Here is a 57,671-nt window from a genome sequence, read left to right as displayed (position 1 = left end):
CTGGAATCCTTTTAATGGAGAACCACCTCCTTTGTTGGCTAATCGACGACGATGATTATGATGTAAAACCAAACAGATTTTTGAAACCTAGCAGGTATGATCGTATACACATTTAGTCTTCTACATACTCCAAAATATCACTAGGCTGACAGTCCAAAGCTTTACAAATGGCTTCCAAAGTTGAAAACCGAATAGCTTTTGCTTTTCCCGTTTTTAAAATAGAAAGGTTTGCGGTTGTGATACCAACGAGTTCTGAAAGTTCGTTACTCTTCATGCCGCGTTTGGCTAATATGAGGTCTAAGTTGACTATTATGGGCATGATTATATGGTTAGATCGTTTTCGTGTTGAATTTGGTTTCCTTTATAAAGTAGAGTACTTAAAACAATAAGCATAAAACCTATTAAAAATAACATGAAATCAAAATCTAAACGTGGATTCATGGAAATGGTAACGTACTTTAAATTGTAATCTAAAGGACTAATACTAACATAAGGCAAATCAATACCTAAGATAAAATTAATTATAGAATTTAATAATACATGGCATATTAACAATATACCTATCAAGTTAATATTCTTATATAATTTTTGAGAAAATAAAAAATTCGCTTTTAAAGCTTTAAATATTCTTTTAAGGAAAAGGAACACAAGTAATAGTATCAATAAACCTAAATATGATCTAAAAATTATAAGACATTTATTAACCATCGTTTTCGGATTAACCGCTATGAATCCATTGCTTACGAGTTGTGTTGAAGTAAATTCATAATGATCCACCATATCCTTATTATGAATACTTACTATCGATTTAAAATTTAAAGAATCTTCAGAAGTTATTGGTTTAACATAAGTACCTGTTCCACTAGAATAACTTTGCCCCAAAGTATTAATACCTCCTTTTTCTAATTTAAAAAGCTCATTATTATACATTAGTTTTTCAGGGCTAATACTAAACTTCACTGGCATCTGATAACCAATAGAATGATGACTTCCAGACCGAAAATCGCCAACCTTACCATTACCTGTAAAAACTTCAAAACCAATTGCAACTACAATCCATATAATTAAAAAGTAAAATGAAATATTACAAAACCAATATAAAACCCAAACAAGTGTATTTTCCTTTTTCATAATTATATGGTTAAGTCGTTTTCTTCTTCCACAATTTTCCCGCGTTCAAAAATTTCGGCCAAAATATAAAATGCCAATCCTGCAGGAATTAAAAACGTGAATTCCGCTTTAAGTTCATCAAAGAAATTGAAGGTTGATTCGCCAATTAAAGCCAAAAGAAATCTAAGAATAAGCACATTAATAGTGTACCAAATAAATATGTTTCCAATTTTTCTAAAATACTTTATATTCTTGTCACTAAAATAATTCCCCTTTTCAACCTCTTTTAGAATAGATAAGAAATAACTAAAGCCATAAATTAGATACCCTCTCCAGAAGAAAAGCCCAGCACTAATAACATAGTAACTCCATTGAATCGCATTTTTTGTAGTAAACCAAGGTTCGTTTTTATCTGCATTTTTTGCCCAATTTTGAAAACTCTCAAATTGATTAAAATCAAACTCACGCATATCGTTTAGAAGTACTGAGACAGCACCTAACAATACAGCATAAGTGATAATGGTTAATGTTTTTGCATTGTCTTTCATAATCAAACCGTTAATTCATTTTCTTCCTTAGCCTTTTTCGCCACCTTAAATACCTCGCTTAATACCATAAAAAATAAACCCAAGCATAGTATTATTATATATGGACTTAGACCTAAATTTAATTTGAGTTGATTTTTTACTATCATTCTAACTAAAAACAGAAACACAGAACCTAATATACCTATGATCACCAAAAAGCGACCAATTTTATAAAAATTCACTATCACTTCTTCATGAAATGGCTCAGCCTTTAGGAAAAAATCTAAAGTTTTTCTAAACAAGTAAAAACAATAAATACTTACAAAAGTGAGTACCATAAAGAGAAGTAATATAAAGTGAACGAATGGATTCGAATAATTTACATTCGACTCACCTGCCTCAAACAAAATATTATATGCATCTGAATCAAAGAAACCATATATATAACCTATTGGTAGAAAAATCAATATAGGAATACAAGTAAGTATCCAAATGTAATCGGCTAAACCTTTTAAGATAGTCAAGTTTTTCATGTAAATTATCGTTTTACGATAACAAATATATAAAAATTATCGATAAACAATAATTTATCAATTTATTTCTCAGACCTGTCAGGTTTTTAAAACCTGACAGGTCTCCACAAGAATATAGTACCTTTACCACATGCAAGACACCTTCGTTACCATAGCCAAATTTCAATATTCAACAGAAGCCGAAATCATAAAAGGCAGACTAGAGTCTGATGGCATCCAAGTATTCCTAAAAGACAATATCACTATTGATACAGATCCCTTAGTAAGTAATGCTATTGGCGGTATAAAATTAAAAGTATTAGCTGCGGACGAAGCCAAAGCAAAAGACATTTTAAATTCCATTAAAGCGTATTCTGTAAATGATGACGGCGAAGCTATCACCTGTCCCAACTGCGGAAAACATCGTATTGAACTTTATTCGACCATTACCAATTTTAAATCCTTAGTCTCTTTTCTTATTGGTTTAATAACTGGGACGCTACCATTCAGTGCACGCTACCAATACAAATGCGAAGATTGCAAGACTGAATTCCCCATTAAAGGTTAAGCACCTTATCATAAGCGGTTTTAAGTTTTTTAATCACGATTTCGAGTTCGCCTTCATTTAAATGGCCAAAACCAAAACGAATGGCACACGTATTTTTATCTTGATATAAAATGGTTTTAGGTAGGAATAAATCTAGTTTCTCAGTCTCTTCAGCCAATTTCACTAAAGATATGGTGCTCACAAATTGCAACCATAGCGCCAAACCACCTAAAGGTATGTCCCAAGTAATAATACCTTTAAAATAATGATTTAAATACTGACATAAACAATCACGTCGCTGCTTGTAAGTAATGATGTTTTTTTTCTTAAGGCGATAGATTTCACCTTCAGAAATAAGCTCAGATAACATTTGCTCTTGTATTAAATCGCCTTGCTGATCTAACAATTGCAGATAGTTTTTGGCTTCGGAAATAAAGTTTTCAGGTGCCACCACAAAACCAGTATGAAAGCTAGGAAATAACGATTGTCCTAATTTCCCCAGATAAATAACCATACCATCTGCATCAGCACTTGCCATAGGTAACATCGCAGAACCTTCAAACTGAAAATCATAATCATAATCATCTTCTATAATAGCAAACCCATATGTTTTTGCGAGTTGTAACAATTGCAAACGACGTTTAGCACTCAATGTTACAGTTGTCGGATAGTCCCTATGCGCACAGATATATACACATCGAATGCTTTTCTTTACAAAATGCGTTTTAATATAATCGACATCTAAACCCTCATCATCTACCGGAATAGTTCTCATAGTGGCACCAGCTTCCTGAAAAATCATGTTAGCTGCGTAATTACTTAACTGCCCAACCAGCACCAAATCATCTTGTTTTATAAGCAATTGTGATACCACATAAAGGCTCATTTCGGTACTACGCGTATTAATTAAATGTTTAGGGTTGATATGAAACCCTCGCGTAGCATTTAAATAATTACAGAGCTGTGTACTAAAAACCGAGGGTGTTATAGCGGTTGTTCTGTTCCATTTATTAATTAAGGGTTTACGTTTCATCGCAGCACTATACCATCTCGAAAATTGGTGCACAGGATGCAAACGCAAATCGGGCTTACCATCATTTATAGAATATTTAGCAGTCGTTTCTTGTGCTGTGGAAGCCAAGTGAAACGATTTCTGAAACGGAAAACCAGCAACTTTCGGATACGAATACGCTTGTTGCAAGTGCTGAGTTGTGGCTTTAATTTTTGCCGTTGATTCTTCAGGTACCAAAACAAAAGTGCCTCTATTCGCTATGATATCTACCCAACCTTGCGAGGCTAATTCATCATAAATAGCAACAGCTGTATTGCGATGAATGTTTAACAACTGACTAAAAACGCGAGTCCCTGGCAACTTACTCCCTTTTTCTAAATAGCCACGTTGTATCGCATTTACGATTTGCTGTGCAACTTGAACATACACAGGTTGCACAATCGTTTTATCAAAGGTGATAAGCTGTTTTAGTATTTGACTAACCGGACTATTCATTGTTTTAAACCTGGACTACTTTAATCGTCCGCAAAGTTACGACTTTTGCAGCGTTCAAATAAAACCATACAACAACAAAGTCTTACAAAACATAAATAAATGAAAACTTTAGCTGCACTTTTTACATGCATTTTAATGGCCACGTGCCAACTTAATGCGCAAGAAACACAACCCATCATAAAAACAGATTCTCTAAAAGAGGTGATTATTACCTCAACACGAATTGATCTACCCTTCAAAGACAATTCCAGAACCATAAACATTATCACCTCTGCAGATATTAAAAGTAGTGCCGCCGTCACCATTTCAGATGTATTACAGCAAGTCGCAGGAGTCGATGTTAGACGTCGTGGCACAGGAGGAAGTCAAGCCGATTTATTTATTAGAGGTGGTGGTTTTGATCAAACACTATTATTAATTGATGGTATCAAAATGGACGATGCACAAACAGGACATCACACCTTAAATGCCGCGCTTCCTCTAGAAGTAATTGAACGTATCGAAATCATAAAAGGACCTGCCGCCCGCGTTTTTGGCCAAAATGCCTTCACAGGTGCTATAAATATTGTTACAAAATCGAGTTTAGATAATTCTGTTTCTGCTAATCTTGAAACAGGCTCTTTCGGTCAACTTAATGGGTCAGTAACTGTAGGGTCTGAATTAGAAAACTCAACACACATACTTCATGTGGGAAAAATGACATCTGACGGGTACAGAAACAATTCGGATTACGACAATTCTAACTATTTCCTTAAAAGTGTGTTCAATAAAAATAACCAAGCAATAGAAATGATTACCACTTTTTCTGAGCGTAAGTTTGGTGCCGAAAATTTTTACACCACCAATCCTGCATATAATGAATACGAAGAAACCCAAAACAGCTTAATTGCATTCACCACAAAATTTCAATCTGAAAAATTCAAAATTCAACCGCGTATCTACTGGAAACGTAACCAAGATCTATTTCTCCTAAAACGTTTTGAACCTGAATTCTTCAGAAACTTTCACCTGTCTAATAAAATTGGTGCCGAAGCCAATGCATCCTACACGTCTAAATTAGGAGTTACAGGCTTTGGAATAGACCTCTCTAAAACCTACTTAAAGAGTAATAATTTAGGGAATCGTAACCGTTTTATGACCACCTTATTTTTAGAACATCGATTCCAGTTTATAGACAACCGTTTAGATATTACACCTGGTGTTGCCGTCACCTATTTTTCGGATTTTAAATTTAATGGATTCCCCGGATTAGATGTAGGGTTCGATATTACCAACAACCTAAAAGCTTATGGAAATATTGGATTCACATACAGAATACCAACCTACACCGATTTATATTACAGTGACCCAAGAACCAACGGTAATGAAAACTTAGAACCCGAAGAAGCCTTTGCGCAAGAGATTGGTATTAAATACAACTCTCAAAACATTAGAGCAAGTCTATCTGTTTTTAATCGTGATGCCAAAAACCTGATTGACTTTGTAAGACCAAATACTGTTGAAGAAATCTTTACAGCAACCAACATTGCAGAAGTCAATACTAAAGGACTAGAAGTGGACGTGGCCTATAATTTTAAAATAAAGACCTTTAATCAAACCCTAGCTTTTGGTTATGCTTATTTAGAAGATGATATCTTAGAGCAAAACGAAGAATTATCGCGCTATGCTTTAAACACCTTAAAGCATCATTACACCACCAGATTAAGCACACAATTGTTTAAAAACATTAGCCAAAGCATTGTTTACAAATATGCCGAACGTACCACAGGACAAACCTACAACGTTTGGGATGCGTCAATAATGCTGCAATTAAAACAAGTAGAATTATCGGTAACAGCAAACAACATTTTTGATGCCGACTATATAGAATCAGGCTTTACACCAATGCCACCAAGCAATGTATTATTTGGACTGCGCTACAAATTCCTTTAAAAAAAGGAATCTCATAAATCGGAACTAAATGCTCATCGCAACGATCCTGCAAGGTCTTTTTTTTAACCTTGTAGGTTTTGTTTTTTATGTATAGAAAACCAATCATAACCCTAAACATCAAAACAAATACCATTGTCAGTTCGAGTAATTTTTGAGGCACGAGAAAATCGTGTCGAGAACCGTCACCAAACCTAGCGACCAAAACAAAATACACAATCCTAGAATGACTCTCTTCAGTCAACGTTAAGCCTTTCCAATAAATATTTCCTAAATTCCCTGTAACAAAATGCCTCCTTTCACTACTTATATATTGAAAGCAGTCCAAATCTCAAAACTTTTTTGAGGCTCCAAATAGTATAAAAACGACCGTACTTCTATAACCATCAAAATACAATCAGTATTTCTAGCTTGAATTACCATAATTCAAACGCAGCTAAAAACTGAGACTTAAAACGTCTGTCTGCTGATTGCATTGGGTCCGACTTACTTTCAAAAAAAAATTGCATAGCATTACAATGGTCGTATATTTAGTAACTCAAATTTAAACAGTATCTTATGGCAGAATGGTTTTCAAATCTAGAATTTCTATCCCAACTTTATTGGCTAGTTGCTATAATTGGTTCTCTCATTTTTTCTATAGTCATGGTCATGGCTTTTGCAGGTGGAGAAGCGGATGATATTGACGGAGACATCGAAGCCGGATTTCAATTTATTTCATTTAAAAACCTAATAGGCTTCTTTACTATTTTTGGCTGGAGTGGTATTGCGTGTATTGATGCAGGGCTCTCTACAGTACTAACTATATTTATATCGGTAATTTGTGGTTTGCTAATGATGGTAATTATGGCAGCGCTCTATTTCTTTATTAGTAAACTTTCGGATAGTGGCACCCTAAATTACAAAAATGCGCTCGATGCTGTTGGTGAAGTCTATATACCTATCGGCGCAGACCGTTCAAAAATGGGAAAAGTAAATGTAAGTGTGCAAGGCACAATGCGAGAACTCGATGCACTTACCGATTCTCTAATACCATTAAAAACTGGCACAATCATCAAAGTCGTCGACGTGACCTCTAACGGTATTCTCATCGTAGATCAAACACGCAAGCCCATAGAACCGTCACATACTATTACAGAAGAATTACCAAAATCAAAAAATCGACTTATAGAAAATTAAGTCACACTAATATTAAGCTTTATAACCAACCAATCAAATCTAAATGACTATGAAATTACTAACCATTCAAAACAACTTTAATATGGAAAGCCTAGGCGGTCCTATGCTGCTCATTTTTGTAGCCTTATTTGTTGTACTTACCTTAATTATTTTAATAAAACGCTACAAACGTTGTCCTTCAGATAGGATTTTAGTCGTTTACGGAAAAGTAGGTGGCGGACAATCGGCTAAATGTATTCATGGTGGAGCGGCTTTTATAATTCCTGTAATTCAAGATTATGAATTCTTAGAATTAACACCTATTTCTATAGAAGTAAATTTGGTTAATGCCTTATCTAAGCAAAACATTCGTGTTAATGTACCATCGCGTTTCACTATTGGTGTCTCTACAGAACCAGGTATTATGCAAAATGCTGCAGAGCGTTTATTAGGATTAGGACAAAATGAGATTCAAGATTTAGCACAAGAAATTATTTTTGGACAATTACGTTTAGTAGTCGCTTCAATGGATATTGAGGAAATTAATAATGACAGAGATAAATTCTTAACAAACATTTCAGAATCTGTTGAAACTGAATTAAAGAAAGTAGGTTTAAAACTAATCAACGTAAACATTACGGATATCGTTGATGAGTCTGGTTATATTGAAGCACTTGGTAAAGAGGCTGCAGCACATGCTATTAACGCAGCACGTAAATCGGTTGCTGAGAAAACAAGAGATGGATCTATTGGTGAAGCTAACGCTGTACAAGATGAAAGAACCCAAGTCGCAGCAGCTAACGCACAAGCTGTAGAGGGTGAAAATGCAGCGAAAATATCGGTAGCAAATTCAGATTCGTTACGTCGTCAACGTGAAGCAGAAGCAGAACGTGTGGCAAATGCCTCTGAAAAAGTACAATCTGCAAACGCCTTGGCAGAATCGTATGCCGCAGAGCAAATCGCTGAAACTGCAAGAGCAGAACGTGAGCGTTCGTCTCAAATGGCCGATGTTATTATACCAGCTGAAATTGATAAACGTAAAGTTGAAATTGATGCCGAAGCAGAAGCAGAACGTATTAGAAGACGTGCAAAAGGGGAGGCAGATGCCATATTATTTAAAGCACAAGCCGAAGCACAAGGACAATTTGAAATCTTAACCAAGCAAGCTGCGGGTATGGAGCAAATTGTAAAAGCGGCTGGTAACAATAGTAGAGATGCCGTATTATTATTAATTGCAGATAAATTACCAGAATTAGTGAGAATTCAGTCGGAAGCGATTAAGAATATTAAGATAGATAAAGTCACCGTTTGGGATAATGGTAGCGGTGGAGAAGACGGAAAATCGTCAACCGCTAACTTCTTATCTGGCATGTACAAATCAGTACCACCATTGCAAGAAATGTTTAATATGGCCGGTATGGATTTACCAGAATATTTAAAAGGAAAAGACAAAAAGACAATTGACGCTGTTGATGCTGAAATTGATAAGTTATAAAAACAATAGCATCATTTCTTGACAATAATTAGCTACAAAAGACCAATACCAACATTAAAATTTATGTATGGTATTGGTCTTTTTTTTATCGGAATACTTAGTATCGACACCTATTTTGGTGTGCTTTTCTTAGGAGCAGGTGTCTTCTTTTTCTATACTGATGGTATTGAAATTGACCTCACAACAAAAAAATACCGCAATACCACTAACCTATTTGGTCTCACCTTTGGGAAATGGAAAGACTTCCCTAAAATAGAATACGTCTCTGTGTTTAAAACCACACAGACCACACGCGTTTGGGTCTCCACAGCAAGTACTAATGTGACGGCAACCGTAGTTAAAGTCAACTTGTTTTATAATACCAATCAAAAAATTGAAGCCTATGAAACCGACTTTACTGATTTAGCTTTTGATATCGCCAAACATATAGCATCAGCCTTAAACATCGATGTCTTAGACGCCACATCTCGTGATACTAAATGGCTGTAATTTAAAACCAATTATCATTCCTGCGAAGGCAGGAATCTACTAGAAATAAAACCCTCCACTCCACTTAAGTTTTAGTGAGTCCGAGCCTACTTAGCATAAAATCTCAATAATAGAAAAATATAAATGATCAAGTGAATTCCTGCCTACGCAGGAATGACAAACCCTAAGGGCGTTTTAAAAATCATACCAAGAACCAATTAAAAAACAACCTATAATAAAATCCTAAATATCTAATCTGTAGATTATCTCCTTATGAGGATTTTAGGGGTGTTATTTATATTTGAAGCTACCGAGCGCAGCTCATTAATCGTGTATAAATACAATCTATAAATTCGAGTAATTATTAACTCAAAAAACCTTCGTACAACAAAGGAGAGTCTGCGGAGCTACATTACAACGAAATATATTGGGCTAATTCAATTTAAAAACCGATTTCCTAGTAAAAAAAGCAACCATTGCAAAAATAAAGAACAAGATAATTTTACCAACCAAATAACCATAGCCATATTCAGTTAATCGATCTAGATCCGTCAATACTATGTTGATAACGTTTATCAATAAAAAAAAGGATATAACGAATGCTATATAAAATATAATTTTTTTCATGTGTACAAATAACAAGAAGAAGCTATCTGTACAGATAGCTTCTTCCAATAAACTAATTAGAAAAACTATTTAGTAACTGTTGTAACTGTTGGTGTATAAATTCCAAAAGTAATACCAGAAATTAATCCATTAACAAACGTCTGTCTTGTCGTTACAGTATAATTTTCTGCTCCACCAGCCATAGCTTTAGAATCAGAAACACCGACTGGTGCTAAACCATAAATAACATAATGGTTCCATTCTGTCACTTTAGAGTTTCCTTGCGCACCATTACCTACAACACTTGTGTAAGAATAACACGACGTTAATAATATTGAAGCTACAAAAAGTCCGCTCATTAATTTCATTGATCTTTTAATCATCTTTTTTAAATTTTGGGTTAAACGTTATTTATTAATATTATGAATTTCAAGTATATTGTTGATATAAAAACATCATAGATAAAAGTGTTATGACTGATTTTTTTCAAAAAAAACGGAGTCAAACGTACTGAATTTCTTTTAAATTAATAATTTTTTTTATAAATAATTATATTCACTTCCAATAAATCAACAATTGAAAACAAGATCTAATACCAATAGAAATCAAAGCAAAAAAAATTAAACCTATAATAAAATCTTAAATATCTAATCCGTAGATTATCTCCTTAAGGATTAGTAAGAAATAAAATATATTCTATTTTTAAGCTACTCAGCAAAGCCTTCAGCAAAGCTAACAAGCACAACTAATTAACCTCCAACCACAATCTTCAAAATGTAAACAGACTACAAAAGCAACATCAACTGTCATTCCTGCGCAGGCAGAAATCTACTAGAGATAAAACCCTCCACTCCACTTAAGTTTTAGTGAGTCCGAGCCTACTTAGCATAAAATCTCAATAATAGAAAAATATAAATGATCAAGTGGATTCCTGCCTACGCAGAAATGACAAACCAAAACGAAGTTTTAAAAACCGTATAGAGAACCCACCACCAACCCATTCCAACATTTATTTAAAGATTACTAACCTTTTCTTAACTTTGCATCCTAAACTTTGCTAACATTTGAAACTCAATCTTCAAGATATTCCACGTGTTAAAACCATCACTAAGGAAGATTTCATAAACCAATACTTCAAACCACAAAAACCTGTGGTAATAGAGCATTTTATCAAAGATTGGCCAGCCTATACCAAATGGAATTTAGACTATATCAAAAAAGTGGCTGGCGATAAAACCGTACCACTTTACGACGACAGACCAGTCCATTACAAAGATGGTTTTAACCAGGCGCACGCCAAAATGAAAATGAGCGATTATGTAGATTTACTGCAACGCAAACCCACGCGCTATCGCATTTTCTTATGGAACATATTTAAGGAAGTCCCGCAACTACAAAAGGATTTTAAATTCCCTGATTTCGGATTGCGTCTCATGAAAAAGCTACCCATGCTATTCTTTGGCGGACGCGACTCGTACACCTTTATGCATTACGATATAGATTTTGCTAATATCTTTCATTTTCATTTTGAAGGTAAAAAGCAATGCATCTTATTCGACCAAAAACAGAATAAGTACTTATACAAAGTACCGCACTCCTTAATCACTAGAGAAGATATTGATTTTAACAATCCGGATATCAAAAAATGGCCAGCCCTAAAAAATGCAAAAGGGTGGATCTGCGATTTAAACCACGGAGAAGTCCTCTATATGCCCGAAGGCTATTGGCATTACATGCGTTACATCACTCCAGGATTCTCCATGAGCTTAAGAGCCATTGCCCGAAATCCTAAAAACCTCAGCAAGGCGATTTATAATATTTTTGTAATGCGAAATTACGATAACTTCATGCGACGTCTAAAAGGCCAAAAATGGATTGACTATAAAAATAAAAAGGCCATATCCGATACCAATCGTTATATTTAATTTTCTGACATTAATAAAATACTATTTGTATATTTGACCCCTATTTTTAAAATTAAAAACATGAAAAACATTGTATTAGTAGTCGCTTTATTAGCTTTTAGTTTTGGTAATGCCCAAGCCTTTGAAGGTAAAGGAGATCAAAAATTTCAAGTTGGAGCTAATATTCAAGATTACGCTACAGGAATTAATGTAAGTTTCGATCACGGTTTAGGAGAAAATATTTCTATCGGTGTATCGTCTTCTTACTCCTTAGGAGGTGCGGACGGTATCGAAGATCTAGATTTTGGAGATCGTTTCGATTTAAAAGCACGTTTTAATGCTAACTTAGGTAACGTTATTAATATTGACGAAAATTTTGATTTCTATCCAGGGTTAAACCTAAGCCTTAAAAACTTTGGTGGCCATATTGGCGCACGTTATTTCTTTACAGAAGGTTTTGGTGTTTTTACAGAAGCCAACTTTCCTTTAGCTAAATATGATAATGACGACGTAATAGACATACACAATCAATTTGCATTAAATATTGGTGCTGTTTTTAACTTGTAGATAAAACAGACTACTACGCTGTTAGAATTAAGAACACAGTTTAAATTCTAACAACAAACAAAATACTAAGCCTTTTCATTCACGTGTTAAGGCTTTTTTTACGGAACTAAAGCAGACCAAAACAAAGACTTTCAAAATTTACAACACAAATATCAAGTCTTAATCCTCAATTCTCAAATCTAGATTCTTGGTTCTAGACTCTTGGCTCTTGGCTCTCTTCTCTCTTCTCTATACTCCCAACAAAAACCATCATTCCACCACCCCATTCAACCGCTCATAAACCAAATGAGATTCCCAACCCCGATACAACAAATAATCCGCCACCTTTTTCTTTTTCTTATACACATTAGGCTCTTTAACCTGAGCAATACGTTTTTGCACTAAGTCGTCTAAGGTGTTGTAATAATCATCCAAATCAATTTCCTTTAAAGCGGTATCAATACTATATTTAGAAATATCCCGAAACTTCAACTCGCGTACCAAGCGGATTTTACCCCATTTCTTAATTCTGAATTTCCCACGTACAAAGGCTTGTGCAAAACGTTCTTCATTCAAAAAATTATGAGCTATTAGATGCACTATAATCACATCCATAGCATCCGGAATCATACGCATATCGCGGAGCTTCTGCCGCACTTCTTTATGGCAACGTTCTTGGTAAGCACAATAGTGCTCTAATTTTTTGCGCGCCTCGTCTACTGTATATGTTTTAGTACCATCCATTCATTTCAAAAATACAATAGATTAGCAGAAAACAGGGCCATAAAACATATAATTAATGCCCTCATTAAACCCACAAACAATTAGCAAAATAAATCATGGCGTTTAGCCCTAATAACACTTTATCGTTGTTTTACGTATTTAATAGATAAACCGTAGGAAATCTTAACTATTTGTTAATAAATACCTACTTTTCAAGACACTGACTAGCAGTGTATTTAATATACCTTTGGTCGTAGTTAATTGAATCAATTTATCCCTATTATCCCTATGGTAAAAAACTACTCACTAATTTTTATAGCATTTTTATGTTTTAGCTTGTCTGGTTATGGGCAAACTTATACTAAGATTACAAGCTTAGCAGAACTCACAGATGGATATTATGTAATCGCGGAAGAAAATGACGCCTACGCAATGAGCAATAGTCATACTGGTAGCGTTTTAGATGAAACAAGTATAGCTCCAGTAGCTTCGGTTATTACAAATCCACCAGCTACAATTATTTGGAAAATAGAAACTAATGGTTCAGGTAGAACGATATACAGTGAAGACAGTTCTAAATATGTATCTTATACTGGTAGCAGTAACAACGTTCAAATTGTAAATGCCGTAAGTACTAATAACCAACGCTGGAATATCACATATAGCGGAGGGAATTTCATTTTTTCAAACCTTGCTGTAACAGCTAGAGATTTGCAATACAATCCTGGTGCACCACGCTTTGCTTGTTATACAGGAAGTCAAAGAGACATAGCCCTATATAAACTAGATGCTCCTGCTGGTCCAACCATAACAGCAGCACCAACAACCATTACAGGTTTAGATTATTTTTATAATATGCCTCCCTCTTCTGAAGATACTTTTACAGTAGAAGGAAGCCTTTTAACCAATGATATTGTAATCACAGCACCAACCGATTTTGAAATTTCATTAACTGCTGGCACTGGGTTTACAAATAGTATTACCTTAACTGAAAGCAGTGGTACAGTAGCTTCTACTACAATTTACGTAAGATTAATATCAGGAAAAGCTCTTGGGACGTACACTGATGATGTAGATATTACAAGCACAGGTGCATCAACAAAAACCGTTTCTGTTAGTGGAGATGTGGTAGATATATATTGTGAACCTATCTGGCCAAACGCTGGTGATTCTGAAATAGAAAGTGTGTCTTTAACAGGAGAATCTAGTTCTATAAATAATACAGCAAATACATGTACAAATGCGGTACAATATAATATAAGTGAATCCGCAGATTTATTTCAAGGATTAAGCTACACATTAACTGTAGATTTCGGTGATTGTAACGGAGGCGCTTATTATGATGGAGCTGGTGGAGTATGGATAGATTGGAATAATGACGGAGACTTCGATGATACTGATGAAGAAATTGGCGTGGTAGACATCACCACATCTGCCGCTGATGCTGTTCAAACAGAAACATTTACTATTAATGTTGATGCAGCACAAACTATCGGTGATTTTAGAATGCGAATTTTACAAGAAGAAGGTGAAGCTGTAGGAACAGTTGATGCATGTGACTCTGACGACGATATGGATTATGGAGGAGTAGAAGATTACACTATAACTATTATTGCTGCAACAGGAAACTTAATTACAGTAACACAAGCCACAGGCGGAACAATTACTCCAGGCACAACCAACGTAGCAGATAATGCCAACCAGAGTTTTACGGCAACACCAGATTCGTGTTACACCTTTACCAATTGGGTCGTAAATGGTACCAATGCAGGAAGCACAAATCCATATCCATTTAATAACGTTATTACAGACCATACAATTACAGCAGTTTACACGCAAGACACTTATAATATTACAGCATCCGCAGGTGACAATGGATCTATTAGTCCATCTGGAGTTACAAGTGTTGATTGCGGAGACGATCAAACCTATACCATTACAGCAGATCCTGGTTATGCCGTTGCTGATGTTTTAGTTGATGGTGTCTCAGAAGGGGCTATTTCGTCCTATACGTTTAATAATATAACTGCTGCGCATACCATAAGTGTTAGTTTTATAGTTTATGTTGGGCCTTGTTTTACAATGTATGGAAACAATTTCCCTAATAAATCATCTAATACTTATGGATCTGGTAATGAAATAAGGTTAGCCTCTGGTTCAAATCCAGGATCAATTTCCACCAACCCTCTATCTGGGGTATCTGGAGATGTTACTGTTCAATTTAACGCAGAAGGATGGGATAGCAATGAAAATCAAGTCACGGTAACTTTAAATGGTGTTTCTCAATTTTTTAGTACGATTGATGATAACTCATTCAATATATATTCGGCATTATTCACTGGAGTACCTGCAAATTCTGTTTTAGAATTTTCCACGATTTCTGGAAAACGAGTTACTATAGAATTAGTAGAATTATATTGCATGGTACCATGCACAGCACCCGCCGACCCAACAGGAAGCATTACAGGCACAACACCAGCATGTTCCTCAACAGACCTAACCTATACTGGTACTGCCGCAGCAGGTACAGTGAATTATTGGCAAACAAGCCCTACAGGAACCGACGAAACCTACAATACTACAGCAACCTACTCCGCAACGACCTCAGGCACGTACTATGTAAGAGCCTATGACACGGCTGGTACCTGTTGGTCAGATAACGCATTAAGTTATGTGGTAGTCATAGAAGATGGTGTACCAACATTAACGCAACCATCCGACCAAACCGAAGTGATACCAGATACAGCAACATTCTCAGTCAGTTCCTCGGATACAGACAACTACCAATGGCAAGTTAATACAGGCTCAGGATGGAACAATGTTACCGGAGGGTCTGGTGCCACTACAGATACGTACACCACAGCAGCAACATCTGCACCAATGGATGGCAATCAATACCGTTGTATCCTTACGAATATCTGTGGGAACACCACGTCTAATGCAGTAACCTTAAATTTAAGTAACGAAGCGCCAAATAATGCAAGAAATATTGAAGGCTGTTTTGAAGATACCAGCGTAACTTTAAATTGGGATGCACCAGCATCTGGTGTAACTCCAACAGGTTATATGGTATTTGCCAGAGATGGTGGTACAGACCCAACAGGCACAAAAGACGATGCTAACACGTATACGCCAAATACAGACTTTTCCGCGGCAACACCTGTTACACCAGTATCTTTAGGGCGAGTGGTATATAAAGGAACAGCCACTACAGCTACAATTACAGGTTTAACTGAAGGCAATAACTATTCCTTTACCGTATATGCCTATGTGGGAGAAACACTAACTGGCTGGGCCAATGGTGGTACAAACGGAAGTACAGTAACTAACGGTTTAGCACAAGGAGATATAACCAACCTATCAGCAGCACCATTAACTAATAAAGTAACTCTAAACTGGAACAATCCTTTACCAACGGCATGCTATGATCAATTAATTATCGTAGCTAATCAAGGTGGTGTTACGTTTACACCATCGGGTAATGGCTCTGCTTATTCCGGAAACGATAATGATGTTTACACAACATCAAATCAATTGGTGTACGAAACAACCTCTAGTGCGTCAACCAAATCAATTACAGGTTTAATCAATGGCACTAATTATTGCTTTAAAATATTTATTAGACGAGGAACCACATGGACCGAAGGTGTGGAAATGTGCGCGACCCCTTCACTAACTTATTGTGATTCTTACGGTGATGGTGGTGATAATTATTTAACACTCACCAATAATGTTCAATTTAACACCATTGACAATGGTTCCGATAATACCGATAATGCTTATTCAGATTACACAGCAATATCTACAACAGTAACCCTTGGCCAAACTTATAATTTAGAAGTTAGAGTGAATACGGATGGTGAATACTTTACAACCACGATGGTTTGGATAGATTGGAACAACGATGGTGATTTTTCAGATGCCAATGAAGATTACGACTTAGGAGTAGCATACAATGCTATAGATGGTTCTACTGACGCAAGCCCATTATCTATTGAAATACCATCTAATGCTGTTATAGCGGCTACCAGAATGCGTGTTTCTACAAAATACTACGATACGGATGACCCAATAGATCCTCTAACACCTTGTGAAATTGGTTTTGATGGTGAGGTTGAAGATTACACAATTAATATAGCACAGCCAATAAATGCTGAAATAAATATTAAAGGAAATAATATCTCTATAGAGAACGGATTTAATGCACCTTATGGTCTAAACAATACCCTATATGCATCTACAAACGTAGGAGCTACTGGTCCTGAAAAAAGCTATATTATTGAAAACATTGGTGCAACAACTTTAAGTTTAACAGGAACACCAAAAGTTGAGATAATTGGTGAACATTCTAGTGATTTTATAGTAACCTTACAACCTAGTACCTCTATTGGTTCTGGATCTAACTCAGAGTTCAGAATAGAGTTTAACCCAACTTCAGATGGAGTGCGTAAGGCTCAAGTAAGTATTGAAAATTCAGATAGTGACGAAGATCCTTATATATTCGACATAGAGGGCTCAGCAGTTTGTAGTACGGTGCTAATAAGCTCTATTTGGCCAACCGAAGGACCAGAAAACACAGAGATAACAATTACATCCGCAAATAACCTCACAGGGGCTGTTGCAACTATTAATGGATTAGCTATGAGCACTGTAACCTCATCAGCATCAGAATTAATTGTTTTATTACCAGCTGGTGCCACTAACGGAGATATTTCCGTGTTATTTTCTACAGGTTGTTCCTCTGCAAATGCATTTACTGTGTTAAGTGATGATATAACAAGTTGTGAAACTACTTCTGCATCCACACCTCCAACCGATTTATTTATGAGTCAAATTTCTGATGCGACTACCGGAAGTTCGTCAATAATTGAAATATTTAACGGAACTGCCTCAACAGTTAACCTAAATAATTATAGAATTAGAATTTTTAATAATGGAAACGCATCACCATCGTCTACCTTAAACTTAACAGGAACAGTAGCCTCTGGTGCCGTACATGTTATCAGTATTGGTACGTCCTCGTGCGATTTTTATGCCGCAGGCTTAGATGGAAGCTTACCTCACCAAGCTTTTAATAGCGCCAGTGGAATTAACTTTGATAATGATAGTTCTGATTTAATAGAACTTTACAATAGTTCTACGTCGACATCTATAGATGTTTTTGGAGTTTTTGGCAGCGACAGTTGGTCTAATGGTTTAGGTGTAGATAATAATGGTATTAATTTTAGCAGACTAAATACAGCAAGCATGTTACCAACAACAACTTTTGACCTTGCTGCAGATTGGGACATTACAGATTGGACCACATGTGGAGACTCAAATTATAGTAATTTTGGCACTTATGACTTTGCCTTGGCTACGCCGCCTGCGGTATCAGTTTTAGCTCCACCTGTTTTTAATTGCACCAACCCAATTCAGATATCAGTAACAGCAACTGAAGGAGTACCCTCTAGTCTAAGTTTAACTTACCAATGGTTTTATTTAGAACCAAGTACAGCTACATTTATAGCTGTACCTAATAATGCAGATTTTAATGATGCAACAACAGCCTCCTTAAATATTGTTAATCCATTATTATATCTAGATTATCAATTCTATTGTCAAGTTAGAGAAGACGTTGCAACGTGTTATAAAGCAAGTAACTCTGTAAAATTAGAAACGGCCACGGCAATTTGGGATGGTACAGTATGGTCAGCCGCCCCTGGTATAGATACATTTGTAATACTCGATGATGATTACGACACAGCCATCGGAGGCACACAAACAAGTTTTGAAGCCTGTAACTGCACAATTACAACTAACTCCGAGTTAACAATTAATACTAACGATTATGTGAAGGTAGAAAACGACCTTGTTGTAGATGGTAAATTAACAATTAAACCGTATGGATCATTTGTACAAATTAATAACGCAGGAACAACGTCAGGCAACGTTTTATCAGATAAAACTAAAATACAAGTCGTAAAAAAGACTCCAGTGTTAGCAACACGTCATGAGTACGTGTATTGGAGTGCACCTGTATCTGGTGAAACAATTAGTGATGGTTTGGCGGAAGCGAATGCAGGAAGAATTTATTCATACAGTGGTCAAAACTATTTAGATGCTACAAGAGAATTGGGCAATAATGATGCAGAAGCTGCCGGACAAGATGATATAGATGACAATGGTGACGATTGGATATTTGCAAATGGCACAACTATAATGCAGCCAGGAGTGGGCTATGCTGCGACACAAAACAGTTTTGCACCTTTCCCAACGCAAATCGACTACGTATTTGAAGGCCCTTTTAATAATGGTATTTACAATGTGCCTATTTACAGGAATGACTCAGAATTAAATGATAACAACTGGAACCTCATTGGAAATCCTTACCCTTCTGCTATAGATGCAGATCTGTTCTTAGATGCGAATGCTAGCATTGACCAAACAGTTGATGCACCCATCAGCGGGGCTATATACTTTTGGTCCCACGATACTGCTGCAGCAGATTCTACTAATGGTAATGAAAACTTAAATTACGCACAAAGTGATTATGCCATTATTAATGGATCAGGTGAAACCATGGGAGGAGACGGTATAACACCAAATAGATTTATTCCTTCTGGTCAAGCATTCTTTATTTCTATGGGAAATGGGGCAACTGCAACAACAGTAAGTGGCGATATTAAAACAACAAACGTTGAGTTTAATAATAGCATGAGAGTTACAGAACATAATGATCAGTTATTTAGGTCTCCTACAACTAATATGAGTAATAAGTTATGGCTAAACTTAAATACAGACAACGGAGCATTTAATCAAATTTTAGTGGCGTATGTAGATGGAGCAACTGATGAAGATGATGGGATGTATTATGACGCCCAAAGAAACTTATCTACAGAAGTCAATGCGGTTATTTATTCACGCCTTGAAGATTTGGACAGTAAACAATTCGCAATTCAAGGTAAACACCCAAATAGCCTAACACTTGAAGAAATGATTCCGCTTGGGTTTATTACAACGATTACAGAACCTACAATTTATAGTATTTCAATACACCAATTGGAAGGTGCTTTTATAACTGAAAACGCAGTGTATATTAACGACAAACTATTAAATACATTTCACAACCTTAAAACTTCAGACTACACCTTCACCTCAGAACCAGGCGAATTTAACGAGCGTTTCGAAATTGTATTTACACCATTTACACTTTCCGTTAACGACAACATAGTTGATACTAATGAAGTAACGATTACGGAATTTCAAAATGGAGATGTTCAAATTAAAGTTGGAAACAGACACACGATTAAACATGTTGCTATTATAGACGTTACAGGGCGCATCATTTACAATTTACAAGGCAATGATTCTATTGAGGTTTACGACCTTTCAAAATTGAGTCAGGCAGCTTATATTGCTAAGATCACCCTATCCAACGGACAGGTCATCAGTAAAAAAGCCATCAAACAGCGCTAAATAACACGCTATATATTTTGTAAAATAAGTCGCATCTAAAAAATGCGGCTTATTTTGTTTAACGCCAGCAGTGGTAGGGCCTTAAAAAGAATTACAACCAAAGCTTAATAAGGGTTCACCCATAGCATCCTCGGGTCATACTCGGGTGATAAGCGGATAAAGAACGGATAATAAGCAAGGTTCACCCATAGCTACTCCGTATCTCCTCCGTATGTACTCCGTATATGAGCCGTATATGATTCGTATGCGCCCTAGCTAATATTTCGGTCAGCTAAAAAGCAAATACCCATCATAAATAAAATGCTTATAATACAAACATTAAAGGACTAAAGGGTATATTTTAAAGCGAGAATAATGTTCCGACCGGCAGCAGTGATACCCGAAGAATACGGTCTATAGCGCTGGTCAGTTATATTTTCTACACTCGCCGTTACACTAAGTTGAGCATTATACTGATATTGCGTTCTAAAATTAAGAGTGCTCCAAGCCGGTGCATACGGATCTCCATTTCCATCTAAAGCATAGATATAATCTTTCGAGGCTTCAGAAGGGGATAATTGATTAAATGCCAATTCATTATTATAGACTACAAAAGCATCACAGAGCAATTTGTCTTTGGTCCAAACCAAATGTGTGCGTCCAAAATGAGGGGCCACATGCCTCACGGGTTCTTCTACCCCATTATTATCCTCTGTACCTCCAATAACATTATACTGAGACCGAAGTTTTAAGTATTTTGTAAAGTGAACTTCCAATCCTGCTTCAAAGCCATAAATCCAAGCTTTAGAAGCGTTTTGCATGGCCTGAATTGTACTTAATTCACCATCGTAAATCATTTCAGTATTTCCATTTAACTCATAATCCCGACGAATTAAAGCATTATCTAAAAACGTGTAATAGGTTGCTAAATCAATAATGACTTTGTTTTCAAAATTCAACTTTAAACCTAACTCTCCACCATAAGCGTACTCTGCTTTGAGATCTTTACTAGGCACCACAACAGCACCAGGCTCACTATCAAACACCTTACCAATATCATCAATATTTGGGGCCCTAAAAGCTGTAGAAGCATTAAGCTTCCATTGAATCATATCACTTGGAGACCAAGTAATACCAGCAGTACCTGTTAAGGCTCCGGTATTCACCTCAGCAGCATCAAAAGGTAAGTTTAAAAAGACGTTGTTCTCCGTAAAATCAGCTTTTGCAATCACCTGATTAAACCGAAGTCCGGACTGAAACACAAATTTAGAATTAGGTTTATACTTTAAACTGGCATAAGCCGCCATAGACTGCCACGTAGAACCATCTGGATAACGTGTAAGACTTGCCGAAGTATCACCAGTGACAATAGCCGTATCATGTCCGTTTGAATGCACCGTATTATGTAAATACTCTAAGCCATAAAAAAGACTCATTTTGGAGTTAAAGTTTTTCTCTAAATCCAAATTAAAAGACAAAGCATCAACAGATTCTTCCCTAACAGCACGTATATCAGATTGAAAATCGCGATCCTCCCGACTCTCCTTAAAGTTCTGATACGCTAAAGTAGTTTGAATTTTATCATATAAATTAGAACGACTACTCAGTTTGGTTAACTGAAAATTACCCATAAACCATTGTTGAGGTCCGTAATTCCATTCCGCAGAACGCAACTCATCACCTCGGTAACGAATAAGCCGATCATATCTAGAAAAATCTGAGGTTGTAGAATAATACAAGCCTAAATCAAAATCCAAAGCATCAGACGATTTATAGCGCACCTTTTGCATTAAATTTAGTTGATCATAACCTGTTGGTACCTGTACCTTCGGATTGGCATTGGCCACAATAACGTCTTCACCATTTTGCTGTATTACATATTCTGGTCTCAAATAATCATCCGGACCATGGCTTCCCATTTTTAAATCATCAAAATCGGTATAACTCACGCTAGTTAAAAATGCCCACCTTTTATAGCCTAGATTAAAATCTAAATGACCCGTTTTTTCTGTATTCGCTGAAGCAAATCGTGTTAAAGCTGTCGCACTAAAATCTAAAGCATCAGTTTCAGAGAATTGTGGTTTTTTAGTATAAAAACTCATCACTCCTCCAATCGCATCACTGCCATAAACTACAGAACCCGCACCAAGCGTCACTTCAGTATGTTGCACAGCGAACGGATCTATGGCAATAACATTCTGAAGATTGCCTCCTCTAAAAATAGCATTATTCATGCGTACTCCGTCTACAGCAATTAAAAGACGATTGGTAGAAAATCCTCTAATCATAGGACTTCCTCCTCCCAATTGACTTTTCTGAATGTAAATATTACCGGTATTCTCCAACAAATCGGCACTCGTTTGTGGGTTAGACAAGGCAATATCTTTGGCACTAATATTCACTATCGTTTGTGGAATATCGCGTTTATGCTGTTCAAACTTAGATGCTGAGATTAGAATTTGATCTAAACCTTCTACTTTAAGCCTGAGATAAACAATACCCTTGTTTTTTACGATTTGCGATTTAGTTAAGCGCAGCTCTTCATATAAGAAATCTTTAAAGAAAATGATGTCGTCATCATTAAAGACAGATAAAGATACGTGGCCATTGATATCCGTAAAGCCCGTTTTGCTTTTCATTTGATTAACCAGCGCCACACCCGGAATAGGCACTTGACTACCTTCTTCTAAAACCGTAATCGTTTGCGCAGTACTTAACTGCACAAAAAGACATAAAAAAATAATATGTACGCTAAAGCGCTTCACGTATGAACTCACAATTATTGTATTATTTTGGCAAAAGCAACTTAACGAAACACGTCGTTAAGCACCTGTAACGATTTTGGCTTTTTAAAACTTCCCAAATGTAATTCAAAATAGTACAGCAGTAGATTTAAAAACTCTTGCCTTTGTTTTGCATTAATCTTTATGGAATTTAAGGCATCAAAACTTGTGCCTAATAGGTTTTTTAAGAGTGTTAAATTTTCACCAGAAATAGAATAAATCCCATGCGTCGTAGCCTCAAAGACTCCAGATTCTAAATTAAAATAAGGATGCTCAGTATCTAAGTTCTCTGGCTGAAACCCCAAATAGCGTGTTAACTTTAATAGAAACAATAAATGAAAGTTCGAAAACTGATCTTCATTATCTAAATACTGAAGGGCCGCAGTTATAAAATGAAATAAATCCTCATTCTTTTCTTCTTCCTTTAATACGTTGGAAAGAATTTCGGATAGAAATAAAACAATAGCACTTTTATAAATATTGGTGTGAAGACTTTTATAAATGTAATTAAATTTCGTCTCTTTAATAAAATGAAGTGACTGATTGGGTTTGTAATTTTCTTCTATTTGAAGCTGAGATAACGCTTGAAAATAAACAGTCTTAGAACGTCCTTTTTTAGAATTCAGAACACCTCTTAACATATAGCTCACGACTCCGCGTTGCTCTGTATAACATTTAACGATAAGGTCGTTATCTCTATACTTTAGTTTAGAAAGAACGATACTATTATTTTTTGAAAGCATGTTTACTTCACTATTAGCACCTTAAGCACTTTGGTTTCAAAGGAATCTAAATCAGAAATCAATATTAAATATACACCTGTTCTTACGACATTATTACCGAGGTTTTTACCGTTCCAAATAGCAGTACCACCATCTATAGCAAAGTTGTAGTTGGCGCTAGAGGATCTTAAATTAACATTAGACTGCGCTTCTGCTACCAAATTACCTTCAATATCTGTAATTTTAATATTAACACGCTCAGTTAGCCCACTAACTTTTACACCTTTATTAATATCGTTAAGGTCGTTAAACCCTAAAATATTATATTCTGGTCGCACAGGGTTAGGATACACAAAAGCGTCTTCTAAAGTCGATTCCGTTTTTGAACCTCCAGCTTTAAATGATAATAAACCTTTAGTTGTGGCGATATAAACAGTGCCATCATCACCATCAATTGAAATGTCGTTAATTCGGTCTGAAGGCAATGGTGAATTATCCGTAGTAAAATGATAAATGGTAGTTTGGCCATCTGGAGACAGATAAAATACACCAGAATCTACCGTGCCAATCCATTTATTATTAGAACCATCTACCGTAATATCGGTAATGGTTTGACCTTCTAATAATTCTTTAGGAATACCATTCTCTAAAATAATAATAGAACTTAAAGTGGGATTTAAATCATCATAAAATCCTGCAGTATTATAAAGCACCCTTAGCCCTGTAAATGTACCGACCCATAGTTGATTTCTATTATCTACAGCAACGGCATTTACTCTTGGAAATGGCAACCCTTGTTCTTCTGTTTTAATATTCCGAAGTGGGCTATCACTTATAGATTCATTGTAAGCATATATGCCGTTGGTATAAGCACCAATCCATTTGGTACCCGTATCATCTATGGCAAGATCAAAATAACCAAACTCATCTCTAATAGCATCTTGTATAATACTCGAAAAATCATAACTCTGCCAATTTCCTGTGTTGGGGTCATACGATTTTAAGGGCTCAAACAAAAGCGATGACATTGACCATAACAATCCGGCTCTATCAAAAGCCGTAGCAGAAACTCTTATGCTTCTAAAATTTGGTGAGCTTGGTACAACTAATGATTCTAATCCACTATTACTATCATCATATAATATCGTCGGTTCAAGCGCATTAATTTCTAAGAGACCATCTTGAAAAGAACTCACAAATACCTGGCTTGAATTAAATGGATTAATCGCAATTTGCGAAAGATTTCTTGCCCCTAAGACACTATCAAACGGTATGGTCTCCCAAACCTCATTTCTATAATAACTTATTCCGCTACTTCGTATGGGATCAGGAACTAAATCTTCCGTATAACCCCCAAAACTAGACCAAACAATTCCAGATTCTGCATTAAGCCTGAACGTTTCATTTAATAAAGGACCATTAGGTTTTATTTCGGTGTACTCCCCAGTTGCAGCAATAGAATTTTTTAAGACACCAAAACCATCAGTACCGATGTAAACAGCATCATCTATAACAATTGCAGATGTAAAATCGGAATCATAATCAGCTGTTGGCTGAAAACTTTTAACCAATTGTAGATTTTCATCATATACATAAATCGTATTTGCCGTTGAATAAATAAGATTTGATGCTGACATATCAGAATCTCGCGGTAATAAAGGCAAAGTAAATAAAGTATTAATCGATGCTCCATTTATTTCATAAAGCACTCTATTATCGCGAACAGAATACAATTTATTACTGATGGCATTCATCGTATAATAGTTACCCATAATAACAGTTTGCCATTGCTGATAATCGATTAAATTAGGATTGCTTAAGTCTGCTTTTTTAATACCATTATTATCTAAACACGCCACATAAATTTCATTATTTAAAATAGAGACCTGCTTCACTGTAATCTGAGCCCCACCATTTCCTAAAAAATACGTATCCCCAAACTCTAGACGTTCTAAATCATATATAGAAACTCCGTAATCTGTAGAGATATAAACTTTACCTTCATTTTCAAAAAAATGGTTGATTCGCTTATTAACAGGAGTGATGTTTACCTTATCTAAAATATCGACTACAGATAGTACTGAATTCTCAGTTTCAGAGTAGACTTCAATTAATCCCGTTTCATATCCAATGAGCAAATATTGATAAAGTTCACTGTAATATATTGTAGTAATTTGCTCTCCCGAAAGCCCTTCTACAGAGGTAATTGTAGTAAGTTCATTGGTAAGCGTATCATAACTAAAAACAGCATTTTCCGCTGCTGCATAAATTTTATTTTCACCACTAACAACGTCCACTATACTATTATAAGAATAATGACCTTTCCATAAGGATGAGAAATCTTGACTATAGCACGATGCAGTAAGCCCAAATACTAAAATGAAGATTTTAAAAACAGTAGTATTCATTAATAAATAAGGTTTGCTCAAATATATTTAATACTAACGATAATTATGTGCTTATCATATATAATGTCATAAAAAAAGCTTCTGCAACAAACAGAAGCTTAGAAATATTTTCTAAAGTTTAATTACACGACTCCTTGTGCTAACATCGCATCTGCAATTTTCACAAATCCGGCAATGTTTGCTCCTTTAATGTAATCGATAGAGCCATCTTCATTTTTACCATATTTAACGCAAGCATCATGAATGGATTCCATAATAGCTTTTAGACGCGTATCTACCTCTTCTCTAGACCAGCTTATACGAAGCGAATTCTGACTCATCTCTAATCCTGAAGTAGCAACACCCCCTGCATTTGAAGCTTTACCTGGCGCAAATAATAACTTTGCATTTTGAAATTCAATTATCGCTTCGGGTGTAGAAGGCATATTAGCCCCCTCAACCACACAAATACAACCGTTTTTAACTAATTGTTGCGCCTCGTCACCATTCAACTCATTTTGTGTTGCACATGGTAATGCTATATCGCACGTTACAGACCACGGTCTTTCACCAGAAAAATATTCTGCATTAGGATATTCGTTTACATAATCGCTAATGCGACCACGCTTTACATTTTTAAGTTGCATTATAAAGTTTAACTTCTCAGTATCAATACCCTCTTGATCTAAAATGTAACCACCAGAATCGGACAATGTTAACACCTTCGCACCTAACTCTATTGCTTTTTCAGTAGCATATTGGGCCACATTTCCTGAGCCCGAAATCACAACATGTTTTCCTGCCAATGTATCGTTCTTTAATTTCAACATATTCTGAGCAAAATAAACAGTACCGTAACCTGTAGATTCTGGTCGCATTAGAGATCCGCCCCATGATGTGCCTTTACCTGTTAGAACACCAGTAAATTCATTTTTTAGCTTTTTATAAGTCCCAAACATATAACCTATTTCTCTTCCCCCAACACCTATATCTCCTGCTGGGATATCTGTAAACTGTCCTATATACTTGCATAATTCACTCATAAAAGCTTGACAGAAACGCATAATTTCAGCATCCGACTTTCCTTTTGGATCAAAATCAGAACCTCCTTTACCACCTCCCATTGGTAATGTCGTTAACGCATTTTTAAATACTTGTTCAAAAGCTAAAAATTTTAAAATACTCGCATTTACGGAAGGATGAAAACGCAAACCACCTTTGTAAGGACCTATTGCCGAATTCATTTGAATTCTATACCCTCTATTCACTTGGATCTCTCCGCTATCATTAACCCAGCTGACTCTAAATGAAATTAGTCTTTCTGGCTCTACCATTCTCAAAAGAATATTTTTACCACTATATAATTTATTTTCAGCGATATATGGTATTAACGATTCTGCGACTTCTCGGACGGCTTGTAGAAATTCTGGTTCGTGACTGTTTCTGGACTGTACTTCTGCTAAAAAAGCATCTATTTTCTCTTTCATTAGTATTATTTATTCTCGAAATTAAATAATTCATTCACCAATTCTAAATATTAATCTATTTTTGTCAAAAAAATAGGATATTTTATTTTAAACCGCTAATTGTAAGAATATTTTGATATATTGTGGCACCCTTATTACTTTAATAATAAGGTATATATCAATTTTATTATTATGATATTCTAAATATTTTTATTGAATATAAAAGGAATATATTTTATGAAAAAAATGAAAAACATGCATTTTGTCGGTTTTATTTGGTAGTTTATCGAGTTTTTATATATTTGCTAGGTAAAAGCATCAATTTTCAAAATTACATGACACTAAAAATAAAAAAATTATTCGTTGCATTTGTATTGCTTTTATCAATGCAATTGAGTTTCTCGCAAGCCTTCTCTCACGAAGTTGGAATAATTGCGGGTCCTATAGTTTATCAATCTGACTTTGGTGAACGTTATGATTTCAAAACAAATTCAGGTAACATTGGATTTGGTATAGGTCTCGTTTATTACATGAACTTTGATGATGTTGGCTACTATTCTTATTCGAGAAGTAATTTTTTTACAACCCACTTCAAAGTAAGAGCTGAAATTTCTTGGAACAAAGCAGGACTTGATCATTATGGGCAATGGGTAGATGAAGACAGAACAAGTAGTGCAGCAGATAAATTGAGAGCACATTCTGGACAAGCTCAAAATCTTGATTTAGGAGCGCAATTAGAATATTATCCTTTTTCTACTAGCGAATTAAGACGTGGAGGAGATAGATTTGGTCCGTTTGTGAGCTTAGGAGCGCATTACGTTTTTTATAGTCCTAGCGTAACTACTACTTATGGCGATCAAAATATAAACAACACTAATAACTTTTACCCTAGTTGGGAACCCGGTTCCATAGACGCTACAGCCGGATCTACTTGGTCTATAGTTAGTAGTGTAGGGGTAAGATATAACCTTAATGCCATTTCTCATTTAATGGTCGACCTAAGATTTCAACACTTTATGAATGACAAAACAGATGGTTTAGATCATCAGTTAGAATCTAACAAAACAAATGACTGGTTAGCTTGGTTAAATGTTGGTTACATATTTATGTTCGACTAGGTACTTAAACTATTAGTTATAAAAAAAGACCAAATCATATGATTTGGTCTTTTTTTATACACCCCATTTTAAGGTCTTTACCCTATCGCTTGTTTTAAATCCGCAATTAAATCCACCTCATCTTCTATACCAACACTAAGCCTAATTAACGAGTCCACAACACCTGTTTTTTCGCGTTCTTCTTTTGGAATACTCGCATGCGTCATACTAGCCGGGTGACCTGCTAAGGACTCCACACCACCAAGCGATTCCGCTAATGTAAAAACCTTTAGATTTTCGACCATTTTAATAGCTTCTTCATAGTTATTACCTTTGGTAGTAAAAGACACCATACCTCCATAGTCGCTCATCTGAGCTTTTGCAACAGCATGATTAGGATGATTTTTAAACCCTGGCCAATATACTTTTTCTATTTTTGGATGGCTCTCTAAATATTCTGCTACTGCTCTACCATTCTCGCAATGACGCTGCATTCTAACATGTAAAGTTTTGAGTCCTCTCAGAGCTAAAAACGCATCTTGTGGACCACATATAGCACCACTTGCATTTTGAATAAAATACAAACGGTCTGCTAAATCTTTATCTTTTACTATTAAGGCCCCCATAACCAAATCACTGTGTCCTCCAAGATATTTAGTTGCGGAATGCATTACAATATCAGCCCCCAACTCTAACGGTTGTTGCAGATACGGAGTCGCAAAGGTATTATCTACAGCAAACAACACCTTATGTTTCTTTGCGATTTTGGCTGTCTTTACAATATCGATAATATTTAACATGGGGTTGGTAGGTGTTTCTACCCAAATAAGTTTTGTATTATCATTTATATAATCTTCAACGTCATCTGCATTTTCCATGCCTATAAAATGGAATTTTATACCGAAGTCTTCATATATCTTTGTAAACAAGCGATAGGTTCCTCCATACAAGTTGTTTGTAGAAATAACTTCATCACCTTGCTTTAATAATTTTAGAATGGCATCTATAGCAGCTAGACCAGATCCAAATGCTAAGCCATGTGTACCATTCTCTAGACTAGCAAAAGCGTTCTCTAACGCATGACGCGTTGGGTTCGCCGAGCGCGCATACTCGTAACCTTTATGACCACCTGGTGTTGATTGCGCAAAAGTAGACGTTTGATAGATTGGAGGCATTACAGAACCATAAGCAGCATCTGGCTTTTGCCCCCCATGTATTGTTTTTGTATTAAATTTCATAATAAAAATATTGAACGAAACCCATGAAAAAAATTAACAGAATTATCGCTTTTGTAGCATAACAAATTTAACCGATAATTCGTTCTATTCAAATCTATATAATACCTTTATTGTTTATTAAACTTAACTCTAAATATTGTGAAACATATAATTCCATTTTTAATATTTGTAATACTTCTAAATTCATGTAGTTCTGAATTTAAACCGGCAACATTTGACACTATTACAGTTGAAGAACCCTTTGAGGCCGAAATTTCAGCAGTTTACAGTAGGGCAAGTGGAAATAGTGAACTCAGTAATAGCATTAACACCAACGTTGAAAATGCAATTATTTCTACACTAAACACAACTGAAAACAAAAACAATTTAACTGACGTTTTAAAAGCTTTTAATAAAGAGTATTTAACTTTTAAAGAGGAATATTCTGAATTGGACGAACCTGCTTGGGAACTTCATATAGAAACAGAGCTCGTTTACCAGTCTGAAGCTGTTATCACGATAGTTATTAGCACCTACGAGTTTAAAGGTGGTGCTCATGGCAATGACAAAATAAAGCTATTAAATCTTGATGCTAAAAGTGGAAAAACATTAGAAGTAACTGATTTTATTACAGATATACCTGGCTTTACCACATTAGCAAAAACCCATTTTATTCAATCGTTAGAAGAGAACGAAGACCAATTAACTATTGAAAATTTCTTCTTCGGCAAACCTTTTCATTTGCCTGAAAACATAGGTTTTAGTGACGAAGGATTAGTTTTACTTTATAACGTGTATGAGGTCGCATCTTACGATTTAGGATATACCGAATTTATGATACCCTTCGGTGAGATAGAGCCTTATTTAAAAATGAACTAAACTATTTTTTTGGTTAATCGCTTTATAATTGGACCAACAGTTAATCCTTGTCCGACAATAGAAATGACAACAACAACGTAGGTTATTACTAAAAACAGTTCTCTATGCATGGCTTCTGTTAAGCTAAGGGCTAATGCAATAGAGATTCCGCCTCGTAATCCCCCCCAAGTCATTATTAAATTTGTTTTTGGCACAAAATCCAATCGCTTTTCAAAGAATTTAATGGGTAACCAAAGCGAAATATAACGGCATATTAAGATTAAAGGAATCGCTAATAAACCGGCATAAATGTATTTTCCATCTAAGGTTAATACTAGCATTTCCATACCAATCATTACAAACAGAATAGTATTTAACAGCACATCTACTAGCTCCCAAAATTTATCGACATACAATTCTGTGGTTTCGGACATGGCAGAATTTCTTACAGTATCATTTCCTACAATAAGCCCTGCTGTCACCATCGCTAAAGGTGCAGATAAATGAAATTTATGCGCTAACATCGTACCACCCATAACGGTAGCTAAGGTTAATATTACTTCAATTTCATAACTATCAATAGATCGCATTAGACGGTAGGTAATCCATCCTAGGAAAAGTCCCAAGACAATACCACCAATAACTTCTTGTCCAAATAAGGTAGCGATATCAGAAAACTCAATAGCAGCATCTGGTTTCGCAGCAATCGCAAAAATGGTTAAGAAGACGACAACTCCTACTCCATCATTAAACAAGGACTCTCCTACAATTTTGGTTTCTAGTTTTTTCGGAGCACCTGCTTTTTTCAAAATTCCTAAAACGGCTATTGGATCTGTTGGAGAAATTAAAGCTCCGAATAACAAACAGTAAATAAAATCTACATCTAAACTCATTAATTTCAAGACGTAAAACATGGCAATACCAACTAAAAACGTGGATACCAAAACACCGACTGTTGCAAAAGCCATTATTGGCCAGCGCTGTACTTTAAGCTGATTAAAATTGGTATGTAAGGCACCTGCAAATAGCAGAAAACTTAGCATAATATCTAAGAGAACCGTTTCAAAATCTATCAATGCTATAAATTCTCGTTCTTGTACTAATAAGGTATCATCAAATTGAGCAATCCCAACTAAAACCACTGTAAATACAATGGTAATAACCATTAAACCAATAGTGATAGGTAATTTTAAAAACTTCTCGTTTATATAACCAAAGCCCGCAGAAAGAACGATTAAAATAGTAGCAATTGAATAGTAATCCATAGTTATAGTGATTTTCTGAGTGCTAAAATATACCCTAAATGAATACCTTCATGAAAATTATTGAAATCAATAGCTTCTTCAACATTACTCAGCGTGCTTTTTGTAGTCACGGTGTATTGATTATACGTTTGAAAAATGTTATTGTCGTAGTCTTCCTTTGTCTTTTCAATTGTAGAAAACAATAAGCCTTTTATAGTATCCACTTCAGACTGCGATAAATCGCGTTCGGTTTTTGTTCCTTTTTTAAAACCTTCTACCATTTCATCAGAAACAACCATTGGCAATCCTGATAACTTATACACTAATAATTGTTGCGTAACCACAGTATGTGCAATATTCCAAATGATATTATTATGAAACCCTTTTGGCACTTTATTCAACTCTTCTAAAGTGTGATTTTCAATAAAACTTTTTAATAATTTTCTATTTTTCTGTGCGACGTCTAAAACAAAATCCATACTATCATATTTTCCTTAAAAGTAATAAAATTCATCAGAAATACGGTTTCTTTGCATTTTGAAATTAACCCGTTTTGATTATGAACAAAATATACTATTTAAGTAGCTGTAATACTTGTACTCGTATCATTAATGAACTTAATCTTCCTGAAGGCTTTCAACTTCAAGATATAAAGACAGAAGTAATTACCGTTCAACAAATTGAACAGATGCGAGCTCTAACAGATAGCTACGAAACTCTGTTTAGTAAGCGAGCGCGACTTTATAAAGAATTAGGTTTAAAAGAGAAATCACTGACTGAAGACGACTACAAAAATTATATTTTAGAGCATTACACCTTCTTAAAACGTCCGGTAATATTATATAATGACTCAATTTTTATTGGTAACTCTAAAAAAACAGTAGAAGCGGCCAAACTCGCTATACATGAATAGTCGAAAATTTGCGATTTTCGCATTGATTATGGTGCAACTACTATATGGTCTCAATTTTACTATTGCTAAAACGGTAATGAATGAAAATTTCATTAAACCATTTGGATTTGTACTTATAAGAGTTGCTGGTGCCACAGTTTTATTTTGGATTATGAGTCTCTTTTTACCAAAGCAAAAGATTGATAAAAAAGATTATCTAAAATTCTTTGTAGCTGCCATTTTTGGCGTGATGATTAATATGCTTTTCTTTTTTAAAGGATTAGAATACACCTCTCCTATCCACGCTTCAGCTATCACCATAACAGTACCTATTATCATTTTAATTTTGTCTGCTATAATCTTAAAAGAAAATGTTTCTAAGCTAAAAATAATTGGTGTTACCTTAGGCTTAGTAGGTGCATTGGTTTTAACTATTTATGGCAAATCTGGAAGAGCTGGTGACAATGTACCTTTAGGTAATTTATTAGTATTTTTAAATGCTATATCATACAGTATCTATGTTATAATGATTAAAAAACTAACATTAAAATACCATCCATTTACTTTTATTAAGTGGTTGTTTTTGTTTGGTCTCATTATGTTAATTCCGTTTGGTTATAATGATTTAAAAGCTGTAGAGTGGCACACCTTTACCCCCAATGCAGCTTGGTCTGTTTTATTTGTTATTGTCGGCGCGACTTTCGGAACGTATTTATTTAACCCATTAGCATTAAACAAACTAAAAGCCTCAACTGTAGGCATATTTATTTATCTTCAACCTGTAATTGCTGGACTCTTTGCTATTTCAATCGGTGCAGATTTCATAGATCCCATAAAAATCGGAGCCATGTTACTCATATTTTTAGGAGTATTTCTTGTATCTAAAAAACCTAAAATCGCTACTTAATTTGCCTCTAAAGTCAAAAATTTTCAAAAGCGTTGATAGTATTCCACAAACCTATTGGGATAGTGTCAACTGTTGCACAAATATTTATTATTCACCCGAATTCTTAAAAGCTTTTGAACTCGCCAATACAGACATAGAATTTAATTATATTTTCATCCTTAAAGACCAGGAAGCTGTTGCATTTGCCAATACGCAGATTGTAACCATTGGTGTTGAGACCATAACAAAAAATATTAATATGTCTGATAAAATAAGGCATTGGGTTAACAATATGTTCTGCAACAATCATATTCGTGTATTGTTCTGTGGAAATATATTTCTAAGTGGGGAATATGGTACATTTTTAAAAGATGGTGAAGATAAAATCGACACGTTTAAAGCGATCGCCGAAGGTGTAAAACAGTTATCTAAATCCACAAAAAAACTAAGTGCTATTTTTATAAAAGATTTTAAAAACGAATCTCTTACTATCACCAATTATTTAGAATCTTACGATTACGCAGCCATGCAAGTTGAGCCTAATATGATAATTAGGCTACAACCAGAATGGCATTCTTTTGACGATTATACAACGGCTTTAAAATCTAAATACCGTGTAAAAGCGAATAGAGCCGATGCTAAAAGTGCCGCTTTAAATGCTAAATTTTTTTCTGAAGACGATATAGAAATACATAAGGATGCACTTCAAGAATTATATCAGAACACTATTGATAACGCTGATTTTAATGCTCAAATATTAAATCTCGATACTTACATTCATCTTAAAAGAACCTTCAAAGATCTATTTATAGTGAAAGGCTATTTTTTAGAAGAAAAATTAGTAGGGTTTTTATCTGCTATGCAAAACGAGACGCATCTCGATGCACATTTTATTGGTATCAATTATTCTCAAAATAAAGAATTTGCTATCTATCCCAGAATACTAAATGATTATGTAAGACTCGGCATTGAAACAGAATCAACACATATTAACTTAGGCAGAACCGCTTCTGAAATTAAAAGCACACTCGGTGCAAAACCCGAAGCATTAACTTGTTATTTCAAACACAAACGCTATATCCCAAATCAGATTTTAAAGCCGTTTATAAAAAACGTGGAGATAAAATCTTTTAAGCAACACTCGGTTTTTAAGTAACCTTATAACTTCATAGGTTTGGGACGCACTCCATGCTTACGCGTATCCTCTTTTGTCAACACCTTAAAACTTTCAGACTTCGGAAATTTATGAGCCAGTTCTAATAGGGGTTCTGGTAAGCCTGTTAATTTTCTTGCTTTCAGGTTTATCCAACCACCTTGCATTTCGCAATATGCTAAATTCTCACCTTTATGGTTGTAAAAGTTATGCTCAAACATAAATAACATACCATCCTCACTTAAGCCAGACACCTCAATCGTTACCGTAATTGGCGTTCCTAAAAACGATTCCTTAAAATAATACATGTGTTCATAAAACACCACAGGACCAACATTAAATTTCATGATTTCTGGCATTGAAAAACCCTGCTCCGAGAAGAACGCCATACGTGCGTGGCTCATAAAATTGGTATATGCAGAATTGGCTAAGTGACCATTGGCATCCACATCACTCCAGCGAATTTCAAATTGTTTTTTATACATAAGTTTACTTTCGATTTAGGTTTACAAAGTTATAAAAGTCTGATTAGAGAACATGACGCTTTCTAAACTATTTAAAACCATTCAATTTTGTACCTTTGCGCAACTTTAATCGCAATGTTTTAATGATACAATCCATGACAGGTTATGGGAAATCTGTACTACAGCTCCCAACTAAAAAAATATCTATAGAATTAAAATCACTTAATAGCAAAAGCTTAGACCTCAATGCTCGTATGCCTTCTATGTATAGAGCAAAAGAATTAGACATAAGAAAACTTATTGCTAAAAACTTAGTTAGAGGAAAAGTGGACTTCTCATTATATGTAGAAATTACAGGTGAAGATACCAGTACAAAGATTAATAAAACAGTCGTTAAAGAGTACATCAAGCAATTAAAAGAGGTTGTAGACGGTGATGCTATTGAGTTATTAAAAATGGCCATTCGCATGCCAGACGCCATAACTACAGAACGCGATGATATCGACGAAGAAGAATGGTCTTTAATAAGTGAGGAAATAGATAAAGCTATAGCCAATATTGTGGTCTATAGAGAAGATGAAGGAGCGACACTAAAACAAGATTTCGAAGATAGAATTAGTACTTTAAGACGTTTATTAACCGAAGTTATTACCATGGACCCTGAACGTATTGATGGCGTAAGAGCACGTTTAGAAAAAGGTATAGCTGATATTAAAGAAAAAGTCGATGAAAACCGCTTTGAACAAGAGTTGGTTTATTACATCGAAAAATTTGATATTACCGAAGAAAAAGTAAGACTAGAAAATCATTTAGATTATTTCACCAAGGCTTTAGATTCTGAAGATTCTAATGGAAAGAAATTAGGTTTTATTTCTCAGGAAATCGGGCGAGAGATCAATACAATCGGATCAAAATCTAATTATGCTCCAATGCAAAAACTAGTAGTTCAGATGAAGGATGAACTCGAGAAAATTAAGGAACAATTATTAAACGTACTTTAAATTAGTTGACAGTCACAGTCGCGGTATACAGTAAAAAGTAAAACAATTTATTTTGTCAGAAATTAAAAACGAAGTCCAAGGCAAGCTTATTGTCTTTTCGGCACCATCTGGTTCGGGAAAAACAACAATAGTTCGCCATTTATTAAAACATCAAGAACTCAATTTAGAATTTTCTATCTCTGCAACATCGCGCGATAAACGTGGTAATGAAGTTAACGGAAAAGATTACTACTACCTATCACTTCAAGAGTTTAAAAACCGAATTAAAAACGATGAGTTTTTAGAATGGGAAGAAGTCTATAGAGATAATTTTTATGGTACATTAAAGACCGAAATTGAACGTATTTGGGCAAAGGGTAAACATGTCATTTTTGATATCGATGTCTCAGGTGGCTTACGGATTAAACGAAAATTCCCTGAGCAAACTATTGCTATTTTTGTAAAACCACCAGACTTAAATGAATTGGTAAGACGACTAAAAGATCGCGGTGAAGAAAGTCCAGAAAAAATTAGTATGCGTGTAGCAAAAGCACCAGCAGAATTGGCTACCGCTCCACTTTTTGATGAAATTGTCGTTAATTCTGATTTAGACAAAGCTTTAAATGATGCTTACAAGTTAGTTTCAGATTTTATAGCTAAATAACATGAAAATTGGTTTATATTTTGGCACGTTCAACCCCATCCATGTTGGGCATTTAACTATTGCCAATCATTTAGCTGAACATAGTGATTTAGACCAGATTTGGTTTGTGGTAACTCCATTAAGTCCTTTTAAAAAGAAAAGCAGCTTATTAGACAATTACCACCGTTTAGAAATGGTTCATTTAGCGACGAAAGACTATGATAAACTGAGACCAAGTGATATTGAATTTGGGCTAAAACAACCAAATTACACTATCGATACGTTAACTTATCTCTTTGAAAAGTATCCAAATTATGAGTTTGCCCTAATCATGGGAGAAGACAATTTGAAAAGTCTCCATAAATGGAAAAACTATGAACTCATTCTAGAAAATCATAGTATTTATGTTTATCCTAGAATATCCGAAGGTAAAATAGACACCCAATTTAACGCTCATTCTAAAATTATAAAAGTTGACGCACCTATTATGGAGCTCTCTTCAACCTTTATTAGAAAGGAAATTAAAGACGGAAAAAATGTACGTCCAATCTTACCAGAACATGTGTGGCAATTTATTGATGAGATGAATTTTTATAGGTAACACATTCCTGCGAACGCAGGAATCTCATGAAGAAAAACCTATATCCTTAAAGTTTAGACATAATCTGTCTCAAACTTTTTGAAAGCAGTAGTCTAAACATTTAAAATTCTGTAATAATTTATGGGATTCCCGTTTTCACGGGAATTTAAAAATGATAGAAAGCATCCTCATAATGCGTCAGTTGCTCTGTTGTTTTATTCTTTAAAACAGCAATAATATCAAAACGAGTTTCTAAACCGATGTCATTTTCAATAATGAAGGCATCCATAGCTTTAACCAATAATTTAATTTTACTTGGAGTAACAAACTCTTGCGGATCACCGAAAAAATCAGAATTTCGTGTTTTGACCTCTACACAAATCATTTCATTATTATGTTTAGCTATGATATCTATTTCGGCTTTTTGAAACACGTAATTACGAACAATGATTTCATAGCCTTTTTTTATGAGTAATTCGGTTGCGAGTTGCTCCCCTAATTTGCCAAGTTCGTTATGCTGTGCCATTTTTAAGTCTTCAATTCGCAGTTTTATCTCAAAAAAGTTAGAAATTCTTTAGAGTTAACTTCAATATACAAAATTGCAGCGTCTTAAAAGCAAAATGAAACAAACTGAGTCAAAGCATCTTTGTTTAAAGCACATAAAATCTTACAATTAGCCATATCTTTGTAACGCTTTAAAATACGCGAAATGGCTAGTCATATTAAATGCCCAAATTGTGGTCTCTATAATACAAATCAAGACTATTGCACCAATTGCAATACGCTATTATCTTATAAAAAAAGACGAGAATTAACCTTTGCTCAAGATGAGAAAGAGCGTCGTGAACGTGAGCGTATTCAAAAAGAAGCATCTCCATCGTTTTATGAAAAGCATAAAGATCACCGGTTTTTAATAGTGCGTGTTTTTGTTAAAGTTACTCACTCTATTTGGATGGGATTTGTAGCCATCGGAATGTTTATTGCTTGGCTAATAACTGCTATTGCAGCATGAGCATTTTAAAGCACCCTATTTTCTATATCAGTATATTAGTCGCTTCTGCATTATACATTGCAAATCGTTTTGAAATACCACTTCTTAATTGGATGTATTTTTACGTCAACGACTTTTTATGTATGCCCATTGTTTTAAGTACATGCTTAGCCATTTTAAGAATCCTAAAGAAGACCGAAGCACTTTACGTACCTATTAGTGTCGTTTTAGCACTAACGCTCTGTTTTTCCATTTATTTTGAATGGCTAATGCCACAAATAAACACACGTTATACTTGTGATATAATTGACATTGGACTTTACTTTTTAGGAGCCATTTTGTTTTTCAAGTTTCAAAAACAATTATTCTGAGAATTTTAAAGTTGATTGTGCTTTACCAACTTTCAACTCTAGAGTTCGTCCTAAAACCAAAGCACGATTGTCCTTTTCATGACCTGCAGGCATATTAAAGGTAATAGGAAAATCATAGTCTTCTAATGCATCTAAAATCAATTGCTCTACCGAAGTACCCCAAAGTGTCGTATTCTTTCGCATTCTAGACATATCACCAACCACAAGTCCATTCAAGTTATCAAAATAACCAGCGCGTTTCATACTTTGCAACATACGGTCAATATGATATTTATATTCACCAATTTCTTCAATAAAAAGAATTTTCCCAAAGGTATCTATACTCTCTTTAGACCCCAACATGGTATGTAACATCGTTAGATTTCCTCCAACTAATTCCCCTGAAGCTTGCCCGACTCTATTATAGTCTGAGCCTTTTAATGTATAGTCCTCAGGATGTCCAAAAATCGCTGATTTGAACGTTTCAACAGATTCTTTTATATCATTCAAATCTTTGGTTAAACTCACACACATTATAGCATGTAAGGACTGAAATCCTTCATTATGAACCTGATTGTGTAAAGCTGTAATATCACTATATCCTATAATCCATTTCGGATTTTTCTTAAATTTAGTATAATTCAATTTATCCAAAATCCTAACCGTTCCGTAACCACCTCGCGCACACCAAATGGCACTAATTTTAGGATCGTCCATAGCATTTTGCAAATCTTCGCAACGTTCGGCATCCGTACCTGCAAAATGATTGAATTGGTTAAAAACATGCTTACCAACGATGGCATGCAATCCCCAACTTTCTAGAAGTTTTACAGCGTCTTGTACTTCTCCTACTCTACTTTTTAAAATTCCAGAAGGAGCAACAATAGCCACAGTATCTCCTACTTTTAAATATGGTGGTTGTATTATTTGTGAAGCCATTATAGTAGGTTTGTTAGTTTCTATCTGCGCTTGTACTTCGGATTGTGAAATAAAAATTAAAACGAAAACAAGATACATTAAGTGATGTCTAAAAGTCATAAATAGTGCTTTTGGTAAAAGTACATTTTTTTTCTAAGTCCCTTATATATTACGTACTTTTGTGGCTTTCAAAAAAATGAAAACTATGTCGAAAAGATATACCATAACAGCAGCATTACCATATACAAACGGGCCAATTCATATTGGACATTTAGCTGGTGTTTATGTGCCTGCAGATATTTATTCTAGATACTTAAGACTAACGGGCAATGATGTTGCTTTTATTTGCGGAAGTGATGAGCACGGTGTGCCGATTACCATCAAAGCGAAAAAAGAAGGAGTCACTCCACAAGATATTGTGGATAAATATCATGCTATTATTAAGCAGTCCTTTTTAGATTTTGGTATATCATTCGATAATTACTCGCGTACTACCGCTCAAATTCATCATGATACGGCTCAAGAGTTTTTTAAAACCCTTTATGACAAAAACGAATTTGTAGAAGAAGTTACAGAACAATTATACGATGCTGAGGCTAATCAGTTTTTAGCAGATCGTTTTGTAACAGGAACGTGTCCTAAATGTGGCAACGAAGAAGCTTATGGAGATCAGTGTGAAAGCTGTGGATCGAGTTTAAATGCTACAGATTTAATAAACCCTAAATCGGCAATAACAGGAAATGTACCTTCTTTAAAAGAAACTAAACATTGGTTTTTACCTTTAAATAAACACGAAGATTTTCTACGCGAGTGGATTTTAAAAGGGCATAAAAAAGACTGGAAACCTAACGTTTACGGTCAGGTAAAATCTTGGATCGATGATGGTTTACGTCCACGTGCCGTAACTAGAGATTTAGATTGGGGAATCCCTGTTCCAGTAGATGGTGGCGAAGGTAAAGTGCTTTACGTTTGGTTCGATGCTCCTATCGGTTACATCTCAGCAACCAAAGAATGGGCAGCTCGAGAAGGTAAAAACTGGGAAGATTATTGGAAAGACGAAGACACTAAATTGGTGCATTTTATAGGAAAAGATAATATTGTATTTCACTGTATCATTTTCCCTTCCATGTTAAAAGCAGAAGGCTCTTACATTTTACCAGAAAACGTTCCTGCTAATGAGTTTTTAAACTTAGAAGGTCAGAAATTATCGACCTCTAAAAACTGGGCGGTTTGGTTACCAGACTACCTAATAGATTTTCCAAACCAGCAAGATGTATTGCGCTATGCTTTAACAGCGAATGCACCAGAGACAAAGGACAACGATTTTACTTGGAAAGATTTTCAAGCTAGAAACAACAATGAGTTGGTGGCTATCTTCGGAAACTTCATTAATCGTGTCGTGGTTTTAACGAATAAATATTACGACGGCATTATTCCGGCACCATCAGACTATTCTACTATTGACGAAGAAACTTTAGCAGCTGTAAAAGCGTATCCTGCTGTGATTTCGAGTTCTATTGAGCGTTACCGTTTTAGAGAAGCGAGTCAGGAATTGATGAACTTAGCACGACTAGGAAATAAGTATTTAGCTGATGAAGAACCTTGGAAAACATTTAAAACAGACGAAGCACGTACCAAAACAGTAATGTTTATTGCCTTACAGATTGCTTCTGCATTAGCTGTTTTATCAGAACCTTTCTTACCATTTACTTCAACTAAATTAAAAGGTATTTTAAATTCGAATGACAACGGATGGGAAGACGTGTCAACTAAAGATATTTTAATTCAGGCAGCACATCAAATAGGAAAAGGAGAATTATTATTCTCTAAAATTGAAGATTCACAAATCGAAGAACAATTACAAAAATTAGAGGCAAGCAAAAAAGCTAATGAAGCTGAAAAGAAGGTAACAGAACCTCAAAAGGATGAAATTACCTTTGATGATTTCACCAAACTAGATTTACGCGTTGGTACAATTTTAGAAGCTGAAAAAATGCCAAAAACAAAAAAGCTTTTAGTCTTAAAAGTAGATACTGGTATTGATACAAGAACTATCGTTTCTGGTATTGCCGAAAGCTTTTCTCCTGAAGATGTTATAGGCAAACGTGTTACGGTTTTAGTAAATTTAGCACCCAGAGCCTTACGAGGAGTTGAGAGTCAGGGCATGATTTTAATGACGGAAGATAAAGATGGTAATTTGGTGTTTGTAAATCCAGATACTTCAACGGCGCTCAATACAGGTACTCATGGCGTAAATAACGGGCTTCAAATAAGCTAATATGACAAAAAGATATATACAAATTCTTGTCTTATTATTGACTTTCAATTTACCGAGCCAAGAACTGGTATTGTCTTTTAAAAACGAAGATTTATCTAGGAGGACTAGTAAAGATTCATACACCTTAACAAACAAAAAAAATAATGACTTAGCGCTTATTATAATGGAGCGCAAAATTATTGCTGCATACCTATTTAATTCTGAATTTAAAGAAGTTCAACAGTTTGAAACTTCAAATATTAAATCTAAATACAACGAAGTTCTTGGCTATAGGGTTGACAGCAATACCTACCACGTTCTTTATACAAATAACAACCATAGCAAATTCGCTATTCTACAATTAGACTTTAATTCTAAAACAAGTTATTCCACCGAAATAGATTTAAATCTTAATAAAGGCGAGGTATTTTTAGATGCTATAAATTACAACAACGAGTTGTATATTTTAAGCGGAGACAATACATCTACATTAACTATAAGACAATTAGACCCAAATGATTCGTTTAACGTTATTAAAACTTTTATTTTGGAAGAAATAATTGAGGACTCCTCACTTATTAGCAGTAAATATGCCATAGGTTCATTTATTTTATCCGGATATGAGTCTCGTAATATTACCAAAATTGACCCTAGAACACCAAGTTCTATAGAACGCGCTTCCAGCACCAACAAATTGTATCAAGATAAAGAAACCCTCTATCTCACTTTTGATACAAATGAAGACGCTACAATTTTTTACACCATAAATTTAGACGAATTAGATTTAAAAGTAAAAACATACCCGTATCCAAAATCAAGAGTTAATGAAAGCTTTAAAAAGTTTAACTCCTATGTTTTTCAAAAAAACATATATCAAATTGCAAGTTCAAAAGACGAAATGGTTTTTGAGATTAAAGATTTTGATGGCAACCTTATCAACGATTATTATGTTAATAGAGACATGACTATCAATTTTAAAAACTCACCAATAATTCAAGAAGGAGCCACCGCAATACCTTTTATAAATACAAGAAAATTTGAACAGACATCTAAATACTTAAGAAAAATATCTGCAGGCAACCTTGGTATTAATGTTCACTTTTTGAATGAATTATACTATATTACTTTAGGAGGCTATCAAGAAATAAATACTAGCGGAATTAGCCCTATAGTAAGCACTCCCGCAATGACTAGCGCTGGCTTTACTTCTTTCAACCCTACATTCCATAATTATAATTTTTATACCGTAACTAAGTCAACGTTTTTCAATACTATCTTAGATCTAAATTTTAAACATGTTAAAGGAGAAATCAAAGAAAATAGTTTTGATAAGATAACTAAACACAAAGAAGACAAGCCATATCTTACGGCAGAAGATATTTTCTACTACAATAACGAACTCTATTTTGGCGCTTTCAATCTCAAAGAGAGTGAATATAATCTTATAAAATTCTAATCGAGATTTTCGATTGCATCAATAATTTTTTCTTTACAAGCAAGCCACTACCTACTCTTTAAGTAATTTTGAATTGAAACATTACAAAAAGACAATGAAAAAAATAGCACTATTATGTTTAACAGTTTGCTTTTTAGCTTGCGGAACTTCAAAAACTGTTCGTCAATCTAAGAAAACGATTAAAGGAGACTGGACATTAAACTCTATAAAATCTTCAGCCATTGGAGATTTAAAAATCACACTTCTTAGTGATGCCGAAAAAACTTGCTTTGAGAACAGCACATGGCAATTTGTACCTAATAACAACACGGGAACCTATACACTTTCAGGGTCTAGCTGCGATACAGAACAACGGTATTTTACGTTTACAATAGACGAAGTTGATGAGAATACAGGTCTTTATGATTTTCTATTAAAACCTACAAACGAAAAAGGTAAATCTGAAACTAATGCAGGGTTTAGACTAGAACTCACATCACTTTCTGAAACTACCATGCAATGGGAACAACTAGTAACTTTAGATGGAAGGCCCATCACCATTACTATGAATTTTACAAAATTTTAAATTATAAAACGAGTATGTTCAAAATGTCATTACTTAAAGGGGATGATTAAAAACGAACAGCATGTGATCATTAAAAAACATTAAATAAAAACATATGAAATTATTAAATTATAAATCGAGTTTAGCCATTACCTTATCATTACTCTTAGTATTAATGACTAGCTGTAAGGCTGTAGACAATGCAAACAATAAACAAAAAGGAGCGGCCATTGGAGCTGCTGGTGGAGCCCTACTTGGTGCCATCATTGGAAACAACGTTGGTAAAGGTGGCAAAGGAGAATTAGGCGCGGTTATCGGAGGAGTTGTTGGCGGTGGTGCTGGTGTACTCATCGGAAACAAAATGGATAAACAAGCTCAAGAAATTGAAAGCGAAATTCCTGGCGCAACTGTGGAGCGCGTTGATGATGGTATAGTACTGACCTTCGACGAGCAAAGTGGTGTTTATTTTGATACAGAAAAATATAACATCAACGCAAAGTCTCAAGAAACCTTAAACAAATTAGCAAGTGTATTTACCGAATACCCAGATACAAATATTCTTGTTGTTGGTCATACAGATAGTTCTGGTAATGATGCTTACAATATGACACTATCTAAAAACAGAGCCGAAGCTGTAACTAATTATTTAACAGGTAAAGGCTTAGGCACCGCACGTTTCACAACCCATTGGTTTGGTGAAGAACAACCAATGTACGATAATACAACAGCAGACGGACGTTCTAAAAACAGACGTGTAAATATTGCGATTGTTCCTAATGAAACGATGGTAAATGATGCAAAAGTAGAAGCTGGCTCTAATTAATAACTTTTGCTAAAACTATTCGGCAATTACATCAGAGTTAAATATATTACAGACCTTATAATTTTAAATTTATAAGGTCTTTTTTATGATGATAAAATATATAGTTCAACACACACAATTAGCAGAAAAAAACATAAAAAGTACGATTCAATTATTAAATGAAGACTGTACTATTCCTTTCATTTCACGATACAGGAAAGAAGCTACAGGAAATTTAGATGAAGTACAAATTGGAGACATTGTTAAATACAAAGAATTATTTGAAGCTTTAGAAAAACGAAAAACAGCCATTATAAAAGCTTTGGAAGAACAAGACGTTTTAACCGAAGACCTAAAACAAAAGATTGAAAACACTGAAGACGTAATAACGCTTGAAGATCTCTATTTACCTTTCAAGAAAAAACGAAAAACAAAAGCCGAAACAGCTCGTAAAAATGGTTTGGAACCTTTGGCTAAAATCATAATGAGCCAAAAGGCAAATGATATCGAAGCTATTGCGTTTAAATATATTAAAGGAGGTGTTACCTCTGTTGAAGATGCTTTAGAAGGAGCCAGACATATCATTGCCGAATGGATTAATGAACGCACTGATATTAGGAATAGTTTACGAAACGAATTAGAACGACATGCTCAAATCATTACCAAAGTAATTAAGTCTAAATCTACAGACGAAAAAGCGCAAAAATTCCGAGACTACTTTGATTGGTCTGAATCCCTATCACGAATTCCTTCACATAGATTATTAGCCATTTTAAGAGCAGAAAGCGAAGGCTTTATCCGTGTAAAAATTGAAGTTGATGCTGTTAGAGTTTTAGAACGCATTGATAATAGAATCATACAAAGCCAAAATGCTTGCGCAGACCAAATAGAGCTAGCGATTTCAGATGCTTATAAACGTCTATTATTTCCGTCGTTAAGCAACGAAGCCCTGAGTAATGCCAAAGAAAAAGCAGACGAATCTGCCATAACTGTCTTTGCCAAAAACTTAAAACAATTGTTATTAGGCTCTCCTATTGGAGAAAAACGAGTTTTAGCGATCGATCCTGGTTTTAGAAGTGGCTGTAAAGTTGTTTGCTTAGATGCACAAGGTGCTTTAAAACACAATGAAAACATCTATCCACATGCCCCAAAAAACGATAGTATCGGTGCCATAAAAAAGATTTCCTCTTTAGTTGAAGCCTATCAAATTGAAGCCATTGCTATAGGTAATGGAACGGCATCACGAGAAACCGAAGCTTTGATTCGAAAAATTCAGTTTAAAAATGATATCCAAGTATTTGTTGTAAGTGAGGCTGGCGCAAGTATTTATTCAGCTTCACCGATTGCACGTGAAGAATTCCCAAATTATGATGTTACCGTTCGTGGTTCGGTTTCTATTGGACGACGTTTACAAGACCCGTTAGCAGAATTGGTGAAAATTGACGCTAAATCTATTGGAGTTGGGCAATACCAGCACGATGTAGATCAGGCAAAGCTTCAAAAACAACTCGATGTTGTGGTTGAAAATTGTGTAAATGCCGTTGGAGTTAATATTAACACCGCGAGTACACCACTACTCAGTTCGGTTTCAGGAATTGGACCAAAATTAGCAGAAAACATCTTTAATTACAGAAATGAAAACGGAGCATTTAAGTCGAGAAACGATATTAAAAAAGTACCCCGATTAGGTGGAAAAGCTTACGAACAAGCGGCTGGTTTCTTAAGGATTCGTGATGCAAAAAATCCATTAGACAACTCTTCCGTACATCCTGAAACTTATAAGATAGTTGAAAAAATGGCTAAAGATGAAGGAGTTTCACTTCAAGATTTAATTGGAAATAAAACTATTCTTCAAAATATAGATTTAAAAAAATATTACACAGAAACAGTGGGTTTGCCCACGCTTCAAGATATGATTAAAGAGCTTGAAAAACCAGGTCTAGATATTCGAGAAACAGCCAAAGTATTTACATTCAATCAAAACATAAAAACCATAACTGATTTACACGAAGGACAATTACTACCTGGTATCGTTAACAATATCACCAATTTTGGGTGTTTTGTAGATGTTGGGATTAAAGAAAGTGGCCTTATTCATGTGTCCAATTTATCGGATAGCTTTGTAAAAGATGTTAATGAACATGTGTATTTGCATCAGCAAATAATCGTGAAGGTTTTAGAGGTAGATGTAGCAAGAAAACGGATTCAATTAAAGCTTCATAAATAAATGCTCAAAATAGCTTTTCATCCCATATATAAACATCCACTTCCATTAGGGCATCGGTTTCCTATGGAAAAATATGAATTATTACCTCAACAACTTTTGCACGAAGGCACCTGTACACAAGCTAATTTCTTTCAACCAGAAAAACCTAATGACAAGTATATTGTTGCCGTTCATGACCCTGAATATTATTATGATTTAATTAATATCACTCTAAATCAGCGCGCCGCCCGAAAAATAGGGTTTCCGTTAAGTAGGGCCTTAGTGCACCGAGAAATATTAATTGCAGATGGCACAATTAAAGCAAGTGAATTTGCTTTACAACACGGCATTGCCATGAATATTGCAGGTGGCACACATCATGCATTTACCAATCGTGGCGAAGCATTTTGTTTACTAAATGACCAAGCCATTGCTGCGCGATATCTTCAAAGTAAAGGGTTCGCTAAAAAGATTTTAATTGTAGATTTAGATGTACATCAAGGCAATGGAACGGCAGAAATTTTTCAGAATGATGATTCCGTTTTCACTTTTTCAATGCATGGTAAAAGCAATTATCCTTTTAAAAAGGAAACTAGTGATTTAGACATCGCTTTAGAAAATGATACTGACGATTCTAACTATTTAAACCTTTTAAAAAACACATTACCAAAACTCATCACACAACAGCAGCCCGATTTTATCTATTATTTATCTGGAGTTGATGTTATTGAAACCGATAAATTAGGAAAATTAAGTTTAACCGTTGAAGGCTGTAAAGCTAGAGACCGTTTTGTTTTAGAACAATGTAAATTAAATGAAATTCCTGTAATGTGCAGTATGGGAGGTGGTTATTCTCCCGACATCAAAACAATAGTAAATGCACACGCTAACACGTTTAGACTAGCGCAAGAGGTTTACTTTTAGTTCAAAAGCGATTTCTCATAATTATTTTACCATCGGATTAACTATTCTTATATTTGTTTAAAACACCACAACTATGTTATCAAAAACTATTGAAGCCGCATTAAATAAGCAAATAAGAATCGAAGCAGAGTCATCTCAGGCCTATTTAGCCATGGCAATTTGGGCTGAAGTAAAAGGATTAGAAGGTATTTCTAATTTTATGTACGATCAGTCGGATGAAGAGCGCACACACATGCTAAAACTTGTGAAATTTGTAAACGAGCGCGGTGGACATGCACATATATCTGAACTAAACGCACCAAGTGTAACGTTTTCATCTTATAAAGAAATGTTTGAAAAACTTTTAGAACATGAAATCTTTGTATCCGAGAGCATAAACGATTTGGTTCACATCTCGCTCCAAGAAAAAGATTATGCTACACACAATTTCTTGCAATGGTATGTTTCAGAACAAATAGAAGAAGAAGCTACTGCCAGAACCATCCTTGATAAAGTAAAAATGATTGGAGATGACAAAGGTGGTTTATATTTATTTGATAGAGATATCCAACAACTCACAGTAAACTCAGCAGCTCAAGGTCCTGCTATCTAAATTTTAAAAAGGTGTTTTTGCAAATTAAAACGGTACCGATGCATTATCAAAAACACTTTTTTTTACTTAATATTTTCATAGATTAAAAATATAGCCGAACAAATAATGTCGATTCTCAAAATCGGATTATAAATTAAAACAACTGCTATAAAGACCTATTTACTTATACTATATTTAATACTACGGTATCATACTTTAAATATAAAATAGTGTTTTATGAAAAAATTATTTCTCTTAAATATCTTAATTATTGTTGTGCTTTGCAATAGCTGTGCTAATAATAATAACACCGAAAAAAACAAAATCACAAATCCCACAACAGAAGTTAAAAAAGATCTTAAAAAGGGAATAAAATTTACTAACGAGCAATTTTATGATGCTGAAGGCCAATTTTTAGAGGAAAAGGCAAAAGACGCTTTAATGGAAATGCTTGCATATCATAATTATCCCATTTTTGATGGTTTACGTGAAAAAATTTGGCTCACCGATTATAATCAAGGTAACTATGCCGAATTAGGATTAGCATCTATAATGTTCGTAAATAACGAAGAAGACAAATACATGTTAATGGACATCTTTCTTCTACCAGGCCAAATGTTAGGTGAGCATATGCACTTTGCCGCAGAGGGCAACCCTGTAAAAATGGAAGGTTGGCTAGTAAGACATGGAAAAAGCTACATCGTGGGTGTCGGAGAAAATAATCGTGATCAATTTCCACAAGTGGTAGTTCCGCAAAACCACTGGGAAGGCAAAGTAACGACCAATCATATTATTGAAGCTAACGAAGGAGATTTTGCTTCACTAGTTAAGGCTGAATCACCTCATTGGCAAATGGCAGGACCAGAAGGAGTTGTTATTACTGAGGTTGGAAATGTACATACAAATTCTGGCGTTTTGAGATCTGATCCTAAAATGAATTAAACAATAATGATGAGCTATCTAGCAGTCAATGTTGCATCTAATTGTTCAAGGCACAACACCTAAATGTTAAATTTTATTTAGATTAAATATAAATAGTTATTTTTGTACTATTGATTTTTTATGCAATGGGCAAAAAGAAGAAAAATAAAAAGCTAAAAAAGGAACGTATTAAAGTTCTTGAGACCTCTGGCTTCGAGACACTTGGAAAAGTAAAAACCAAGTGCTGCAAAAAATATAAAAAAGCCGAAAACAAACGTTGTAAAAAATGTCCTTGTTTTGATTTACTAAAGAAGGTGGCTTAACCTCTATTCATCTTAATTTTTATTTAGAGTTTTATAAATTATAATTTAATTATAAAATAAACAGGTTTGTATTTAAGGAATTATAAAATTTGTAGACTAAGTAAATTATATTTACAAATTCTAACATAATTCTTATCCGATGAGATCACTCTATTTTCGTAAATTCATCCTTATTTATCTTAGTATCTCATTGGTTTCTTCCTTATCCATTTACGGACAGAACCAAGAAACAGACAGGACCATTATTCCTGTAGACTGGGATGTTTGTAAATACTATCCAGTTATAAATGCTAAGACATCATCAATAAAGCCACCGACTAACATACTTCAAAAAATGGCTAGGGGTAGTGAAAACTGCGCAACGTTTATAGTTGATTATAATGGTTTTACTCCTGAAGCTCAAGCTGCATTTCAGTTTGCAGTAGATATTTGGTCAAATTCTATTGAATCGTCTGTACCCATTAGAGTTTCTGCAAATTTCGGAGAATTAGACGAAGGAGTTTTAGGAGGTGCTGGCCCAACAAGCTTTAGTACTATTTCGGTAGACGGCCTTCCTTCTAATATTGCTTTTCCTATTGCTTTAGCAGAAAAATTAGCTGGAGAAGAATTAACTAATTTTGGAGAAGAAACCTCAACAGACATCCAAGCAACCTTTAGTAGCACAGCAAATTTTTATTTTGGTTTAGATGGTAACACCCCCATCAACCACGTGGATTTTGTTTCTGTAGTTTTGCATGAGCTTGGCCATGGATTAGGAATATTAGGGTTTGGCAATGTAGATGATCCAGACGATCCAACACAAGGCTTGCTAAGAGTACAAGGATTTATTGGTATATGGGATAATTTTATTGAGAACGGTACTCCTACAGCTCTGACCACTTTTGAGGATCCGTCAGCCGAGTTGCTATCAGAGATTACAGGTAATAATCTTTTTAGCAATGGCCCCATAACTACAGCACAAAATGGAGGTGTTAAGCCATCAACATATGCTCCTACGGTTTACAGGCGCGGTTCAAGTTATAGTCATTGGGACGAAGGCACATATCCACCTGGACACCCTAATTCATTAATGACTCCTTCTATTGGTCTTGGAGAAGCTATTCATAATCCTGGATTGGTAACACTTGGGTTTATGGAAGATATGGGCTGGGGTATTTGCGGAGGAACACTTTCTGTTGATAATTTCAATTTAAGCACAATAAAAGTAAGCCCAAATCCTTTTAATTCATCTATAGATATTCTATTAGACGCACACAGCTCCGATACATTTAGTATAGATATTACAGATTTAAACGGTAGACAAATACTAAAAATAACTCAAAAAATCAGTAACGGTAAACTTACAATTTCTAATTTAGAGCAACTTGAGGACGCACTTTATTTCATTAAAATTAGCAATGAAAACACTGGTTCTAGCATTATTAAAAAAGTTATAAAATATTAACTGTATATGTAATCTAAAACAACGACTATTGCGTTGTTCTTTATTTGCTTTTTTTATATTTTATTTAGAACGCTTCATAAATAATTTTTGTCATTTGTAATTTTTTAGCTACTTATTAGACTTATTAGTATGACTCACACTTTTAAAGAATTTTCTACAAACGCCATTTTCAATATTGGAAATGAAACTGATTTACGTTCCTTTGAAACAGCTAAACAATGTGAGTTATACACGTTTATTTGGGCAAAATCTGAAGCTATCGATTTAACTATTGACAGCGTACCTTTTACGGTTCCTTCGTATAGTATATTAGCATTAACACCTATTCAGTACCTGCAATACAATGGAGGTAATGACATAATAATGTATCAATTTAATAGTGAGTTTTACTGCATTAAAGATCACGATCAAGAAGTGAGTTGTGTTGGTATTCTCTTTTTTGGAAATACTAATATTCCAATTATTCATTTAGATAAAGCTGAACAACAAAAATATGATACGCTTCACGAGGTTTTTATAGATGAATTAGAAACTGAAGACAACATACAAGCGGAAATGCTTAGAATGCTAATGTCAAGATTTATCATAAAGAGTACACGTTTATTAAAAGCTAAAGAAGGCATTACAGAATCTCCTAAAAGTTCTAAAGTAGATTTATTACGCGAATTTAATTTTTTAGTGGAACAACATTTTAAAACAGAACACGGTGTGGCGTTCTACGCAGAAAAACTATTTAAATCACCAAAAACCTTATCTAATAATTTCGCGAAACTAAACAGAAGTCCATTACAAATTATACACAACCGTATTGTATTAGAAACACAACGTCAATTAGTCTACACCGATAAAACAGCAAAAGAAATTGCTTACGATATCGGCTTTGAAGACGCTTCACATTTAAGTCGTTTGTTTAAAAAGAGCACCTCGATGTCGCCTTCAGATTACAAAAAACGCCTAAAAACTACTAGTTAGGAAAAATTGACATGCCGTAGGGCAAATTCTTCATTTTAAAGTACCCACTTCTCTCGCATCTTTGCATTGTAATATTAAAACAATAACAAGATGACACTAAAAATCAAATCCATATTTAATCTCATAGAGATATTTACAAACAGTCCAAAAAAAATAGTAAACAACATTAACACAGAATCGTATTGTGAGGAAAAACATATTCATGATTATTACTGTGATGCCGAAAAGCCATTTATAAGCTAAATTAACAACAAGGGAAAAAATGACATGCCAAAAGAAATAACAAGCATTCTTTAGCGCTGTGATATAACGCAACTTTGTACCAACAAAAAATTCAAAATAATTACTAATAATAATTCTGTATCAAATCAGAATAAAAAAATTAAAAACATGAGCACATTTAATATTTTAAAAAGAGAAGACGTTAGCGCTAATAATCAAGCGATATTCGATAACCTAAATAAGGCCCTAGGTTTTGTACCTAACTTATATGCAACCTACGCAAACAGTGACACTGCTTTAGAAAATTACTTAACATTTGCCAATGCTAAAACCTCCTTATCTGCTAAAGAAAAAGAAGTTGTAAATCTGGCTGTTAGTCAGGTAAACGACTGTATATATTGTCTTTCTGCACATACTGCTATTGGAAAAATGAACGGCTTTACAGATGCACAAATCTTAGAATTAAGAGCTGGTTTTTCTACTGTAAACGAAAAATTTGACGCTTTAGCAAAATTAGCTAAAAACATTACCGAAAATAGAGGTAAAACAGACCAAGATGTATTAGAAAACTACTTTAATGCAGGTTATACGAAAGGAAATTTAATAGACACCATTTCTTTAGTTGGTGATAAAACCATCTCTAACTACATACACAGCACAACGCAAGTACCAGTAGATTTCCCTGTAGCACCACCTTTAGAATTAGAAACTATTTAATTAATAATCATATCCCATAAAATTTAAAAAAGATGAAAAAAATTGTAGCAATTATCGCGATCGCATTAACCTTTACATTAACAGGAAATGCACAAGACAGCATGACAACTAAAGCGACAACAGTGACTTTAGAACAAACTAAAGGAGTATTTACTCAAAAAGCATTAACCTTAACAGAAGGTGATTATATTTTTGAAATTGCCAATAACAATGTTGGTAAACAAGTTGGTTTTGTATTGGTACCTAAAGGAAAAGACGCTTCTAAACCAGAAAATCATATTAAAACGGCTTATGTCACCAAGGCTGTTGAAAATAACACTAAGGAATTTAGTAATGTAACGACCTTGGCTAAGGGAGAGTATGTGTATTTCTGTCCTTTAAATCACACACCTCAATATACACTGACCGTTGAATAGATTTCATTAAAGTAATCTGTATTTTAACTTAAAAAGAGCAACCCGTTAGGTTGCTCTTTTTTCTTTTATCTAATAAGCACATCACATTATTTACCTAGCATTAAGAGTTCACTACAAACGACTTCTGTAATATAACGTTTCATACCATCTTTATCTTCCCAAGATCGAGAGGTTAGCTTCCCTTCTATAGCCACTTCTTTACCTTTTGTAATAAATTTTTCTACAATCTGAGCTGTTTTTCCCCAAGCTACAACATTATGCCATTGTGTATCCGTAACCTTTTCACCTTGCGCATTTTTATAACTTTCATTCGTTGCGATAGAGAATTTTGCTAAGATTTTTCCGGATTCAAAATTGGTGATTTCTGGGTCTTGTCCTAAGTTACCAATCAACTGTACTTTGTTTTTAAGTGTGTTCATAATTTCTAATTTTAATGGTTAAACAGTTAATACTATCGAGTTCTAATGTTTCGACACTGCAAAGATGTGGCAGCCTCCAAATACTATTCGGTAGTTACCCACTTACATACGTTTGTAATTAATTGTTTTCGTTTGTAAATGGTTAATTGTAGATGATACAGGGTTTTATTGTATTTTTATGTAAAACTAATTAGTGTACGCATATACGTGAGTTGTCAACAAGTTAAAAAAACGAACTAAATGAGAAATATTCTAACTTTGACAATGATTTTAACTATGTGTTTCACACAAATATCTTTAGGACAAGATGAGTTAAAAATAGAAAAATCTGACAACTCTCAGCTCATTAAAATCCTGAATAATTCTGAATTAATTGAAGCGAGTAAAGACAACTTTTTATTTGTAAAAATATTTATAAGTGACAACGGAACTGGAAGCGCAGCATTCCCGAATTCGGAAGTTTCATATAATTTGCTAATTGCTGTTTCTGAAATTGACGAAAAGCCGGTTCAAAATCTTTTCGAAATCGGACCTATGTATAATCCAAAGATTGTAGAATGGACTGTCGAAGATGAATATGAAAAAGAAATAAAAATAGAATACGGGATTTACAAAAATCGACAGACTGTAAAACTTAAAATAAATATTAACGAATTGGAAATAATAAAATAAAAGCCAGTTGCCAACACCGCAACAAACCATATAAAAACACGTTGGTAGCTATTCTGAAATTAATTCTATGAAAAAATATTTTTTACATTTCGTCCTACTAATAATGATATTGACAATTACGCTAAATTGTGTATCAACTTCGAAACTTTACCGTTTTGAAAATGAAGAAAGAAATTATGCAGGGCAGTTGAATGATTCTGACTTTTTTCAACTGAAACAGTTTTTAACAAATTCTATAGCCTCTAAATTGAAAGATACAATAATCATTAAATATGACTATAATAACGAAACTTGTTGGAATTTATTGGATAATAAAAATAAAGACTACATAATGGATTTTGTGAAAAATTACAATGAAAGAGTTCAAAATGAATTATTTACTAGACCGAATATTTCTATTTATAACTTCAGAGAACCAGGGAATAATTTCAACAAAATTAAAAAGTGGAACAATAATATATATATTGATAGTACAAAACAACTATTCAATTTATTATTTAAAGAACGTTGTGTTTGTGGAAGTTCAATTGCTATTATGCCTGATAAAAAATTTGTGTTTATACGCTCTGATTCACACTCTGAAATTTTAGATTTAACTCAAGAACAAATAAAAAAAATAATGAATAGAAAATAAAAAGTAGCTACCAACAACATATATAATTAATTGCTACCTGCCTTTTTAGAAAGTTTAAGCATAATTTTTGATTTCTAAACAAAATGTAGACACCAAAAATCGTAAATTAACGAAACAATATTAAAATAAGACATTTAGGAATGTGGGAAATAGACGCGCTTTTAAAAAGTAGCATTGCATTTATTAAAGATTCAAAACTTGATGTTGAAAGCAAAAAACAGATGATATGGAATTTTGAGAATATTCCAGAATTGTATGAATTTGATGCTGGAAATTTTGAAAAGAGCGAAGTCGATAGCAATATTGATTATAAAGAAATAAATCCTTATGAATTAGGACGTTTAATTATAGACGAGGCAAAAAGCAAAAATAGAATCGACCTAATTTATGAGTGGTCGGCATTTTTATTAAATTTCTGGAGTGAGTATTTTTCAAATATTGACACATTAGAAAATCTGAAGCTGAATTATTTGAAGCCTATAAAAGTCATCTTTACAGAATGTGACTTTGTTGATTATAAACCAATTCATGCCACGCTAACAATTTATAAAAATGGCAACAAATGGTTTAGCGAAGAGCAAAATAATTTGATTAAATGGTACTGCAATTAATTCCTAAATGAGACACCAAAACCATACAACTAACTGATAAACAATCGTATCTTAGAACATTTGACCAAAATAACATAAATGGAAGATATAATCATACGCTTAAGCAAAACAAAATTAGTAGTAATGCTAATTTTCAGTTTAGCTTTTATTGTTGGTGGCATTTATATGATAATCGATTCTAATAAATCTATTAATAATCAACATTCAGGGGAATTTCTTACTATTATTGGAGTATTAAGTGTTTTATTTTTTGGGCTAGGGTCATTTTTTATTGCTGAAAGATTATTTACCAAAAAAGCAGGTTTGAAAATAAATGATAAGGGAATTTTTGATTACTCAAACGCAACAAGTATCGGATTAATAGATTGGGATGATATTACGGGTATTGAAACTATTCAGGTCAAAATTCCTGTTTATGAATACTTTTTCACTGTTTCATCACCTAAAATGTTAATTATAAACACAAGCAATCCTGAAAAATATATTGAACGTTCAACAAATATAATTTCAAAAGAAGCTATGAAAACAAATAACAGAATGTATGGAACACCTTTAACAATAACATCACATACTCTGAAAATAAAATCATCTGAATTAGAAACAATTATTTCGGAAAAATTGAAAAAAAGGAAAAATAAAAACGTTGTCGACAATTTGACATCAAATGAACTTATTGATTAAAAGTACACAGTTTGGAATTCTAATTTTGGTTTTTTTCTTGTCAAAATGCAAATAGAAAAAAAACAACTCATAGCTTTTAAATTTAGTAATTATTATTAAATTAGTCACTTAACTGTGCAACTAAACACGTCAGCATTAATTAAATAAACTACATATGACTAAAGAGGTAAATAAAGTAAAATCACAAAAAAATGCAGCCATATTATTAATTATAGTTCCTTTAATTCTATTAATTTCTTATTTAGGAAAAACTGACTTTGATGCCTACGGTCTAAACAATTATATAATCAGTGGTGCATTAATAGTTTTGATTATTATTGGTTCCATAGGCCTAAAGAATAGCTTACGTAAACAAAAAAAGCAGAAAATTTAAGCCTGATTTCAATGCGCCTTCAGATTTAAACCTAACAAAAGTGAATTTGCGATTATTATGAAACATATACTTTACACACTAATAATCGTATTACTATTTGCTTGTAAAACAAAAAAGATAAGCACTGATAATTCCACAAGTCTTATAGCATATATTGAAAATTTATCTACACAAGGATTAGTCAATAAAGATCCTTTGATAATATTAGATGGCGAGCCTTTAAACACAGTTTCTAATTTAGATTTATCTTTGCCCGTATATCAAAAAATCAACTCCAATTCAATTAGTTACGCAGAAAAAGAATCTGAAAGTTTTAGTAAGTTATTCGGGGAAGTCGCATATAATGGAATTATAATAATAAGAAAATTCACTTATTTACATGCAGGCGACAATTCGCAAGCTATAT

Annotated in this window: 56 protein-coding genes (2 of these 56 only partly in view); 38 read left to right on the top strand and 18 right to left on the bottom strand. The window is 34.3% G+C overall.

Annotation, left to right across the window (positions count from 1 at the left end; translation table 11 throughout):
• A protein-coding gene (gene dinB, locus HM986_RS06200; RefSeq protein ID WP_179334170.1) for a DNA polymerase IV crosses the window boundary here: on the top strand, positions 1–55 show its 3' end. It extends 1,163 nt beyond the left edge of the window; only the last 55 of its 1,218 coding nucleotides appear in the window; its start codon lies beyond the left edge, outside the window; its stop codon occupies positions 53–55.
• A 57-nt stretch (positions 56–112) separates the two neighbouring features.
• On the opposite strand, the gene HM986_RS06195 is transcribed toward dinB, so the two are convergent.
• From HM986_RS06195 to HM986_RS06180, 4 genes are read right to left on the bottom strand one after another with little or no spacing between them, the layout of a single operon-like run.
• On the bottom strand, positions 113–319 hold the full coding sequence (locus tag HM986_RS06195; protein ID WP_179334169.1) for a helix-turn-helix domain-containing protein: 207 nt from the start codon (positions 317–319) through the stop codon (positions 113–115).
• Between the two features lie 2 nt (positions 320–321).
• The gene (locus HM986_RS06190) at positions 322–1,131 is read right to left on the bottom strand and encodes a DUF2975 domain-containing protein (RefSeq protein ID WP_179334168.1); all 810 of its coding nucleotides are present in this window, start codon (positions 1,129–1,131) and stop codon (positions 322–324) included.
• Positions 1,132–1,133: 2 nt separating this feature from the next.
• Positions 1,134–1,658 (bottom strand): DUF2975 domain-containing protein, encoded by a 525-nt coding sequence (locus HM986_RS06185; protein WP_179334167.1) that lies wholly within the window; start codon positions 1,656–1,658, stop codon positions 1,134–1,136.
• Between the two features lie 2 nt (positions 1,659–1,660).
• Positions 1,661–2,170 carry a DUF2975 domain-containing protein gene (locus HM986_RS06180; protein WP_179334166.1) on the bottom strand — a complete coding sequence of 170 codons (510 nt, stop codon included), beginning with the start codon at positions 2,168–2,170 and terminating at the stop codon, positions 1,661–1,663.
• 130 nt (positions 2,171–2,300) lie between these two features.
• Here HM986_RS06180 and HM986_RS06175 point away from each other — a divergent pair, with 130 nt between their 5' ends.
• Positions 2,301–2,717, top strand: coding sequence for a putative signal transducing protein (locus HM986_RS06175; RefSeq protein ID WP_179334165.1), 417 nt, complete (start codon positions 2,301–2,303; stop codon positions 2,715–2,717).
• On the opposite strand, the gene HM986_RS06170 is transcribed toward HM986_RS06175, so the two are convergent.
• Positions 2,707–4,203, bottom strand: coding sequence for an aminotransferase-like domain-containing protein (locus HM986_RS06170; RefSeq protein ID WP_179334164.1), 1,497 nt, complete (start codon positions 4,201–4,203; stop codon positions 2,707–2,709). The two genes, HM986_RS06175 and HM986_RS06170, sit on opposite strands and share 11 nt — an antisense overlap.
• A gap of 99 nt (positions 4,204–4,302) precedes the next feature.
• On the opposite strand from HM986_RS06170, the gene HM986_RS06165 reads away from it, so the two are divergent.
• From HM986_RS06165 to HM986_RS06150, 4 genes are all read left to right on the top strand, one after another.
• Positions 4,303–6,135: a TonB-dependent receptor plug domain-containing protein gene (locus HM986_RS06165; RefSeq protein ID WP_179334163.1), complete on the top strand. Its 1,833-nt coding sequence runs from the start codon at positions 4,303–4,305 to the stop codon at positions 6,133–6,135.
• A gap of 555 nt (positions 6,136–6,690) precedes the next feature.
• Complete coding sequence (locus tag HM986_RS06160; RefSeq protein WP_179334162.1) at positions 6,691–7,311, top strand: hypothetical protein; 621 nt, start codon at positions 6,691–6,693, stop codon at positions 7,309–7,311.
• Positions 7,312–7,360: 49 nt separating this feature from the next.
• Entirely contained in the window at positions 7,361–8,785 is a 1,425-nt protein-coding gene (locus HM986_RS06155; RefSeq protein ID WP_394354218.1) for a flotillin family protein, read from the top strand.
• Positions 8,786–8,803: 18 nt separating this feature from the next.
• Positions 8,804–9,274: a hypothetical protein gene (locus tag HM986_RS06150; RefSeq protein ID WP_179334160.1), complete on the top strand. Its 471-nt coding sequence runs from the start codon at positions 8,804–8,806 to the stop codon at positions 9,272–9,274.
• Positions 9,275–9,945: 671 nt separating this feature from the next.
• On the opposite strand, the gene HM986_RS06145 is transcribed toward HM986_RS06150, so the two are convergent.
• The gene (locus tag HM986_RS06145) at positions 9,946–10,242 is read right to left on the bottom strand and encodes a Bor family protein (protein ID WP_317167326.1); all 297 of its coding nucleotides are present in this window, start codon (positions 10,240–10,242) and stop codon (positions 9,946–9,948) included.
• A 681-nt stretch (positions 10,243–10,923) separates the two neighbouring features.
• Between HM986_RS06145 and HM986_RS06140 the strand changes: the two genes are divergently transcribed.
• Together HM986_RS06140 and HM986_RS06135 are read left to right on the top strand one after the other, a co-directional pair.
• A complete protein-coding gene (locus HM986_RS06140) occupies positions 10,924–11,784 on the top strand; it encodes a cupin-like domain-containing protein (protein ID WP_179334159.1) in 861 nt (286 codons plus the stop codon).
• Between the two features lie 60 nt (positions 11,785–11,844).
• On the top strand, positions 11,845–12,330 hold the full coding sequence (locus HM986_RS06135) for a DUF6646 family protein (protein WP_179334158.1): 486 nt from the start codon (positions 11,845–11,847) through the stop codon (positions 12,328–12,330).
• Between the two features lie 249 nt (positions 12,331–12,579).
• Here the strand turns inward: HM986_RS06135 and HM986_RS17895 are convergent, their stop codons facing one another.
• Positions 12,580–13,053, bottom strand: a complete 474-nt coding sequence (locus tag HM986_RS17895) for a regulatory protein RecX (protein WP_179334157.1) — start codon at positions 13,051–13,053, stop codon at positions 12,580–12,582.
• A gap of 240 nt (positions 13,054–13,293) precedes the next feature.
• On the opposite strand from HM986_RS17895, the gene HM986_RS06125 reads away from it, so the two are divergent.
• Entirely contained in the window at positions 13,294–20,490 is a 7,197-nt protein-coding gene (locus tag HM986_RS06125) for a GEVED domain-containing protein (RefSeq protein ID WP_179334156.1), read from the top strand.
• 326 nt (positions 20,491–20,816) lie between these two features.
• On the opposite strand, the gene HM986_RS06120 is transcribed toward HM986_RS06125, so the two are convergent.
• From HM986_RS06120 to gdhA, 4 genes are all read right to left on the bottom strand, one after another.
• Positions 20,817–23,252, bottom strand: coding sequence for a TonB-dependent receptor plug domain-containing protein (locus HM986_RS06120; RefSeq protein ID WP_179334411.1), 2,436 nt, complete (start codon positions 23,250–23,252; stop codon positions 20,817–20,819).
• 23 nt (positions 23,253–23,275) lie between these two features.
• Positions 23,276–23,995, bottom strand: a complete 720-nt coding sequence (recO, locus tag HM986_RS06115) for a DNA repair protein RecO (RefSeq protein WP_179334155.1) — start codon at positions 23,993–23,995, stop codon at positions 23,276–23,278.
• A gap of 2 nt (positions 23,996–23,997) precedes the next feature.
• Complete coding sequence (gene porZ, locus HM986_RS06110; RefSeq protein ID WP_179334154.1) at positions 23,998–26,382, bottom strand: type IX secretion system anionic LPS delivery protein PorZ; 2,385 nt, start codon at positions 26,380–26,382, stop codon at positions 23,998–24,000.
• A gap of 122 nt (positions 26,383–26,504) precedes the next feature.
• A complete protein-coding gene (gdhA, locus tag HM986_RS06105) occupies positions 26,505–27,848 on the bottom strand; it encodes an NADP-specific glutamate dehydrogenase (protein ID WP_179334153.1) in 1,344 nt (447 codons plus the stop codon).
• 314 nt (positions 27,849–28,162) lie between these two features.
• Here gdhA and HM986_RS06100 point away from each other — a divergent pair, with 314 nt between their 5' ends.
• Entirely contained in the window at positions 28,163–28,945 is a 783-nt protein-coding gene (locus HM986_RS06100) for a THC0290_0291 family protein (RefSeq protein ID WP_179334152.1), read from the top strand.
• A gap of 77 nt (positions 28,946–29,022) precedes the next feature.
• Here HM986_RS06100 and HM986_RS06095 read toward each other — a convergent pair whose 3' ends face one another.
• A complete protein-coding gene (locus tag HM986_RS06095; protein ID WP_179334151.1) occupies positions 29,023–30,162 on the bottom strand; it encodes a cystathionine gamma-synthase in 1,140 nt (379 codons plus the stop codon).
• Between the two features lie 138 nt (positions 30,163–30,300).
• On the opposite strand from HM986_RS06095, the gene HM986_RS17815 reads away from it, so the two are divergent.
• Positions 30,301–31,020, top strand: coding sequence for a DUF3298 and DUF4163 domain-containing protein (locus HM986_RS17815; RefSeq protein WP_179334150.1), 720 nt, complete (start codon positions 30,301–30,303; stop codon positions 31,018–31,020).
• On the opposite strand, the gene HM986_RS06085 is transcribed toward HM986_RS17815, so the two are convergent.
• On the bottom strand, positions 31,017–32,264 hold the full coding sequence (locus HM986_RS06085) for a cation:proton antiporter (protein WP_179334149.1): 1,248 nt from the start codon (positions 32,262–32,264) through the stop codon (positions 31,017–31,019). The genes HM986_RS17815 and HM986_RS06085 overlap by 4 nt on opposite strands.
• Positions 32,265–32,266: 2 nt before the next feature.
• Positions 32,267–32,722, bottom strand: a complete 456-nt coding sequence (locus HM986_RS06080; RefSeq protein ID WP_179334148.1) for a DinB family protein — start codon at positions 32,720–32,722, stop codon at positions 32,267–32,269.
• A gap of 80 nt (positions 32,723–32,802) precedes the next feature.
• On the opposite strand from HM986_RS06080, the gene HM986_RS06075 reads away from it, so the two are divergent.
• From HM986_RS06075 to HM986_RS06065, 3 genes are read left to right on the top strand one after another with little or no spacing between them, the layout of a single operon-like run.
• Positions 32,803–33,156 carry an arsenate reductase family protein gene (locus tag HM986_RS06075; protein WP_179334147.1) on the top strand — a complete coding sequence of 118 codons (354 nt, stop codon included), beginning with the start codon at positions 32,803–32,805 and terminating at the stop codon, positions 33,154–33,156.
• Positions 33,149–34,042 (top strand): DMT family transporter, encoded by an 894-nt coding sequence (locus tag HM986_RS06070; RefSeq protein WP_179334146.1) that lies wholly within the window; start codon positions 33,149–33,151, stop codon positions 34,040–34,042. The genes HM986_RS06075 and HM986_RS06070 overlap by 8 nt, the downstream gene beginning before the upstream one ends.
• Before the next feature lies 1 nt (position 34,043).
• Positions 34,044–35,177, top strand: coding sequence for a peptidogalycan biosysnthesis protein (locus HM986_RS06065; RefSeq protein ID WP_179334145.1), 1,134 nt, complete (start codon positions 34,044–34,046; stop codon positions 35,175–35,177).
• Between the two features lie 2 nt (positions 35,178–35,179).
• On the opposite strand, the gene HM986_RS06060 is transcribed toward HM986_RS06065, so the two are convergent.
• Positions 35,180–35,659 (bottom strand): acyl-CoA thioesterase, encoded by a 480-nt coding sequence (locus tag HM986_RS06060; protein ID WP_179334144.1) that lies wholly within the window; start codon positions 35,657–35,659, stop codon positions 35,180–35,182.
• Between the two features lie 122 nt (positions 35,660–35,781).
• On the opposite strand from HM986_RS06060, the gene HM986_RS06055 reads away from it, so the two are divergent.
• The 3 genes from HM986_RS06055 to nadD are packed head-to-tail and all read left to right on the top strand — an operon-like array spanning position 35,782 to position 37,862.
• Positions 35,782–36,639, top strand: coding sequence for a YicC/YloC family endoribonuclease (locus HM986_RS06055; protein ID WP_179334143.1), 858 nt, complete (start codon positions 35,782–35,784; stop codon positions 36,637–36,639).
• A 52-nt stretch (positions 36,640–36,691) separates the two neighbouring features.
• On the top strand, positions 36,692–37,282 hold the full coding sequence (gene gmk / locus HM986_RS06050; RefSeq protein WP_179334142.1) for a guanylate kinase: 591 nt from the start codon (positions 36,692–36,694) through the stop codon (positions 37,280–37,282).
• Position 37,283: 1 nt separating this feature from the next.
• Positions 37,284–37,862, top strand: coding sequence for a nicotinate (nicotinamide) nucleotide adenylyltransferase (gene nadD / locus HM986_RS06045; protein WP_179334141.1), 579 nt, complete (start codon positions 37,284–37,286; stop codon positions 37,860–37,862).
• A gap of 145 nt (positions 37,863–38,007) precedes the next feature.
• Here nadD and HM986_RS06040 read toward each other — a convergent pair whose 3' ends face one another.
• Positions 38,008–38,367: a YraN family protein gene (locus HM986_RS06040; protein WP_179334140.1), complete on the bottom strand. Its 360-nt coding sequence runs from the start codon at positions 38,365–38,367 to the stop codon at positions 38,008–38,010.
• A gap of 183 nt (positions 38,368–38,550) precedes the next feature.
• Between HM986_RS06040 and HM986_RS06035 the strand changes: the two genes are divergently transcribed.
• Together HM986_RS06035 and HM986_RS06030 are read left to right on the top strand one after the other, a co-directional pair.
• Positions 38,551–38,853, top strand: a complete 303-nt coding sequence (locus HM986_RS06035; RefSeq protein ID WP_179334139.1) for a hypothetical protein — start codon at positions 38,551–38,553, stop codon at positions 38,851–38,853.
• Positions 38,850–39,203, top strand: a complete 354-nt coding sequence (locus HM986_RS06030) for a hypothetical protein (RefSeq protein WP_179334138.1) — start codon at positions 38,850–38,852, stop codon at positions 39,201–39,203. The genes HM986_RS06035 and HM986_RS06030 overlap by 4 nt, the downstream gene beginning before the upstream one ends.
• Here the strand turns inward: HM986_RS06030 and HM986_RS06025 are convergent.
• Complete coding sequence (locus tag HM986_RS06025; protein ID WP_246288456.1) at positions 39,195–40,121, bottom strand: S66 peptidase family protein; 927 nt, start codon at positions 40,119–40,121, stop codon at positions 39,195–39,197. The two genes, HM986_RS06030 and HM986_RS06025, sit on opposite strands and share 9 nt — an antisense overlap.
• Positions 40,122–40,296: 175 nt before the next feature.
• On the opposite strand from HM986_RS06025, the gene metG reads away from it, so the two are divergent.
• The 13 genes from metG to HM986_RS05960 all read left to right on the top strand — a co-directional run bounded on the left by metG (position 40,297) and on the right by HM986_RS05960 (position 53,875).
• A complete protein-coding gene (gene metG / locus HM986_RS06020; RefSeq protein WP_179334137.1) occupies positions 40,297–42,378 on the top strand; it encodes a methionine--tRNA ligase in 2,082 nt (693 codons plus the stop codon).
• A gap of 1 nt (position 42,379) precedes the next feature.
• Positions 42,380–43,813 (top strand): hypothetical protein, encoded by a 1,434-nt coding sequence (locus HM986_RS06015; RefSeq protein ID WP_179334136.1) that lies wholly within the window; start codon positions 42,380–42,382, stop codon positions 43,811–43,813.
• Between the two features lie 94 nt (positions 43,814–43,907).
• Positions 43,908–44,378, top strand: a complete 471-nt coding sequence (locus tag HM986_RS06010; RefSeq protein WP_179334135.1) for a lipocalin family protein — start codon at positions 43,908–43,910, stop codon at positions 44,376–44,378.
• 94 nt (positions 44,379–44,472) lie between these two features.
• Positions 44,473–45,180 carry an OmpA family protein gene (locus HM986_RS06005; protein WP_179334134.1) on the top strand — a complete coding sequence of 236 codons (708 nt, stop codon included), beginning with the start codon at positions 44,473–44,475 and terminating at the stop codon, positions 45,178–45,180.
• Positions 45,181–45,268: 88 nt separating this feature from the next.
• Positions 45,269–47,386: a Tex family protein gene (locus HM986_RS06000; protein ID WP_179334409.1), complete on the top strand. Its 2,118-nt coding sequence runs from the start codon at positions 45,269–45,271 to the stop codon at positions 47,384–47,386.
• Positions 47,387–48,289 carry a histone deacetylase family protein gene (locus tag HM986_RS05995; RefSeq protein ID WP_179334133.1) on the top strand — a complete coding sequence of 301 codons (903 nt, stop codon included), beginning with the start codon at positions 47,387–47,389 and terminating at the stop codon, positions 48,287–48,289.
• Positions 48,290–48,362: 73 nt separating this feature from the next.
• Entirely contained in the window at positions 48,363–48,881 is a 519-nt protein-coding gene (locus HM986_RS05990; protein WP_020895048.1) for a ferritin, read from the top strand.
• A 216-nt stretch (positions 48,882–49,097) separates the two neighbouring features.
• Positions 49,098–49,802, top strand: a complete 705-nt coding sequence (locus HM986_RS05985; protein ID WP_179334132.1) for a cupin domain-containing protein — start codon at positions 49,098–49,100, stop codon at positions 49,800–49,802.
• Positions 49,803–50,243: 441 nt separating this feature from the next.
• Positions 50,244–51,548, top strand: coding sequence for a T9SS type A sorting domain-containing protein (locus HM986_RS05980; protein ID WP_179334131.1), 1,305 nt, complete (start codon positions 50,244–50,246; stop codon positions 51,546–51,548).
• Positions 51,549–51,677: 129 nt separating this feature from the next.
• Positions 51,678–52,520: a helix-turn-helix domain-containing protein gene (locus HM986_RS05975; protein WP_179334130.1), complete on the top strand. Its 843-nt coding sequence runs from the start codon at positions 51,678–51,680 to the stop codon at positions 52,518–52,520.
• A 90-nt stretch (positions 52,521–52,610) separates the two neighbouring features.
• Positions 52,611–52,763: a hypothetical protein gene (locus tag HM986_RS05970; RefSeq protein WP_179334129.1), complete on the top strand. Its 153-nt coding sequence runs from the start codon at positions 52,611–52,613 to the stop codon at positions 52,761–52,763.
• Positions 52,764–52,910: 147 nt separating this feature from the next.
• The gene (locus HM986_RS05965; RefSeq protein WP_179334128.1) at positions 52,911–53,459 is read left to right on the top strand and encodes a carboxymuconolactone decarboxylase family protein; all 549 of its coding nucleotides are present in this window, start codon (positions 52,911–52,913) and stop codon (positions 53,457–53,459) included.
• A gap of 32 nt (positions 53,460–53,491) precedes the next feature.
• Positions 53,492–53,875: a hypothetical protein gene (locus HM986_RS05960; RefSeq protein WP_179334127.1), complete on the top strand. Its 384-nt coding sequence runs from the start codon at positions 53,492–53,494 to the stop codon at positions 53,873–53,875.
• Positions 53,876–53,961: 86 nt separating this feature from the next.
• Here the strand turns inward: HM986_RS05960 and HM986_RS05955 are convergent, their stop codons facing one another.
• Positions 53,962–54,294, bottom strand: coding sequence for a single-stranded DNA-binding protein (locus HM986_RS05955; protein WP_020895056.1), 333 nt, complete (start codon positions 54,292–54,294; stop codon positions 53,962–53,964).
• Between the two features lie 240 nt (positions 54,295–54,534).
• Here HM986_RS05955 and HM986_RS05950 point away from each other — a divergent pair, with 240 nt between their 5' ends.
• From HM986_RS05950 to HM986_RS05925, 6 genes are all read left to right on the top strand, one after another.
• The gene (locus HM986_RS05950) at positions 54,535–54,966 is read left to right on the top strand and encodes a hypothetical protein (RefSeq protein WP_179334126.1); all 432 of its coding nucleotides are present in this window, start codon (positions 54,535–54,537) and stop codon (positions 54,964–54,966) included.
• Positions 54,967–55,033: 67 nt separating this feature from the next.
• A complete protein-coding gene (locus tag HM986_RS05945; protein WP_179334125.1) occupies positions 55,034–55,600 on the top strand; it encodes a hypothetical protein in 567 nt (188 codons plus the stop codon).
• A gap of 140 nt (positions 55,601–55,740) precedes the next feature.
• Positions 55,741–56,211, top strand: a complete 471-nt coding sequence (locus HM986_RS05940; protein WP_179334124.1) for a hypothetical protein — start codon at positions 55,741–55,743, stop codon at positions 56,209–56,211.
• Positions 56,212–56,289: 78 nt separating this feature from the next.
• Positions 56,290–56,892 (top strand): STM3941 family protein, encoded by a 603-nt coding sequence (locus tag HM986_RS05935; RefSeq protein WP_179334123.1) that lies wholly within the window; start codon positions 56,290–56,292, stop codon positions 56,890–56,892.
• 154 nt (positions 56,893–57,046) lie between these two features.
• Positions 57,047–57,265, top strand: coding sequence for a hypothetical protein (locus HM986_RS05930; protein WP_179334122.1), 219 nt, complete (start codon positions 57,047–57,049; stop codon positions 57,263–57,265).
• Between the two features lie 57 nt (positions 57,266–57,322).
• A protein-coding gene (locus HM986_RS05925) for a hypothetical protein (RefSeq protein ID WP_179334121.1) crosses the window boundary here: on the top strand, positions 57,323–57,671 show its 5' portion. It continues 143 nt past the right edge of the window; only the first 349 of its 492 coding nucleotides appear in the window; it begins with the start codon at positions 57,323–57,325; its stop codon lies beyond the right edge, outside the window.

The organism is Winogradskyella costae (assembly GCF_013403865.1).
Lineage (GTDB): Bacteria > Bacteroidota > Bacteroidia > Flavobacteriales > Flavobacteriaceae > Winogradskyella > Winogradskyella costae.
The sequence above is the reverse complement of the archived record's forward strand: the minus strand, read 5'-3'. Positions and strand labels throughout refer to the sequence as shown.

Excerpts from the sequence above, each read along its gene's own strand:
- HM986_RS05950 (WP_179334126.1), top strand. The coding sequence starts at position 54,535 with ATGAGAAATATTCTAACTTTGACAATGATTTTAACTATGTGTTTCACA.
- HM986_RS06025 (WP_246288456.1), bottom strand. The coding sequence starts at position 40,121 with ATGGCTTCACAAATAATACAACCACCATATTTAAAAGTAGGAGATACT.
- HM986_RS06040 (WP_179334140.1), bottom strand. The coding sequence starts at position 38,367 with ATGGCACAGCATAACGAACTTGGCAAATTAGGGGAGCAACTCGCAACC.
- HM986_RS06175 (WP_179334165.1), top strand. The coding sequence starts at position 2,301 with ATGCAAGACACCTTCGTTACCATAGCCAAATTTCAATATTCAACAGAA.
- nadD (WP_179334141.1), top strand. The coding sequence starts at position 37,284 with ATGAAAATTGGTTTATATTTTGGCACGTTCAACCCCATCCATGTTGGG.
- porZ (WP_179334154.1), bottom strand. The coding sequence starts at position 26,382 with ATGAATACTACTGTTTTTAAAATCTTCATTTTAGTATTTGGGCTTACT.
- HM986_RS06070 (WP_179334146.1), top strand. The coding sequence starts at position 33,149 with ATGAATAGTCGAAAATTTGCGATTTTCGCATTGATTATGGTGCAACTA.
- HM986_RS06195 (WP_179334169.1), bottom strand. The coding sequence starts at position 319 with ATGCCCATAATAGTCAACTTAGACCTCATATTAGCCAAACGCGGCATG.
- HM986_RS06060 (WP_179334144.1), bottom strand. The coding sequence starts at position 35,659 with ATGTATAAAAAACAATTTGAAATTCGCTGGAGTGATGTGGATGCCAAT.
- HM986_RS05935 (WP_179334123.1), top strand. The coding sequence starts at position 56,290 with ATGGAAGATATAATCATACGCTTAAGCAAAACAAAATTAGTAGTAATG.
- HM986_RS06135 (WP_179334158.1), top strand. The coding sequence starts at position 11,845 with ATGAAAAACATTGTATTAGTAGTCGCTTTATTAGCTTTTAGTTTTGGT.
- HM986_RS06030 (WP_179334138.1), top strand. The coding sequence starts at position 38,850 with ATGAGCATTTTAAAGCACCCTATTTTCTATATCAGTATATTAGTCGCT.
- HM986_RS05980 (WP_179334131.1), top strand. The coding sequence starts at position 50,244 with ATGAGATCACTCTATTTTCGTAAATTCATCCTTATTTATCTTAGTATC.
- HM986_RS05985 (WP_179334132.1), top strand. The coding sequence starts at position 49,098 with ATGAAAAAATTATTTCTCTTAAATATCTTAATTATTGTTGTGCTTTGC.
- HM986_RS06000 (WP_179334409.1), top strand. The coding sequence starts at position 45,269 with ATGATAAAATATATAGTTCAACACACACAATTAGCAGAAAAAAACATA.
- HM986_RS06145 (WP_317167326.1), bottom strand. The coding sequence starts at position 10,242 with ATGATTAAAAGATCAATGAAATTAATGAGCGGACTTTTTGTAGCTTCA.
- HM986_RS06075 (WP_179334147.1), top strand. The coding sequence starts at position 32,803 with ATGAACAAAATATACTATTTAAGTAGCTGTAATACTTGTACTCGTATC.
- gdhA (WP_179334153.1), bottom strand. The coding sequence starts at position 27,848 with ATGAAAGAGAAAATAGATGCTTTTTTAGCAGAAGTACAGTCCAGAAAC.
- HM986_RS05930 (WP_179334122.1), top strand. The coding sequence starts at position 57,047 with ATGACTAAAGAGGTAAATAAAGTAAAATCACAAAAAAATGCAGCCATA.
- HM986_RS05945 (WP_179334125.1), top strand. The coding sequence starts at position 55,034 with ATGAAAAAATATTTTTTACATTTCGTCCTACTAATAATGATATTGACA.
- HM986_RS06015 (WP_179334136.1), top strand. The coding sequence starts at position 42,380 with ATGACAAAAAGATATATACAAATTCTTGTCTTATTATTGACTTTCAAT.
- HM986_RS05965 (WP_179334128.1), top strand. The coding sequence starts at position 52,911 with ATGAGCACATTTAATATTTTAAAAAGAGAAGACGTTAGCGCTAATAAT.
- HM986_RS06005 (WP_179334134.1), top strand. The coding sequence starts at position 44,473 with ATGAAATTATTAAATTATAAATCGAGTTTAGCCATTACCTTATCATTA.
- HM986_RS05970 (WP_179334129.1), top strand. The coding sequence starts at position 52,611 with ATGACACTAAAAATCAAATCCATATTTAATCTCATAGAGATATTTACA.
- recO (WP_179334155.1), bottom strand. The coding sequence starts at position 23,995 with ATGCTTTCAAAAAATAATAGTATCGTTCTTTCTAAACTAAAGTATAGA.
- HM986_RS06160 (WP_179334162.1), top strand. The coding sequence starts at position 6,691 with ATGGCAGAATGGTTTTCAAATCTAGAATTTCTATCCCAACTTTATTGG.
- HM986_RS06010 (WP_179334135.1), top strand. The coding sequence starts at position 43,908 with ATGAAAAAAATAGCACTATTATGTTTAACAGTTTGCTTTTTAGCTTGC.
- HM986_RS06055 (WP_179334143.1), top strand. The coding sequence starts at position 35,782 with ATGATACAATCCATGACAGGTTATGGGAAATCTGTACTACAGCTCCCA.
- HM986_RS05995 (WP_179334133.1), top strand. The coding sequence starts at position 47,387 with ATGCTCAAAATAGCTTTTCATCCCATATATAAACATCCACTTCCATTA.
- HM986_RS05955 (WP_020895056.1), bottom strand. The coding sequence starts at position 54,294 with ATGAACACACTTAAAAACAAAGTACAGTTGATTGGTAACTTAGGACAA.
- HM986_RS06085 (WP_179334149.1), bottom strand. The coding sequence starts at position 32,264 with ATGGATTACTATTCAATTGCTACTATTTTAATCGTTCTTTCTGCGGGC.
- HM986_RS06035 (WP_179334139.1), top strand. The coding sequence starts at position 38,551 with ATGGCTAGTCATATTAAATGCCCAAATTGTGGTCTCTATAATACAAAT.
- HM986_RS06190 (WP_179334168.1), bottom strand. The coding sequence starts at position 1,131 with ATGAAAAAGGAAAATACACTTGTTTGGGTTTTATATTGGTTTTGTAAT.
- HM986_RS06180 (WP_179334166.1), bottom strand. The coding sequence starts at position 2,170 with ATGAAAAACTTGACTATCTTAAAAGGTTTAGCCGATTACATTTGGATA.
- HM986_RS06185 (WP_179334167.1), bottom strand. The coding sequence starts at position 1,658 with ATGAAAGACAATGCAAAAACATTAACCATTATCACTTATGCTGTATTG.
- HM986_RS05940 (WP_179334124.1), top strand. The coding sequence starts at position 55,741 with ATGTGGGAAATAGACGCGCTTTTAAAAAGTAGCATTGCATTTATTAAA.
- HM986_RS06100 (WP_179334152.1), top strand. The coding sequence starts at position 28,163 with ATGACACTAAAAATAAAAAAATTATTCGTTGCATTTGTATTGCTTTTA.
- HM986_RS05960 (WP_179334127.1), top strand. The coding sequence starts at position 53,492 with ATGAAAAAAATTGTAGCAATTATCGCGATCGCATTAACCTTTACATTA.
- HM986_RS06095 (WP_179334151.1), bottom strand. The coding sequence starts at position 30,162 with ATGAAATTTAATACAAAAACAATACATGGGGGGCAAAAGCCAGATGCT.
- HM986_RS05975 (WP_179334130.1), top strand. The coding sequence starts at position 51,678 with ATGACTCACACTTTTAAAGAATTTTCTACAAACGCCATTTTCAATATT.
- HM986_RS05990 (WP_020895048.1), top strand. The coding sequence starts at position 48,363 with ATGTTATCAAAAACTATTGAAGCCGCATTAAATAAGCAAATAAGAATC.
- metG (WP_179334137.1), top strand. The coding sequence starts at position 40,297 with ATGAAAACTATGTCGAAAAGATATACCATAACAGCAGCATTACCATAT.
- HM986_RS17895 (WP_179334157.1), bottom strand. The coding sequence starts at position 13,053 with ATGGATGGTACTAAAACATATACAGTAGACGAGGCGCGCAAAAAATTA.
- HM986_RS06170 (WP_179334164.1), bottom strand. The coding sequence starts at position 4,203 with ATGAATAGTCCGGTTAGTCAAATACTAAAACAGCTTATCACCTTTGAT.
- HM986_RS06080 (WP_179334148.1), bottom strand. The coding sequence starts at position 32,722 with ATGGATTTTGTTTTAGACGTCGCACAGAAAAATAGAAAATTATTAAAA.
- HM986_RS06155 (WP_394354218.1), top strand. The coding sequence starts at position 7,361 with ATGAAATTACTAACCATTCAAAACAACTTTAATATGGAAAGCCTAGGC.
- HM986_RS06165 (WP_179334163.1), top strand. The coding sequence starts at position 4,303 with ATGAAAACTTTAGCTGCACTTTTTACATGCATTTTAATGGCCACGTGC.